The sequence below is a fragment of the Pseudoalteromonas sp. SR43-5 genome (genome assembly GCF_014163835.1).
GTDB lineage: Bacteria > Pseudomonadota > Gammaproteobacteria > Enterobacterales > Alteromonadaceae > Pseudoalteromonas > Pseudoalteromonas distincta.
The window spans coordinates 1-57671 of the sequence record NZ_JACJEA010000014.1 but is presented as its reverse complement, the minus strand read 5'-3'; the positions used below and the strand labels follow the sequence as shown (position 1 = coordinate 57671).

Sequence of the window (57671 nt, the reverse complement as noted above, 5' to 3'; positions counted from 1 at the left end):
AAATAATCACGCCACCAATGGCCTTAGAAAAAGCAGCGCCAGGGCCGGTTGCGAGTGTTTGAGGTAAAAATGCCGCAATAGTCGTTAGTACACCAAAGGTTGCTGGCATCGCAACGCGTTTTACACCGCGTACAACGTTATCAAGTGTGTGACCGTATTTTTCTATTTCGGCACTGGCTGACTCGCCCACAACTATGGCGTCATCAACAACAATCCCGAGCACAAGTATAAAGGCAAAAAGAGAGGCTAGGTTAATTGTTACATCTAAAAAGCCAATAGGCATAAACAAAAAGGCGCCCAGAAAAGACACCGGTAAACCCATCATTACCCAAAATGCTAAGCGTAGCGGTAAAAATAGTGCCAGCACTAACATTACTAACAAGCCACCCCAAATCATGTTATCGACCATCATATCGAGTCGACCTTCAAGGTAGTAAGTTAAATCAACAATAGGAGAGAGCTTAACACCTGCTGGTAAAAGCGGCTCTTTAGTTGCCATGTAGCTTTTAAGTACTTTTGCTACATCGGTAATGTCTTGATCTTTTGATGCGTTTACTTCAAACGAGAGTGAATTCTTACCATTGTATTTTGAATATTGTAGACCTTCTTCAAAGCCATCATTAATAGTTGCAACATCGCCTAAATAAATTTGTGCGCCATCAGCAAGGGTAATAAGTGGCAGTTTTTCAAACTCAAAACCACGGTAGGCTTGTTTTTCAACACGCATCGAAATATAACCATTTTCAGAGCGTATTTGTCCCGCCGACATATTTGCCGAAAAGTTTTGCACCGCGCCTGCAATATCTCTAAATGTTAAGCCATATTCGCGCAGTTTATCGGGGCTGACTTCTATACCAATTTCATATTCTAAGCCGCCGTTAAAATTAACAAGGTTAACGTGAGGCAGTGCTTGTAGTTCGTCTTTTATATCGTTGCCAAGCTCTTTTAACTGGTAGTTACTCATGTCGCCGTAAAGCGCGAGTATCATTACCTCTTGCTCAAACTTATCGCGGCGCACAACAGGGCGCTCCATCCCCGCAGGAAAGGTGTTTATTGAATCAACTTGTACTTTAATTTCATCAAGTACTTCTTGTGGATTGTATTGCTCTTCTATTTCAATCCACGCTTGTGAAAAACCACGGTTAGAGTACGTAATTAGGCGTTTAATGCCTTCAATACCTTCGAGGTTTTCCTCAACTTTTATGGTTATGCCTTCTTCAACCTCTTGCGGGGCTGCACCTGGGTAAACTGCTTGTACGCTTATCCAGTTGCTTTCAAACTGTGGGAACATTTGTTTGCGAATGGTCATCGCCATTAAAATACCGCCTACTAATATAAATATCATTAGTAGGTTGGCAGCAACGGGATTTCGGGCAAACCATGCTATTAACCCTGTTTCACGAGTGTTCATGATTATTCCTCTTTCAGCGCAAGTTGAGTTACATCAGTTTTATCAGGCGCAATATCTTCAATTTTTACTGCCATACCTTCAGTTGGGTATTCAAGCGCTGAGGTAACAATTTGCTCGCCATTGTTTAACCCTTGGCTGGCTATAATCATGCCGTTTTGTTCGCGTATAATATTGAGGGTTTTAAACGACAATGTTAAATCGTCATTTAAAATTACAATTTTATTATCTTTAACTAAGTGGTGGGCAACAATAATTGCGTTATCAAGCGGGCGACCTTCAATGGTAGCGTTAATGTACGAACCAAAACGAAGAGGGCGTGTTTTGTCGCCATAAGGTGTTGCAAGTTGTGCAACCAAGTAGCTCATACGGCTTGTTTGATCAACCACACCTTCGGTGCGAATTACTTTGGCTTGCCACATTGTTTGCCTACCCGCGTATTCTGCGTTAAATGTAACATTTGAGCCTACGCCGCCATTTTTTAAATATTGCAGTTCTTGATCGGCAACCGGTAAACGTACCTCTGCAACTGAGGTTGCACTTAGTGCGCCAAAACTATTACCTGGGTTTACTACTGAACCCAAGCTAATTGTGCGCTCATTAATAATGGCATCATAAGGGGCTTTAATATAAGTACGCTCAAGATTGCGGCTAGCACGTTTAACACTTGCTTGAGCAGAGCGATAACGCGCTAATTTTTCGGCCAGCTGTGGTTTTCGTAAATAAAGTTCTGATGCGATAGCGTCGCTTGAGTCTGACTTAATGCGCTCCCACTCAGCTTGAGCGACATGTGCTTGCGCGCGTTCTATTTCAAGTGCTGAGCTTGCTTGTGCTAAACCCGCTTGCGCTTCAATAAAGTCTGCTTCGTAATCATTTGCATCAATTCGTGCTAAAATATCGCCTTGCTTTACAAACGCGCCTTCTACAAATTGATCTGATACCGAAATAACTTGCCCGCTAACTTGTGCTATTAGCTCTGTACGATATTTTGGTTTAACAATGCCGTACGATTTAACATCGAGCGTTATAGAATCTAAAAGTACGCGTTGTGTTGCTACTAAAGGACGTAAATCTTGCTCTGGCTTTTCTTCGGGTGGTTTTTTCATTGCCATAAAGGCGAAAGCTAAAGCAATACCGCCTGCTAAAACAGCGATTGGGAGTATTATTTGTTTTGTAGTAGCCACAAGGCATTCCTTCATAATTGGTGGTGACAGAGCAATAATACGCAATAAAGTGTTTACAAGCTGTTTTAAGATGTAACAAAGCATTACATGTGTGTGTTACAACTCACTATGTGACTAATTAAGTTCCTAAAAAGAAATTAAAGTAAGTGTTTTTTATACAGAGGAAATTATGAAAACCGAATCGATGAATTGCAGGCTAGGCTGCGGCGCATGTTGTATTGCGCCAAGTATTAGTTCGCCTATTCCAGGTATGCCAAATGGTAAAAAAGCCGGAGAGCGTTGTATTCAGCTGGACGAACGTAATTTATGTAAGTTATTTGGTGATGAAAGTCGACCAAAAGTATGTAGCGATTTTAGTGCCACGTTTGATGTGTGCGGGTCTACAAATGCACAAGCTCTAGCGCTTATTACAGAGCTCGAAGAGCTCACTTAATCCTCATTTTTAATACACATCTATTTACAATATATTATTAATAAAAATCTCCACAAGGTTATTAAAAGCAGTCGTTAATATATTTTATGGCGAAATATTAGACATATTTAACTTTGTCGCTAATATAGGTAACTGTAAGATACTTTTTATAAATTTCATTTATAGGTGATTTCATTCAATCTTAATTTTTAAAAGGAAAGAAAAATGAAAAATTTACTTACAGCATTTACATTAGGTGTGACTTTATTAGGTTGTTCAAACTTACCCATTAAAACCGATATTAAAGAAGACCACTTTAGACTCGAAAACTTTAAAAGAGAGCAGGGAGTAGATCTAGAATATGTCCACTTGATGTGCTTTAAAAAAAGACCTACACAATGGGCTGAACCAAAGCAGTATATCAGTGGTGAGCATGATTTATGGGTAAAGGCGAGTGTTTCAAACCCTGATGTTTTAAATAGTCAAAAAGAAGCTTTTGTTAATTTTAACGTTAATTTAGATTCTAATAAAAGCTACATGCTAAATAGAAAAAGGGAAGGGGATAAAATATCAATCTGGATACAAGAAGTTGAAACCGGTACGGTTGTTTCGCAGGTTCTTACAGATGAGCTTAGTCGCCCTTTACAAATTGATAATGAGCTAAGAAAGAGACAATGTCGTTCTGGTTCAATATAAGCTGAGTAATCAAAGTTCTTAATATTTAGCATGTCGTTTATTCTTTGCTAAATATTTATTCAAAGACCTGTTTTAAATAAACAGGCCTTTGAATGTGATAGCTCATTTCTACCAGTTATACGTTGCGCTTAACGTATATTGCTCACCGCGCCCTGGTGTACCTGGTATTTCTTCAAACGACTCATCCCATAAGTTATCTGCCGCTAAGGTGATAAATAAATTACTCAACTGTGGCGGAGTTATTTTAAGCGTTAGCTGGGTAAATAACGCGTTGTCATTGCCGTTTCTAAGTGCATTTTTGTGTTGTGTACGCCATTCGTTATCTATTCTAAATTCTAAAATATCAGTTGGGTTGTACACAGCGCCAAGTGTTAAACGGTGATCAGGAAAGTTTAATGCGTAAAAGCTGGCATCAATATCGGCTGCGCCGTAGTTTTCTGATTTATGTAAATATGTGTAGCTTGCTATAAGTTTTGCTGTATCAAAGTGCTTAGTCGCTAAAAATTCAACCCCTGCAGTATCAATATCTACTGGGTTTGCAAAGCGCGCTGAGGTTGAATCAAAATTAAAGGTCCAATCGGTTAAGTTATTATCTTTTCGATAAAAAATAGCCGAGTTTAACTGCCAGCTTTGTTCTTCAAGTAATAAACCTAGCTCCAAGTTTGATGTGGTTTCGCGCTCAAGGTTGTAGTTACTTCTAAATAACCCGCCTGAATCACTGCCGCCAATGGCTGTGTAGCCTGCAACTTGACTCGCTTGCGCGTATGATAAGTAAAGGGTTTGTGCTGTGCCGTCACTATTTTGGGTGTTTAAGGTTATGTCACCAATAGCTGATACTTCAGCATCATCACGATTTGTATCGTCATAGGCTGCGCCTAAACGAAAGGTAAGCTGTTGGTTTTTTAGCGCTATTGTGTATTGGGGCAATATACTCAGCTTGTAATACTTTCGTGAGGTAAAGTTGTTTTCAAGTGTGGTTGATTCAATCGAGTCATCAATAAACTGTGTAGAGTAATTTATTGCCAGTGCATCGCTTTGTGCATGGCGACCCGAAAGTCCAAGCGATTTAACTTCACTTTTATGAAAAGCTTCAAATGCACTAGGATTTTCGCGCGAGTAAATATAGTGATCGTCATGGGTACGATAATAAGCCGATACTTCAAAATTGCTGTTATCAGCGTAGCTTTGCTTATGATTAAGCATCCAAAGGCGGGTTTCTAAATCTTCAGTTTCGTTAACGCCAAAAGGGGTGTACAAGTTAGGCCAGCCAAAAAACTTATCTTGCGAGCCATAAAATAAATCGGTTTGGCTGTGCTCGCTTGCTAATTGCACGCGAGCTGAGGCGCGCGAGAAGTCATGATCGCCATTATCAATGGTGCCATCACTTTGCGAATGAGAATACTCACCTTCAAAGCCCAGAGTATAGTTAGCTAAGCTATCAAGTTGTGTGTTTTTAGCAGCGTGAATACTTTGCAGATTAAAGTCGTTTGTACCAGTACCAAGGGATACACTACCGCCGGTAATAATCGGTTTCCAACCAAACGAAACTGTACCTACAGAGCTATTCATACCGTAAAGTGCGTTATCGGCACCAGTTAAAACATCTGGGCCGGTTAGCATTTGCGGTGCAATGGGTATTTCAGCAAAATAATGGCCAGATTGCGGGTCAAGCAGGGTAGCGCTTCCTACCCTAAAACCGGTGTTTTCGAAAATACCGCCGCGTATAGTTACATCAGCCTGCGCCTCAGCCATATTACGCGATTGTAAATCAACACGGGGGTCATATTCTAAATTAGAAATAGGCGAGTCGAATGTGCCTACTGGCAACTTATTTGCAGTGGGTGAGGCCTCAACCGTTATTTTCTCGATTGCCGACTCATCAGATAGCGTATTAGCATTGGCAAATGCAGTAACGCTGCATAATATTGCAGGTATTATAATGTGTGGTGTGCGATTCATGTGTTTCTCGTCATTTTTTATTTGTAGCTGCGGTTACAATTAATTTCAAAGCTTATATTTGAGCATGATAAAATAACTAGATGTAACAGCAGTCATTTTGTGCGCGATTGTACATTAATTTGTTAATAACTGCATTTGATAACCATTTACGTAATACCGACTTTATTAAAAACATGATCATCCTATCGCATTAAATAGCGCACTCACTGCGTTAAAAGTTATTTATATAGAACAACTATATGTCATAATTTTCGCCTTGTTATTGCGCTATTTTCTTGGCGCTATAATAGAACATTATTTTAATGCAATCGGTATAATTACTTATTAGGTAACATTTATAATGGATACGACACAACAAAATACTATTTACTTTGCTGGTGGCTGCCTGTGGGGCGTACAAGAGTTTTTAAAGCACTTACCAGGCGTAATAAGTACTGAAGCAGGTCGCGCTAATGGTACAAGCAAAACCACTGACGGCGAATACGATGGTTATGCCGAATGCGTAAAGGTCATTTTTGATTTAAAAGTCGTTAGCCTAAATAAGCTGTATGATTACTTTTTTGAAATTATTGACCCATACAGTATTAATAAACAAGGGGATGACGTAGGCCCTAAATACCGCACTGCCATTTATAGCAAAAACCAAAGCCATTTAGATGCAGCAAGCAATTATATAAACAAGCGCAGTGATGCCGATAAAATTGTGGTAGGGGTAGAGCTGCTAACTAACTACGTGCCAAGCGATCATGAGCATCAAGACCGACTAACTAATCACCCTGATGATTACTGCCATATACCGCTTGAGTTACTGCATAAGTATAAATCGTAAATTTAACACGGTGTTTTTTTGTAGACGTGCAGCTTGCTGACGTGACGAGCGCAGCTCGTAATTTAAGATGGAATATAGCGCTATAAAGTAATTAGAAGCTATCGCTTCTCGCGCAAGCAAGCATAGCGCCTACAGGTAAAGTTTAATCCGGTATTTTGTTAGACGTGCAGCTTGCTGACGTGATGAGCGCAGCTCATAATTATTTAAACCTGAAGTCCCAAAAATACATACCCACAAAAAAGCTCACGTACTGTGAGCTTTTTTAAAACTTACTTATAGCTAATTTTAACTTACTGCTGCTTTTGCGGCGGGAAGTTACTTAATATTTCGCTCACTGTTTTATTAATTGATGCTTCACGTTGTTCTGGCGATTGGTTTTTCTTTAATCGGCCTTCTTTTGCGCCGCGCCATACTAGCTGGTTAGATTCACGGTCTACAATATCAATAATCAGTGTGCCCACTTCGTATTCACGCGCGGTTGTGTCACGTTGAAAACCAGTACCCCAATAACCCCAATGCGGGCGGTAGTTTACATTAAATGTATCTACTTCAAGCTCTTTATCTACCGATGCATGATAGTTAACAAGTACATCAGCATTAGCTGCATCAACTAAGCTCATACCTAGTGTTTGGCTCAGTTCTGCGTTAACGGCAGTGCGAACACGTTTTTCCATTAGGCCATTAATTTGGTAATTATTTGTGTCTTTAGTTAGGCTGGCGTTTTCTACCCAAGCAAATGTTTTAAAATTACTAAAGTTGGCTGATTTATCGTAATCCCAATCAGGGGTTTGTGTACAGGCTGTAAGTAGTGCTAGCGCTGCAACAATAAGTATATTTTTCATTACGTTTGCTCCAATAAAATGCATTAATTTAAAATAACACACATAGTTTAAATGTGTATTATTTAAACGTCCTATATTTTAGTTTAGTTGGTTTGCCTTAACGGCCAATTAATTGTGTTCAACTTCAATCCAATCTTTTTCATCTACCCAGTTTTGTGCACCGTCTTTTACCGAGCGAATCGGCACAATGTAGTCACAACTTATTTGCGGCTTAACTGAGGCAAATATAGGAACAAAACCAAAGCTTAGTGCGGTTTCTATAATTGCTTTTTGATTTTGTGGGTCAATGTCGGCCGCTTCATCTATGTAAATAGGTATACGGTATAGGTTTTGTTCTTGATCGCTTAATAAGTAACGTATAAACAACATGCCACACAATAACTTAATCGTAATACGTGTGCCGTTTGAACCCGCCGAATCTATTTTTTCAAAGTGTTCGGTTTCACCTGCGCGGTTAACTACTTCAAATCGAATATCAAATAAATCGGTAAGTGTTAAGCCCGCTTTATCTGAGGCGAGTTTAATTAAGTGATCTTTTGCTTCGTTTACCGCACTTTCGCTGTAAGGTTCTTGGCTAAGTAAATCAAGCGTGTCGCCTTGCTCAAACTGATGCGACGTGCTGATGATAGTATCAATACTATCAACCAGCATTTTGCGCGGTATGACGTTAATTTTAAACGCTTGCAGGTTTGAAATACGGTGCTGGCTTATGCCTTTATTAAAGCTATTCATTTCGCGGCGAAGTCGGTCTAAATCTTCTCGCAAGCCTTTTATAGTTGCGGCCACTTCGGTAAGCGCAACGCGTGCTTGGCGCTTAACAGCATCGCGTTCGTTATCAATATTATGAAAGGCGCTTATTAGCTTTTGGTATTTAGTGTATTCGTCATTTTCGTTGTCGAATTTAGTAATACCCGCGTTATATACATGCAAATAGGTATTACGTACGTTTATGTCAAAATTACGCAGCTCTTGGCAGTCTTTATTAAAGTGATGAACAAGGTCGCTTAAGTTATCAAAGTCGACCGTAATATCAATCATATACGGGGTTACTTTACCGCTGTATAAATCAAGCGTGTGGTCAATTCGCTCGCTCTTAACTTGGCGTAAGCGCTCAGTTTGGCGATTAATTTGCTCTTGTTTCGATTTAATTAACGAGCGGCGATCGGCAATTGAGCCACTATTTTTTTGAATATCTTGCAGGTAGTCGTCAACTTGTTCGCGCTCAGCTAATAACTGCTCTTTTAGCATGGCTTGCGCTTCAACCGATTGCTGCATTACATCAAACTGCTCTAAGCGTTTTAGGGCGCTCTCTGCACTCATAAGCTCATCGTATAACGCGTCTTTTTCTTTTTGCTTGTCGGCAACGTTTGCTGCAACATCGCGCTGTTGCTTAAACTCTTTAAGTGAATGCTCAAGTGCACTGAGCTGAGCGGTTAATTGCTCTTTGTTTTCGCCGCTTTGCATTTGCACAGGCGAGAGCTTTTTAAGCTTAATGCTCGCACCTGGCAGAGTTAGTACACCGCCTTTAACGTTTTCGCTAAGTAGCGATAAAAATTCACCAAACGCATCTTCGTCATCAATGGTTATATCGCCATTAGTGGTGGTTGCAAACGAGAGAATATCTGGGTTTAAAATCCGCGATATTTCTTCTACTTCTTTTAACGAGAGGTCTTCGCGCATGCGGGTAAACAAATTAAATTCAAGATTTTTAAGTTGCAGCTTTAAGCTCTTAATTTGTTTTTGTGTTTCGCTAATGCGGTAGTCAAGTGTGTGTAGGCTTTGCCCTTGTGCGCTGGTTATAGAGTGCGAAAGCGACTCGTAATCTTGCTTTAACTGAGTCAGGCTGGTTTTAAGCGTGGCTTTATTTACCAGTTCAAACTCGCTTTTAAGCGCATCGTAATCTAAAAACCACTGCTCAATTTGTGTTTGTCTGCGCTCTATGTCGCGCGATTGCTGTACGTATAGGCTTTGCTTTTGCTCAAACTCATGTTTTTCGTGCTCTATATCTTCAAGCGCTATACCCAGCTCATTAAGTTGCGATTCTTGATAGGTATCAAAATCAATTAATGCTTGGTCAATTTTAGGTGCGTACGCCGCTAATTTACCTTTAAGCACGGTTTGGTTTTCAAGCATTGATTCAAGCGCTGCTATTGGCTCTTGCATTGACTCAAGGGCTTTTAATTCGCGTTTTGAGCGATTTACTTTATCAAACGAGCGACGCCATACTTCATAAAAGTCGACCTTAGAATTCGACATATGGCGTTCAAACACGCGTAGCATAAAGCGTTTTACGTCGCTTGCGCCCAATTTATGTAAGTTAAGAATACGTCTAAATATTTCTTTATAAATAGAAGAGTCTTGAACATTATTTAGCGGGATCATTTTTAGGTTAATGTCGCCGTCAAAAGGCGTTGCGCCGCCAGTCAACAGCGCGTTTAACTCTTGTGCTTTAAGCTCAATAGGGTTGTAGTTAAGCGATTTTAAATGGTTGAACAGCTTGGTAAATTTAATAATAGTTTTACCTTGCGTATACTGCTCTAAATCAAGCTTACCTTGATAACAAAAGTACTGATGCGCGTAACCGGCAATTTTACCAAGTCCTGCAACTCCAATTACTACCGAGCCATGAGGCAAGTTAGCTTCTAGTAAAATGTAGGACTGATCGGATGAAAAATAAAACTTACGGGTTTCATCTAAATCGTGTCCGTCCCATTCTGTTAAGCGCAAATCGTTAATAAGCGGAAACTGCAGGGCGTTAATAACCGAGCTTTTACCGGTGTTATTGGGCGCGCAAATAGAGCTGCTTTTATCAAGCGGGATCACACATTTTGCATAGCCTGCGGTGTTAAGTAGGGCGAGTTTGCTTAGTCCGTATAGATTTTTCATTCCTCGCCCTCTGTAATGTAGGTTTCTTCGTTTACTTCCATGAGTGCATCTATGTAGCGGTGAATTGGCGCTTGTAGCATAAAGCCGCCTTCTACTTCACGGGCTAAACCTAAGCGCACCATGCGCAGGTAAACGTCTTTACGCAAATCCGATCCCGAAAATATCTCAAGCTGATCAAACAAATGTTTGTTAATTTGCACCAGCGTTTGCATAAGCTCTAAATCGTTTACGTCGTCAAACAATGCGCGCATTGGGTCTTTACCCGTATTGGCGTAGTGCTCAATTAAAATGTAAATGGTGAGCGCGATAGCGCGAGATATTTTGCCCATATTTGGCGTACTTTCGTCGCTACCAAAATAATAAAAGCCACGGCTATCGTGTTTTAAATCGTTACCTAAAGCGGTAAATAGGGCGGTGTAGTCTTCTATGTGTTGGTCAAGCTCTTGCCACATTACGTTGTCTTGCTCGCAAATGTGATAACCCGCTACTAATTTTTTATTAATGGCTTGTAGATGAGTTAGCTCGTCTAAGTTTATGTGTGTCATGGTTTATTTACCTGCCTTTGAATCTGGCTGAGGCTCTGAATTAAATGGATATAAAGAAAAGTGCTGACCGGCAATTTTTACGCGGGCTTTTTCATCGCTTTGAATTATTTTAATATCGCTGTCGCTGACTAATTTTTGATACAAAAATAGCATTTCGTCGGCATCGAGATCTGGATAGCTTTCATCTAAAAATTGCAGCAAGGGCTGCGGCTTTTTGCGTTTTTTATTAAAGCGCTTAGCAAAGCTGGTTTTAACATCGTTGTAGTCAGGAATATTAGGCGTAACAAATGCAGGCACGTCTTGCTGGTCAGGCAATTGGTATTCTTCGTGTTCAAATTCAACCAAGCTTGCCATGTAAGCCACAATATGGCGTTGCTGACCAAGTGAATATCGCTGCGCGTCGCTTACAAAATGTGGCTGCACAGCACTTAGCATATTGTCTACGCCATTTTTACGTACAAGCCCAAGTACTTTGGCTGCTTGGCGAGTAATTAAGTTATTACGACGTAACTCTTCGCGTAGCGGCATAAGCATATCGGCACTTTTACGTAAGCTTTCTCGGCCCATTAAATGCATTTCGAGTATACGGGTACGTAATTGCTCCAGCATACGTTTGTCGTTATACGCTTTACCTGAGCGCTCAATGTGCAGTATTTGCTTACTTATTTGCTCTTCAATGAGGATAAAACACGCATGAAATTCACCACGAATATCAACCATTTCAAGCATTGGCTCTATGTATTCGTCAAAGGCTTCTATTACCGCTTTATAACGCTTTTGCAGCGATTGCACTGCATTATTTGATTTGGCTTGTTCAACAATGTTTAAAATAGCGTTTTCGTTGTGCGTATAAAGCTTCATTATTTTACGCACCCGATCATCCATAATGCGGCTGTAGCGGCGTAAGTCGTCAAAGTCTTCTATTTCGCCAGCGTTATCTAGGCGGTTACCTAAACGAGCCAGGTCCTCTACTAATACGCTAATTTCTTGTGCTAAACCTAAATGCTCTTCTTGCAGTAAAAAAGTAGCAAAATCGGCAATGGCACGATTTATTTCAAGTTGAGAGGATTTAGCCAGTGGAATTAAAATATCTTGGTTTAACAAACGATTTGTTTCTTTATAAATGCGTTCGTTTGACCACGTAGGCTGCTTTTGCTTAATCGCGTTTTGTACGTCTTTTAGGCTAAAGTCAGCCATTTTAAAACGTTTAAATAATAGCTCTAATACACCCCAATGTTCGGTTATGGTGTTTAGCAGCTTTTTAGCTGGGATCATAAGGGGTTACAACATCCTAGTATTTTATTATTGAGTTCTTTTAGAAGACTCATTATTACGTATTTTTAATTAACCTTGTCTGTATATAGTATTCGTTTTTAAGACCATTTAATAATAGTTTTTGCATAGAGGCAGTGCTAAAATTCGCGCCGAAAATAGGCACATGAAATGGAATGTTATTTGTGTGTTCTTTAAAACTATATCAAAGGTTGTTTAACTACCATGGTTTCCTCGATTATTCTAACCCTGATAGCGATTGCATTTTTACTGATCGTTATAGAAGATATAATCCATGTAAATAAAGCTAAAACCACGCTGTTTTTTGGTACGCTTTGCTGGATTCTTCTTTTTATATACCCTCTACACGGGCAAAGCCCCGATACGATTCAACATCTTTTAAATGAAAATATTTTAGAAATTGCCTCGCTATGGCTATTTTTAATGGCTGCAATGACCTTTGTAGCGTATTTAAATTCAAAGGGGTTTATAGAAAATATTGTGCACCGTGTTATGCCAAAAAGTATTAGCGAAAAAAAGCTCATGTTTTTGGTGGGTGGTTTTGCATTTTTGTTTTCGTCGATTTCAGATAACGTAACAGCGACGCTTATATCGCTTGCGGTTGTTATGTCGTTAAAACTTGGACCTAAAAAACTCATTAAATACGCCACGCTTATTGTGTTTGGAGTTAACTCAGGTGGGGTATCGCTAATAACAGGTGACGTAACCACACTAATGATATTTTTAGATGGCAAAGTAACCATTGCTCATTTATTACTACTTATAGCGCCAGCACTTGCAAGCGTTATGCTGCTTGCCGCGTTACTGTCTATAGGTATGAAAGGGCGTGTTGAGTTTGCTAGTGCAGGTAAAACCCGCATTGAAAAAACCGACATAACCATTGCTGTTATATTTTTATCTACCGTAGTGAGCACACTTACGCTGAGTGTAATTTACAGCGTACCGCCTCTATTAACCTTTTTGTTTGGCTTATCAGTGATGTTTTTAGTGGCGCAATTTTTAATGCGTAAAAAAGACATAAACAAAGACATAATCGATTTTGTTCGCGATATAGAATACGACACATTATTGTTTTTTGTAGGCGTACTTTTACTTGTAGGTGCACTTAAAGAAATTGGTATGTTGAGTAAATTTACCGATCTATACACGGTAATGGCACCAGAATACGCAAACTACTTAATGGGCATATTATCAGCTGGGGTCGATAACGTACCGCTTACCGCTGCATTATTAAAAGCCAATATAGTAATGAGCCAACAACATTGGTTGTCGTTTACGTATGCAACGGGTGTGGGCGGTTCAATGCTTATTATTGGTTCGGCTGCGGGCATTATTGCCATGAGTAAAGTTAAAGCGCTTACCTTTATGAGCTACTTGCGTTTATCGCTGCATTTATTAATTTGTTACACGGTTGGATATGCGGGCTCGTATTACATGGGCAGTTTTATTTAACTCATAAATTATTAAATGCTTGACAGCTAGACGTCTAAACGATAACTTTCAAAGCCCCGCTACTTAGTGGGGTTTTGTTTTATTAGCCACTGGTTAATAAAGCATTCAGAAGAGGTGCGATACTTAGGTACTTAATGTTAGGCGACGAAAGCCGATGATCATTAAGGAGGGAAGTACTCGCCGAGGAAAATAATGGTACGTCGTCATTGTTTTTCGGTTTATGGGGCTGAATCCTCAAAACTGTCACCAATATAGGTGGAGAGCTTCTGGCAGTGGACTTATCTTCAAGCATTCCTTTGCCAAGTTCTTCTTGTTTTATTGCGGTTTGGATACCGCGAAAGGAGACTAAATGACTACCCAATCAGTGCCACAAACAGTATCAGGCGCAAAATCAGATTACATCGTTGCCAAATTTGGCGGAACCAGTGTTGCAAATTTTGAAGCGATGAGTCGCTGTAGCGAAATTATTGTTGCAGATAAAAGCGTACGTATTGTTGCCGTGAGCGCCAGTGCCGGCGTAACTAATCACTTAGTTGCACTGTGTAAATCAAGCATTACTCCTAGTGAGCGCCAAGAACACATAAACGGCGTGCTTGCTATTCAACAAACTATTTTAGATGAATTATCGCTAGATGCCGATTTAGCGGTTGGCTTTAACGAAACCCTAAAAGCATTTCAAACATTGGCTCAAGAGCCACTAACAACCGATCAGCAACACGACGAGCTACTTAGCTTTGGTGAGCGTTTATCGTCGTATTTGTTTGCACAGGTACTTCGTTTACAGGGTTTAAATGCCGATCGCTTTGATGTGCGCAAGGTACTTAAAACCGACAGCCAATTTGGTAAAGCAACGCCCAATGTTGCAGCCACAGCGCAAGCTGCTAAAGAGCATTTAATTCCGTTATTAGACGCTCAAGTAATTGTAACTCAGGGATTTATTGGTAGTGACGAATACGGTCACACCACAACGCTAGGACGTGGTGGTTCTGACTATAGCGCTGCATTACTAGCTGAAGCGATTAACGCTAAAAGTGTGCATATTTGGACCGACGTAGTGGGCATTTTTAGCACCGACCCGCGTTTGTGCGCAAAAGCGACGCCTATTGCACGCTTAAGTTTTGACGAAGCCGCTGAAATGGCAACCTTTGGTGCAAAAGTATTGCACCCAGCGACTATTTTACCAGCAAGCCGTAGCCACATTAACGTGTTTGTAGGTTCTAGCCGAGAGCCTGAGCGTGGCGGTACGTGGATTGAGCGCGAAAAATCGCAGCAACCAGGTATACGCGCAGTAACGCAACGTAAAAACCAAATATTGCTTACGCTTAAAAGCCCAGAAATGCTACTAGCAAGCGGCTTTTTAGCACGCGTATTTACACTATTAAGTGAATACAATATATCGGTAGATTTGGTAACTACATCAGAAATCAGCGTGGCTATAACGCTTGATAACGCGCAAAACGCCTCGCGCCCAGAGCTTGATCAAGAATGCCTAGATAAGCTTGCAGAGTTTTGCCATGTTTCGGTAGAAAACAACCTAACATTGGTGGCACTTATTGGCTCTGAGATTCAATTACGCCAACACGAAATGAACTTAATGAGTGTACTAAAAGACTTTAACATTCGATTAATTTGTCACGGTGCTAGTAAGCACAACCTGTGCTTTTTAGTAGAGCAAACTGAGTCAGATAACGTAGTACAGTCTATTCATAGCCGTTTATTAGAAAACGATTTTGCTGCGTAAATAACGGTTATTCAGGAAAATTAACTAGTAAGGTTGCTTAACAAAATTAATTAATAAAGTCATTTAATAAAAAGCATCGCCAGTCGGTGCTTTTTTTATGCACCACACTCACATCAAAACAAACATTACTGTCACTGCTATCAGCTACAGTAACGCGATTACTGCAAGCACTCAGCTTTGCACTATGTAATTCGTCAAACACATTGGGGCTAAGTAACTTTGCAATAGGGCGGCTGGTGGCTTTAGCAAGAGACTCTTTTAGTGTCCAAATTCTAAAAAACGTATCTGCTTGGGCTTGGGTATTAGTAGGCTTGGTGATAAGTGTAATTTCATCATTATGATAAAAATGCTTAGCTAGCTTTTCAAATGGGCGCTTTAGGCTTACTTTTTCAATATCAAAACCAAACTCACTTTTATCAAAATTTAGCGCGACCCCAACTAAACCATGTGAGTGCGAAATACAGGTATTAATAACATCACCACTTACATGTACTTGCAGCTTTGAGCTTGCCTCGTCAAATTCTGTACTCATTTTATTAAGGGCTACGTGCGCATGTTGCGGCTGCGCTACTTTAATAAGGTGTTTTAACAATAACCGCGTCGCTAAATACTCTTGCTTAGCTTGTGGGCTTTTACGGCGGTTTATAATGTTTAACTCAAACGGGCTTAAGCAATCGGGAAAATTAAAGTCTCTAAGCTCAAGTGTTTTAGCATTAAATAATAAAATACTGTTACTCGCTAAAGACAAATTTGCCAATTGAGTTGAAGTAATACTCAAGGCGTTTTTAAAATAGTGTTCAGTCATAAAAGCCCTAAAGCAAAAGAAGTCGCTGATATTGTGAGCGGTTAACGCCACTAATAAAGGCTGGGTACAATTTTATTACTCAGCTGGCATGAAATATGGTTTAATTCACAATAATCAAAATAATAACAGATTTGTAGATGTATGGCACAAGTGCGTGATGGGTTTCAAAGCCGACTTGGTTTTGTTTTAGCCGCTGCTGGCGCAGCAGTGGGTTTGGGTAATATTTGGGGTTTTCCTACGCAAGCGGCCAACCATGGCGGCGGTGCTTTTTTACTGGTTTATTTTATTGTTATATTTTTACTTGCGCTACCTGCGCTGTATACCGAACTTTATTTAGGTCACAAAGCACAAGCTAACCCGGTAAAAGCATTGGGCGATGCATGGCAAAACACTAGCCGTAAAGTAGGTGCAGCAGCCGGTTACATAGGCCTTGCGGGCGCAGTTGTTATGCTAAGTTTTTATTCAATAGTGGCAGGGTGGATGCTCTCGTACGCTATTGAACCCATAACAACCTTTTTAGGTTTCACAGGCGCAAGCGAATTTTTACATAGCGACTCAGTGCTGCGTAATTTTGTATTTACGCCGCTTATGCTTATTTTAACTGCCAGTATTATTTTAAAAGGGGTTAAATCGGGAATCGAAACTTGGTCGCGCCGTTTGATGCCACTTCTGCTTGTGCTGCTTGTTGGTTTAATTGCCTACATTGCAACACTCGATGGCGCAAGCGAAGGCTTTGCCGCGTATTTAATCCCTGATTTTAGCCAAATACTCGACCCTAATTTAATTATTGCCGCAATGGGGCAAGCGTTCTTTTCGCTCTCGTTAGGTGTAGGCTGTATGATGATTTACGGATCGTATTTACAGCCAGATGCTAATTTACCAAAGCTCACAGCCGGTGTTGCCTTACTCGATACCAGCGTTGCTTTTTTAGCAGGGTTACTTATTATTCCTGCTATTTATGTGGCGCAGCATAACGGTGTAGAGGTATTTAGTGGTGGTAAACTGATTGGCGAAGGGCAACTTATTTTTGCTATTTTACCTGAGCTATTTAGCACCATGGGCGAAATTGGCTTATTAGTTGGTTTATTGTTTTTTGTACTAATGTCTATCGCATCGGTTACGTCAACTATATCGACGACTGAAATTCCGGTAGCGTTTTTAGTCGAAAACCACAACGTTAGCCGCACCAAAGCAACCTGGGCCGTTAGCGCCGTTGTACTTGTGTGTGCAAGCGCAATTATACTAAATTTTGATTGGTTATTTGGCTTAGTTATTATGCTATTTACTCAATACCAATTACCGCTTATGGGTTTATTTTACTTTATTACAGTAGGGTGGATGTGGCAGCGTGGTAATAAATTACATCAAGCAACAACTGGCGTACATTACTGGTTTGCTCAGTATATTCGATTTGTTTGCCCAATATTAATGACCTTAGTATTTGCAAACGTTGCCTTTGGTTAATTTTATCTAAGCCCTAAAATAAATTAATAAAGCGAAGTGAGTTTAAAACGCACTTCGCTTTTTTTGTGCCTGTTATTTAGGTATAGCCAAGAACTTTATAAAACCTCATTAGTCAGAGGCCTACCTTCACTTACTTCAAACGCGTTAAGCAGGGTTGTGTTTGCTATTTCGGTGAGTGCTTCTTGTGTAAAAAAGCCCTGATGCCCCGTTACTAATACATTTTTAAAGCTCACTAAGCGCGAAAATATATCGTCTTGGTTTATTTCGTCACTGTGGTTTTTAAAAAACAGCTCCGATTCTTGCTCGTAAACGTCGAGCCCTAAATACCCTAATTTTTTAGTTTTAAGTGCATTAATGCACGCTTTGCTGTTAAGCAGTGCCCCGCGAGAGGTGTTAATAAGCATAACGCCGGTTTTCATTTTACTAAATGCCTCATCATCTATTAGATGATGAGTTTGTTCCGTTAATGGGCAATGCAAAGAAATCACATCGCTTTGGCTAAGCAAGGTGTCTATATCGGTAATTGTATAATTGCCAGGTTGCGCGTATGGGTCGCACACTAATACTTTAGCGCCAAAGCCATTTAAAATGTTACACAGCGCAAGGCCAATTTTACCGCAACCTACAATACCCACAGTTTTATTGTGCAAGTTAAAACCAAGCAATCCGTTTAAATCAAAATTGTCTTCGCGTACGCGGTTATACGCTTTATGGGTTTTACGGCTAAGTGTTAGCATAAGTGCAATACAATGCTCGGCTACTGCTTCTGGGCTGTAAGCCGGTACGCGTAATACTTTAATTTTATGTGCTTTTGCTGCAGGTAAATCAACATTATTAAATCCTGCACAACGCAGTAAAATAGTATTTATGTCTTGGCTTGCCAATTGTTCAATAACCGTGTCGTTTACGGTGTCGTTTACAAATACACATATGGCATCAAACCCGCTTGCTAAAATAGCCGTTTGTTCGCTCAGGGATTGCTCAAAATACGTTATTTTTATATCACGATGATCGCGTGTACTTTGTTCAAAAAAAGGCAGTTCGTACTTTTGAGTACTAAAAAAAGCAATGTTCATGGTAATAGCCTCGACGCTTAATAAGTATCAATACAATAAACTACTTTATAAACCTGTGCTTTAGTAACACGCATTTTATTGATTTAAATTAAGCCTTAGCTGGCGTAAATAAAGGTATTTTTGATGCTACCTTTTTACCACCTCTTGCAGCGCTTAACTTTGCAGCTTGCAGTAAGTTGCTTTCTATTACTTGTTTAAGTGTTTCGGGCTTAGTACGCGGTGCATAGCGTGCAACAAGTTGCCCTTGTGAGTTAATTAAAAACTTAGTGAAATTCCACTTAATTGCACGATTTTGCGAAATACCCCGCGTATGCGACTTTAAATAATTAAACAACGGATGTGTTTCTGGCCCGTTTACCATTACCTTACCAAATACCTCAAACGAGATATTAAATTGATCTTGGTAAAAGTCTTTTATGGCTAAATTATCAAGCGGCTCATTTTGGCCAAACTGGTTACACGGAAACGCTAGTACAGTAAAACCATTGCTTTTGTATTGCTGGTAGAGCTTTTCGAGTGCGTTTAATTGCACCGAAAAATTACACTTACTCGCTGTATTAACAATAAGGACGGTTTTGCCCTGTAACTGGCTAAGAGGAAAATTTTCGCTGTTATAAAGTGGTGCATTAAATTGATAAATACTGTCCATAGGTTACCTACTTACCTTTCCCGTTAAGGAAATTTTATAAAGACTTTCATTCGCTTTTTTATCGACCGGTTGACATAATCGAGGTCTAGTTTCTAAGTTATCAGTTAAATAGGTCATTTTTATGTCAATGAAAGTCGCATTTATAGGTTTAGGCGTAATGGGTTACCCAATGGCGGGGCATTTAGCCAATAAAGGGCATAGTGTATGTGTATTTAATCGTACGCAATCAAAGGCGCAAAGTTGGGCTGAACAATACAAAGGAAGCGTTGCACACACCCCACGCGAAGCTGCTCAAGGCGCTGATATTGTATTTATGTGTGTTGGGAATGATGACGATTTACGCTCAGTAGTGTATGGCGACGACGGCGTGTTAGCGGGCATGTTACCGCACACTGTTTTGGTTGATCACACCACAACTTCTGCCGAAGTAGCACGTGAAGTGGCTGCAAAAGCGGCTCTGCAAAATATCGACTTTATAGATGCGCCTGTATCGGGCGGACAAGCTGGCGCCGAAAACGGCGTATTAACGGTTATGGCGGGTGGTAGTGAAGCCGTATTTGCTAAAGTGCAGCCAGTTATGGCGGCGTTTAGTCGTTTTAGCCAATTACTAGGCGGCGTTGGCTCGGGACAACTTTGTAAAATGGTTAATCAAATTTGTATTGCTGGTGTAGTGCAAGGTTTAGCCGAAGGCTTACATTTTGCCAAGCAAGCTGGGCTTGATGGTGAAAAAGTTATAGAAACCATTTCTAAAGGTGCAGCCGGTTCATGGCAAATGGAAAACCGCTACAAAACAATGTGGGCGGGTGAATATGAGTTTGGTTTTGCCGTAGATTGGATGCGTAAAGATTTAGGCATTGCACTCGATGAAGCTAAAAACAACGGCGCTACTTTACCAATGACCGCAACGGTCGATCAATACTACGCCGATGTACAAGCGCTCGGCGGTGGCAGATACGACACCTCAAGTTTACTAGCACGCATTGAAGCACTGCATAAAAAGTAACGCTGTAGACGCGAAGCTTGCTTGCGTGGCGGGCAAAGCCCGTAAGATTTATTCACAATGAGGTTATGAGGCGCTGCGCTTTTAGAGGCAGTGATAGATAAAAAAGATTGTTGGTCTTTATGTTTTCTCATTTACTCCTCATTCGCTTCTCTTTGTGAAATAGTATTTTATTTAAGTAATTAAAAGCTGTGCTTTTCACGTGAGCAAGCTCTACGTTTACCCCAAAGTGTAGATATGAGTTTTACTTGTAGACGCGAAGCTTGCTTGCGTGACGGGCAAAGCCCGTAAAGTAATTTATTCACAAAGAGGTTATGAGGCGCTGCGCTTTTAGAGGAAGTAATAGATCTAAAAAGTTATTGTTTTTATGTCTTCTCATTTACTCCTCATTCGCTTCTCTTTGTGAAATAGATTTTGCTTTGTTTTAAGTGGTACAGATATTTATAAACAAAAACGCGACGCTTTATTGTTAAAGCGTCGCGTTTTTAATGCGTTATACAAACAAAATTACATGCTTTGTGCGTAGTTATACAACGCCTTTAAAATTGTAAGGTTTTTTTCGCTGTCGTCATGTTCATGCGCTAGGTTTTCAAGGGTGATCATAAAATCTTGCGCGTTAATCGATGGTTGATCCTCCCCGTGCATTAACTTGTTTTGGCAATACTGGCGCCATTGATCAAGTTCTTGCTGGTTTAGCGTTTCAGGCCAGTTACGAGCGCGGTATCTAAACAACAATGTATTAAACTTTTTATCTTCAAAGTCTAACTTCAACCCAGCTAACTCATCTGGTTTAGCATCGCGAATAATCGCAAACTTAGCTTTATCGGCATGGCTTGTAAAACCATCGTAAAGTAGGTAGTCAACGTTAGTAGTTGCGCTGTAATCGCCTTGCTCGTTAAACACTTCGGTTACTTTATCGCGAAGGTCGGTATTGGCTTTTAAAATAGCTAAGTTAGCTAAGCACTGCTCGCGGTCAATCCCAAGGCGGGCGGCGTTTTCAGGCAATAATGTTTTAGCTGGGGCTAAAATAGGGCACTTGTTTAAATGCACCAGTTTTAAGCCAACAGGTAATTCACCCTCGGCTAAATCAACACGTTTGGTGTATAAGCGTTTGCGTAACTCTTCTACGTTTAAATCAATGAGTACTTGCGGGTTTTGAGTTAAATCAAAACAAATAACCGCGTTTTTATTTACCGGATGAAAGCTCATTGGTGCAACCCAGCTTGTACAGCCTTGTGTTGCAGGTATGCGCGACGAGGTATGCACCAGCGGCGTCATGTTAAATACATCAACTAATTCAGCAAGGGCTTTTTTATTACGCAAACCAAAAAAGAAGTTATACAGCTTTGGCTGTTTTTCTTTTATTAGCTTAGCCAATGCAATAGTGGCGGTTACGTCGCTTAGCGCATCGTGCGCTGCGGCGTGTTCAATACCATTAGCTACCGTTAAATGTTCTAGCTTAAAGCTTGGGCTGCCGTCTTCTTTTAACGGCCATTCAATGCCTTCAGGGCGCAGTGCGTAACAAGCGCGTACTAAATCAATAATATCCCAGCGGCTATTGTTATTTTTGTATTCACGCTCGTATGGGTCGTAAAAGTTACGGTAAAAGCTATAACGGCTTACTTCGTCATCAAACCGAATACTGTTATAACCAGCAACACAAGTGTTTGGCACGCTAAATTCGGCATGAATTTTTGCTATAAACTCAGCTTCAACTAAGCCTTTTTTCATCGCTACTTGTGGCGTAATACCTGTAATTAAACACGCCTCAGGGTGAGGCAAGTAATCCGCTTGCGGCTTACAATATTCAATAAGTGGCTCGCCAATAATATTTAAATCAAGATCGGTACGAACACCCGCAAACTGGCTCGGCTTATCCTTTTGAGGGCTCGCCCCCCAAGTCTCGTAGTCGTGCCAATAGATTGTTGCTTGATTTTGCTCTTGATATGCCATGCTGAAAACCCTGAGTAGTTAACTTAAAAACGCCTAAATACGCGCCAAGTTACTAAAATAATGAATTATTTAGATTATGGCATATGGGCGAGGGAGTTTATAGGTTTGGGTGAGAAATGATATTCACGGAACTTTGGAATAATACGTCAAGCTTGAGTTTTGTTCCCATATTGCATTTAGTTACCAAAATGACACTATTTAAGCAGGAGTATTAAAATCATTTTAAAGGAATAAATTTAGCATGCCTTCTAATACAAAAGAGTACGTAACCGTTCAATAGTTAGAGCAAGACCTTCTCACCGTGACTGGTAATCCCTCAATTGCTAAAAACCAAGCTACTCAATATGCTATTTACTATCGAGGCGAAATTATTGATTCAGCACGTTATAAAAAAGGGCTTATAAGTAAAGATGACTTAATACTTAGTAGGCATGTACGGTGGGAGCATAATAAGCGGCACAGTATTAAACTAAGTAGAAATATGATTGCAGCAGGTAGGGAAAGAGGTGAAAATATGGCGGCTCACCATATAGTCGCTTGGGGCGATCCCCGAGCTTCAAAGGCTAGGCTTAGACTCGCAGGCTTTGGAATCGATATTGACCATGAAGCAAATGGAGTATTTCTTCCTAGATTTGCTAAACATACTCCAATGGATGCAATGCCTAAGGCTGAAGCACATACAAAAACCCACACAAGCGAATATTTCTTAAACGTAGAAGCTTTACTTACCGATACTATAGCTGAAGGTTTAGGGCGCACAGGTGTAATAGAGTTACTTAGAGATATTGGCGACGAATTACAAAGCGGTGATTTCCCACTACATGAAGAATTATCAAATATGATACCAAGGTAATTAAATGAAAGAATTTAATAAAGTTTATGCTGTTAGCGTTGATGCTGGTGAATATTTGCTGTTACAAGAAACAATGTTCGAGCAGTCAATACAGTTAACAAGCAACGATATTTATACTTTTAACGGCAACTCAAAAGGTGATGACTGGCGTGTTGTAGATGTTGATTGGTTAATAGTCGAAGGTGAAACTCCTACTAATAAACCCGATGTAGCAGGCTGGGGAGCAATGGCTTTCGTAATTCCAGCACCTTTAAAAGGTATGTTTGAGCCAACACTTAGAGAGTGCTGTGAATTTTTACCACTAAATCTTAATGGTGAAGAATGGTTCGCGTTAAATATTCTAGAGCAACAAGACGCAATTAACCAAGAGCACACAGAGTTGAACATGAAGAATGGTCGTGTAAATAGAATCAGGCGCTTTAAAAAACTCGCTTTAAGCAAGAATGCTATAAAACACGGTGGGTTGTTTAAAGTGAAAGGAGCTGGAATATTTACCTTTTGTACGGATGAAGAAGGGGGCTTATATGACTTGGTTAAAAGCCATAATTTAAAAGGCCTAAAATTTACAGAAGTTAATGTAATATAAATACGTTATCCCAAAACTAGCGGGCTGTTATGATTGCTGATTAGTTTACTTCTTAAGTAAACTAATCCATTAACCTATTTGGTCCATGTCATTAAAGGTACTTGTATGGTTTTCAGCATCACTGATAACCCAACTAAAAATAAGGTTCTTAAACTTTTGTAAATTAGTAATTTGGCATTAGACTAAAGTTTATAAGTTAATTTTCTTCACTTATTAGGTTTGTTTTAATCGTTTGTCGATTTTGTGTTAATTCTCTAAAGTTCAGTTGTCGGCAACAAGCACGGCTTAACCAACAGGACTACGACCATGAAACTTACTCTTATCAAAACTATCGCTCTTAGCTCACTACTTACATGTTCAGCTGCTGCAATGGCTGAGCAAAGTGATTACAAATTAATGGTTATTGAAACTGCAACAGCGCCACAGCCACTTGAGCAATCATTTAATAGCTGTGCACTGAATGTTAAGTCAAAAAATTACGCTGAGGCTGAAGCAATTTGCACTAAAGCAATTGCGCTTTTAAAAGACGCAGATGGCCCTAAATTTAAAGTGCGCCAACTTACGTCATTCGCATTAAGCAACCGTGGTGTTGCACGTTTAAAAGCGAACAACGACACTGCTGGCCTTGCTGATTTATACGAAGCAAACCAAATGTCTACAAGTACAATGGTATCGCACAACTTAACTCGCGCTAAAGAAGAGCTTTCTTTATAAGCACTTTATAAACGCTTTTATAAAGTGCTTACCAAAAGCATGTTATAAAATAGCGAGAGTAAAAAAACCCATGTTAGGTTAATTCCTAACATGGGTTTTTTTGTTTTATTTAACGCGTGAGTTAATACTTTAAATACGTTAACAGAGTAGGGTGTGTATTTATAATTAATATTTTGGGTATGCTTGTTTAGGCTACACGAATATAATGCGAGATAACCGTATAAAAATAATAACCCTTCTGCTTTGCTTATTTTGAGCAAGGCATCATTAAATAAATATTGAGATTTAAACCATGGCACCAGGAACCAGCCTAAGCGTACTTGAAATAAGTGCGATATTTTTATCAATTACCGCGTTACTCACCTATGTAAACCATCGCTTTATTGGCCTGCCAACAACCATTGGCGTTATGGTTATTTCGATGCTTTTATCTATCGGCGCTATATTTTTGGGCTTTTTAGGGTTTGATGATCTTATAGATTACGAAGTGAGCTTGCTCGATCAGTTAGATTTTACTGAAGTTTTGCTCGATGGCATGCTCTCAATGCTGCTTTTTGCTGGGGCGCTGCACGTAAATGTTAGCGACTTAAGGCGCTATAAATTGCCAATAGGTATTTTGGCCTGTGTTGGTACGTTGCTATCTACGGTTATTATTGCTGGGGCGCTTTATTTAGTACTACCTTTGCTTGGTTTTGATTTAGCGTTTATTTGGTGTTTACTATTTGGTGCATTAATTTCGCCAACCGATCCGATTGCGGTAATGGGAATTTTACAATCTGCGGGGGCGCCTAAAAGTATTGAAACCGTGATTGCGGGTGAATCGTTGTTTAACGATGGTATTGGCGTGGTTATTTTTGTGCTTTTATTGGGTGTTTTATCAAGTGGTGATATTCCTACAACTTATTATGTAGCGCACACGCTGGCGGTAGAAGCCGGTGGGGGTATTGTTTTTGGTTTGGTATTAGGTGGTATTTTATATTACTTACTTAAAAGTATTGATAGTTACCAAGAAGAAGTACTCCTTACTTTAGCGGGCGTTATTGGTGGTTATGCACTTGCAAGCCATTGGCATTTGTCGGGCCCACTTGCAATGGTAATGATGGGGTTAATGGTGGGTAATCATGGTCGTAGTATGGCTATGAGCGATAAAACACGCCACTACGTTGATTTATTTTGGGAACTGATTGACGAAATTTTAAATGCCATTTTATTTGTACTCATAGGGCTTGAGGTCGTCATGATTGCATTTTCGAGTAATTTGTTTATTGCTGGTGGCTTAACAATTTTAATAGCGTTAATGGCACGTTTAATTGTTGTGGGTATAACAACCACTACATTTAATAAGCAATTAGAGTTGCCATCTGGCGCGTGGAAAGTTTTAACCTGGGGTGGCTTGCGCGGTGGTATTTCGGTGGCACTGGTATTGCAATTACCTGATGGGAACGAGCGCGATATTTTGTTGGCTCTCACTTATGCGGTTGTGGTGTTTTCTATTTTAATTCAGGGTTTGAGTATTGGTAAAGTAGCCAAAACTATCCGTTAAATATAATTTTTTAAAAAGCGTGTGAAATAGCTGTATTTCATACGCTTTTTATTTTTCTTATAAAAAAAAGGGCAATTAAAACGTAAAGCTGAGCTGCACACCGCTGTAAATATGTTCTTGTGCTTCCCAGTAGTCGCCATCTATTTGGCGTGCTCGGGTAAATACTTCTATTTTAAATGGCTTAAAGTGATAACCCGCTCCTATACCTGCGTAACCGTCTATGTCGTTGTTCGATTTTTCTATTTGGTAGGTGTTATCGCCTCTATCGTTTTTAAAGGCGAGTTCGAACAGATCTAAGCCAAGCTCGGCGTATATAAAAAAGTCATTAAAATAACCAAGCTTCATGCCATTGTCCCACGTTATAAATTCTTCTTGCTCGCCTTGTTTATTATCGATTACTGCCGCGCCAATTGCGCTTGTAAAAACAACACCAAAGTTACTGTAATTTTGTTTGACCATCATTTCTACACCTGCAGATGTAATGCTGCTATCGCCATTAAATTCTGATTTTATAAACATACCGGTGTTAGGCATGTCATTACCGAGCAAAAGCCTTGCGTTAGCATTTTGGCTAAATGATAAAAGCGTGCTTAATAAAACAAAAAGAGGAAGTATGTGTTTCAAAAAAGTTAACCCATTAATGATGAAAAGTTACCAGAGCTGTAATTATAAATACATAACTTAGTATTGCATGTAATTAAATGTATAAATTTGTTTAATAGTTACTCAGCTATGCCAAAGTAAGGTGTTTAAAATAAAACCAACTAAAAAAAGGCATAAATAATTATATACATTTTAAAACGTAAAGTAGCGATTTTAGGAACGATTATTGGTTCGTAACTTATTTAAATATATAGAAAAAATTCAAGCGTATTAGACTAAGGTCTATAGGTTAATTTTCTTCACTTATTAGGTTTGTTTTAATCGTTTGTCGGGGTTGTGTTAATTCTCTAAAGTTCAGTTGTCGGCAACAAGTACGACTTAACTTACAGGAAATTAATCATGAAATTTACACTTATCAAAACTATCGCTCTTAGCTCACTATTAACATGTTCAGCTGCTGCAATGGCTGATCAAAGTGATTACAAATTAATGGTTATTGAAACTGCAACAGCGCCACAGCCACTTGAGCAATCATTTAATAGCTGCGCACTAAATGTTAAGTCAAAAAATTACGCTGAGGCTGAAGCAATTTGTACTAAAGCAATCGCACTTTTAAAAGACGCAGATGGCCCTAAATTTAAAGTACGCCAACTTACGTCATTCGCATTAAGCAACCGTGGTGTTGCACGCTTAAAAGCGCATAACGATACAGCTGCACTTGCTGATTTATACGAAGCATCAAAATTGTCTAACAGCTCAATGGTATCGCACAACTTAACTCGCGCTAAAGAAGAATTATCGTTATAAGGTTTTTTATAAAGTGCTTACTAAAGCATAATATAAAATAGCGAGAGTAAAAAAGCCGATATTGGGTTATACCCCAACATCGGCTTTTTTGTGTTTATTAACTTTGTATTGTGTTATACCAATTCGCAATAATACATAATCATTTTGCGGGGCTAAACGTGTCGCTACCTGCGTTAAAAAATTCTCATTTAGAACAACCAAATAGCGAATTTTTTGCCTAGCTATCAACACGTTTTTCCATCCTCAAAATAGATCACTTAATTAAGCGAATTGGTATTATTAAAAAATAAAAAAATGTATTTTGCTATTTATTGTTTAGTGATTTTCATGGTTTTTAACTAATTGTAATTACTAAATATTTTTACAAGTGTTAGACTAAAGTCTATAGGTTAGATTTATTCACTTATTAGGTTTGTTTTTATCGTTTGTGGTAATTGAGCTAACACTCTAAAGTTTAGTTGTCGGCAACAAGTACGACTTAATTAATTAGGAATATAATCATGAAATTTACACTTTTAAAAACCATCGCTCTTGGCTCATTATTAACTTGCTCAGCTGCTGCAATGGCTAATCAAGGTGATTATAAATTAATGGTTATTGAAGACTCTGTAACTGCAGCACCCGCATTTGAAAAGTCATTTAATAGCTGTGCTTTAAATGTTGAAGCAAGAAACTACGAAGAAGCAGAAGCTATTTGTACACAAGCAATTGCATTGCTTAAGCAAAGCCATGGTCCGCGTTTAAAAGTGCGTGAACTTACATCGTTTGCATTAAGTAACCGTGGTGTAGCACGTATTAAGGCTCAAAAAGACACTGCTGGTATTTCTGATTTATATGAAGCGGTTCAAATTTCTAAAAACTCACTTGTAACACATAACTTAACTCGCGCTAAAAAAGAGTTATCTTTATAAGAATGCTTGTATCAAGCGCTTATAATTTAGCGAGAGTATAAAAGCCCATATTAGGTAGCACCTAATATGGGCTTTTTTGTATGTTTGAATAACCGTAGTTACCTATAAACACACTTCTTTTAATAAAACAGTTTTACTGAATAATAGTGTTTTTAAAGGTGATTTTTAGAGTCTTACGTTACTAATTTATATTGGTAAGTACTTGTTACCTAAAACATAGATCTATGAATATAGAAACATAGGTAAAAATATAGTTTTTTAGCATGATTCAACTGTGCAGTAAAACGGGATTGTTTTATTTAAGCTGTTGTTTTTAATTGATAATAAAACCTAATGTCTTTGACTTTAGTCTGTTTTTATTTAAAAATCGAAGTAATATATATTTTATAGCATTGACGCCACGTGGATGCTAATCACTGTTTTGTGATGAATAGCTAGATATGACTTTTGTTTTATTTTTAGTCCCACCTCAATCTTACTAAAAATTAAACAGGGAATAGAGTAGTTATTAACTTGCGCAATAAAAATAAAAAGCGCAAATAAAGGGATTTAAAAATGCAATTTAAACTAAAAAAAATAGCTGCCTTGTTATTCGGGGTGGGTATTAGCCTTTCTGTATTTGCCGAAGATATAGAGCTATACGTAAACCATAATGTTGAAACCGACGAAAAACCACGTGTAATCATTGTTTTTGATACATCTGGAAGTATGAAAAACTTTTTACCCAACGGTATTAGAAAAGTAGATGCCGGCATCAGTGCAATGAGTCAGTTGGTTACTGATAATAGCTCTATCGATTTTGGTTTGATGCGTTTTAAAAATGATAATGGCGGCTATATTATGGCAGGTCTTGGATCTCCCCATTCTACAATTTTAAGCCAAATTCACAGTTTACCAGCGGCTGGTAGTACCCCAGTTACAGAAACCCTATGGGAAGCCTACTTGTATCTAACAGGTCAGAAAGTGTACTACGGACAAAACTCAAATGAGCGGGATTTTTCTGCTGAAACTGGTTCGCTATATTACGACAATAACTCTCGATACATATCACCATTTACCCAAGCAGTTGGTGCCGATGTACGTTGTGATAATTCAATCAATTTAATTTTGATGACTGACGGTGATCCTCAAAGTGATACTAACCGAAACGATGATATCAAATCATTATACAAATCTACTTTTGGCTCAAATCCTTCTAAAACAAGTAATAGTTACCTAGCCGCTTTAGCTCAGATAATACATGGTACAAGAGATGTTGAAGTTGACTTGTACGATACTACGCCAGAGGTTGCTGATACCGGACGCGTTTTTACTATCGGTTTTGGTAGTGGCATGAGTACAAATGGTAAAAAGTTATTAGAAAAAACCGCTTTATTGGGCGGCGGCGAGTACTTACATGCAGATACATCAACTGAACTTTCTGAAGCGCTTAATAATACAATATCGAAAATACGCGAAGTTAACGATAGTTTTTCATCACCTACGGTAGCAAGTAATAATGTTGACCAAACACGTAGCCGAGAGTCAATTTACTTTGCGATGTTTTACCCAGAAACAGGCGCACGTTGGAGCGGGAATTTAAAAAAGCTAAAAGTGTCAGGCGCAAATATAGTCGATTCAACTGATCAAATAGCCCTTGATGAAAATGGGTTAATTGATGAGAAGGCGCGAACATTTTGGCTGCCAACTAATAAGCCTGCAGATGGGAATTTAGTAGCCCAGGGTGGCGTAAATTTACTTTTATCAACTTTAGACCCTGATAGCCGTAAAATCTACATAGATAAAACGGGCAGTATTATTGATTTTACTTTTGATAAAGTACAAACCATTTTAAATTTAGCGACAGGTACAGTTACCGATCTTGCCCCTGATTTGATTCCTAATATCGGGCTAACTTTACAGGAGAGTGATATTAGCTGGGCACGAGGGGTTGATGTTGACAATGAAGATGGTGATAACTCATCAGTAGATCAGCGAATCAATATTTTTGGCGACCCTTTGCATTCAAAGCCGGTATCTATAGATTACGGCGATGGAAGTATTCACATACTTGTTGGTACTAATGCCGGCTTTTTACATATGTTTGAAGACAAAGGCGATACTGTTGAAGAAAAGTGGGCTTTTACACCTGCAGCCTTATTAAAAAACATTCCTGCTTTGCGTAGTAATCTTGCAAATACAAAAGTGTATGGCATGGATGGGCCTATAAGTGTGTTCTTTAATAATAAAGGCTCAAATAGCGAAGGGTTAAACGATGGTGTTATTAGAGCAAGTGATGGTGATGAAGTGTGGGCATTTGCAGGTATGCGCAGAGGCGGTCAAAATTACTACGCGCTTGATATAAGTGATCCTAACGAACCTAAAAAATTATGGAATAAGCCTATTGTTGGTGGCTCAGAAGAATTTAAATATTTAGCGCAAACATGGTCTAAGCCTCAAATTGCATACATTAAAGCCTTTGGTGAGGATCCATTGCTAATATTTGGCGCAGGCTACGATACAAACAAAGATAATGCGATTAGAACAACAGATGAAACCGGACTAGGTATCTACATTGTTAATGCTAAAACTGGCGAAAAGGTATGGGCGCTGACTCCAGATGAACATGGTTTTACCGGAGAGCACAGTATTGCAGCGGATGTAACTACGCTTGACTCAGATTACGACGGGTATATCGACCGAATTTATGCAACAGATACTGGCGGTAATATTTGGCGAGTAGATATTCCTAGTGAAGATGAAGGTGATATTACTCATTTTAAACTTGCAGAGCTTGGCAGTACATTAGCGTCGCAAGACAGACGTTTTTTTTACAAACCATTAGTTGCTAGAACGCTGTTTAGTAAAGTTACTAAAACCAATTATGGTGGTGAAATGATCACCACCCGTTTAGATACCCCGTACGACGCAATAGTTATAGGTAGCGGAAATCGTTCAAACCCACTTGCTACTAATGAGCAAGATCAGTTGTATATGATCCGTGATGAAAACACCCTAACAAAAATATTTACTGAATTTCCAGCCCCAATAGTGCCAGATGATTTAATGAAAATGAATGAAGACCCATTTGGTAACGCACTTGATGACGTTGATAAATTTGTTAATCTTGAAGTTAAGTTAGCCGAATTTAAAGGGTGGCGATACGAATTAGGGACGGGTGAAAAGTCTCTTGCTGCAGCAACAGTCGTTGGTGGGGTTGCGTACTTTACTTCCTTTACGCCTGCATCTTCATCATCAACGCAAAACCAATGTTCGTTAACGGGTGGCGGTGGTTCGCTTTATGCCTTTCATTTGCATTATGGAACGAAGGTTTATGACGATGTGAAATTTGCAACAAGTAATGATGTACCAGATACACCGAAACTATTTTTTGGGGAAGGCCCGTCGTGTGCAGATAATGATGCGGATGGTAAGTGCGATTGGGATGATGCAACGGATGTAACGCAAGTTAGTCAGTTTTATTTAATAGGCCCTGGGGTTAAAGGTTCTGATAAGCCGATAAAAGCTATTGAAATACTTGGGCCAAATTTAAATGTTGAAGGTGGAAAAGTTAAGCTAGTAAATGGCGCTGAACCAATTGGTTTTGGCTTTAAAACCCAACAAACATATATTTATAAACGCGAAGAAAACGATACTCAGGCACTTTAAAAAACACAATGCAATAAACATAAGCCACCTTAGTTAGATGGCTTTTCAATTTTAAGAGCAAATCAAAAATGCTAATGGTTTGCTTATATAATTGGTTTAGAGTTTTCGAAGGGCTCTAAACCAACCCATGTATAATACACATTCATTTACAAAATACTGCCTATCACTCAAGCCCTTTAGATTGGGTGCCTGTAGTCCATATTGGTTAATAATAGCTGGCATTTGTTATATTTAATTAACAAATGTAAGAGCTAAATATAACATGCTGTGTCACTATATAGGTACAGGGCATGTTAACTTGTTGCCATCCCCCCATAAAAATTCAATAAATTTCTGTTGTTTAAATTTATACCAACCTGCATAAATCTTTGAGTAATTTAACAAATTAAATTGCACTATAACGTCGTTAAAATTTTATTTAGAACAACTAGATACAAAAATTTTTGCCTCGTTCTAGCATAATTTTCTTAACGTTAACTAGATCCCATATATAAGCAGATTGGCATTACTTATTTTGTATTAAAGTAATTTATAACAATATGATTTTTAATAATAATTAAAGTGCAAAAAAGGAAGTCTTTGTATGTTTTTTAAAAAAAGTCAGTTAGCTATTTCATTAGCGTTTACGCTAGGCCTTGTTGGATGTGGTGGCGGTGATAAAGCGGCCGTTGTAGAGCCAGTTGTAGCTAAGCCAGATCCTATAAAAGTAGATCCCGTAGAAGTTAACACTATCTCTCTTACAGGAAAGGTTATTGATGGTTATGTATCTGGTGCAATAGTATGGCTGGATATTGATGGCGATGGTACTTTTGACGAGCAATCAGAACCTTCTGTAGTCTCTGAAGAATCGGGTAATTATAGTTTTAATTTTACAGAAGAGCAGGCGCTGTGTGTGCCGTATTCAACTATGTACGTTGATGTACCGGTTGGCGCAATTGACGAGGACTTAGGCGAGGTAACACAAGCGTATCAAATGTCATTTCCACCCTCAATTGAGGCTTTGACTGATGAAGATATTCGAAATATATCACCTTTAACAACCGTTATTTGGGAGCAGTTGAGCCTTCAATTACAAAAAAGTGGTAACAATAATTTAAGTTGTGATGCACTTAAAGAAAATACTGAGCTACTTGCAAACCTTCAAAGCGAAATAACAAATGTTATGCAAAACTTGGTTGCGCATTATAATTTGTCGACAGAGCAAATTTACTCAGATTTTATCGCTACTAACGACAGCGACGCTTACGACAGAGCACAAGCAATTGTTAAGGGACTAAAAGCGGCCTATAAATTCAAGCAAGAGCTAGATGCTCAGTATCCTGATGCAGAAGAAGTAAGAGCAGTGATTTATCAAGACACAGCAAAAGATGCAGAGTATGGGTTTGAAAATGCATGGTACCGCGACAAAGTTATTTTTGCAGGCGCTGAACTTATTTATGAGCAAGTAAAGCTTCAAAATACAGACGAACTCGACAAAATTGACGTTATTTTGTCTCGATTGGATTCAATAGATACGCCTTGGGGCGAAGAATCGTTAAATGGAAAATTAACAGTTAGAGACGATGTTTACATTAACGCCGATCGTACTTACCGATGCTCTAGCATTGAGAACGTTAGTTTTGAGCAAAGCAATGTGCTTTATGGCGTTACTAATACTAGCCCATCGGTTAACTTTCCAACAGCGGATGAATGCGTTAGTTCTAATTTAGATACACCGTTCGAGCGAGGTTTTAGCATTAGCTATACTGAGTCAGGATCGTTTTACCAAACTGACTTTGCCTTTAGAGAGGAAAATGCCGACTTTCAAACATTATCTGATTGGGTAAATGTTAAAGACAAAGCTGCTGATTTAGACACTCAAGATTTAGTTACCGTACTCGCTGCTATGCCTTATAAGTTTGATGACGAAACATCTATTGATGCTAGCTTTTGGCGTAAATACAAAACCACAGACAACGTACGTATTATAAAAACAATTGAAGGGCAATGGTTTAGAGAGACTCGCCGAGAAGATGGAACAACGCTGTATGAATGCGGTGAAAACGGTGTTGATTGGGTGCAATGCGAATAATGTAAAAACACCTTAATTAATATTGACTTAGTGCCAGTCAGTTAATAACTGACTGGCATTTTTTTGTTTGAAAAAGCTTACTTTTATGTGCGGTTATAACTGTATACCTGATGAACTTTATTTTTAATCTGTTTTTTACTCGGGTTTACTGTAAAATTACCGGGTTAACATTTGTTAAGTGATGCTTACAATTGTTATTGCTCGTTAAGTATTTAAACTAATTTAAGTAGAGCTTATGATTTTTTATATTATAGGGTTAAGTTTACTTGTTATTATTTTATGCGTTGCACTTTATGTAATTTACAGCAACGTACATAAAAGTCGGGTAAGAAAATCCAAGGAATACAACGTACTGTTTGATAAAGACACGATAGTTGATGAACTAATCACTCAACTAACAGAAAAAAATCAAACACAAGAAAACCAAGATAAAACAGCTAAAGGTAAAGAAGAAATCCTTGCAACATTTGTTGAGTTACATCGCTCTGGTAGCTTTTGCGCACATTTGAGTGAACAGGAAATTATTTACTTTGTTAAAAAGAAATTAAACATGGAGAGTAATAAAAATGGATAGCGAAAAAGCAGTCCCAGCAGTAAAAAGTGACTCATTTATGAGTCGATTTGGTCGTCGCAATGTAATTATAGTGTCATCAATTGTTGTTGTATTGGTAGTGATAGCAACCCTTACATCGCAAGTTGTTTCGTGGAATGAAGCAGATGAGCGTTTAGTACATCAATCGGCTTTTACAGGTAACTTAACCGTAATAAATCAAGCCGGCCCTTACTTAAAAGCGTTTGGTAGTACATCTGCTTATAAAAAAGTAATTTCGATTAACTTTACGGGCGATGCCGGTGCAACAGCAAGCGCAATTGTACCGCTAATACCAATTCGATTTTTAGATACCACAACAGGTGGCGCACGAGGTGTCTCTCGTTTTAGATTACCAGGCAATGTACCAGCAGCAGAGTCGGGTGCTCTACGTGGTTTACTTAAAATACACGAAGAGTTTGGTTCACAAGAAACATTAATATCTAATTTATTAATGCGTGCAACCACCGAAAATGTAAAAGCGTCGGCGCGAATGATGTCGGTAGAGCAACATTACTCTGGTGGTAATGGTCAATTAAGCCAAGATTTTGCAGATCAATTAACCAACGGTATTTTTGTTACTGAGCAAATTATTAGTACAGGTGAGCGCGATAAATCTGACGACTTAGGTAATTTAAGTAAACAGCAACGTGTCACTATTAATATTAAAATGGATGATGAGGGTAATACACTGCGTAACGCACCCATTTTAGGCGCTTATGGTATTACAGTAGTTGATGCCAGCATTATTGATATTGACTACGAAAGCAAAGTAAATGCTCGCCTTGAAGCCCAAAAGCAGGCTGCTGCTGATGAAGCGCTAGCGCGTCAAAACCTTAAAAAAGCAGAGCAACAAGCGCGTACTGAAGTGGCTTTAGGTGAACAAGCAATTGCTAAGCAACGTGCTGAATCTGAAAAGCTAAAAATAAAAGAGCAAATTGATGCTGAACGGATTAAGGCAAATGCCATTATTTCTGCACAGCAACGAGTGGCTGTAAAAGCGGAGCTTGCGAAAGAGCAAGAAGAGATTCTAAAGCAACAACGTTTAGAAGCATTAGGTATGGACGTTTTAGCTGAGGCTCGTTTAAGAGCTAAGTCTGCTGCACTTGATCCAAAGTATGTATTTGATGAAACACTAAAAGCAGAAGTTAAAATTCAAACCGCTTTATTTACAAGCTTAGGTAATAGCCGTTTAGTGCCTGAAATTGTAATAGGCGCAGGCCAAGGTGAGCAAAGTAATGGCTCTGAATTTATGCGTTTATTAGCCGCCGATGCAGCATTGAGTCTTAAAAAGCGTTTAGAAAAAGAGAAAAAATAAACAATAGTTAAGTATTGCACAAACAGTAAAAACGTTGGCTGATTCGCATTGGCCAGCGTTTTTTATTGCGTAAATTTTGTTATTGTATGGTGCGGCTTAGCTTGTGAAAACTAGCTTTTTAAATTATGAAATAAAAGAGTGAGCAGTACTTATGGATTCCAGTAATCAATTTATTTTAGATTTAGGGCAAGAGCATATTACCATTCAGCGACGATATGAAGCGCTGGGAGCGTTTAACGATTTTTTGATAGCTGTTTGGTTTTTAATTGGCAGTTTTTTCTTTTTAAATGACTCACTAATAGAAAGTGGCACATGGCTGTTTATAGCGGGCAGTGCTCAATTGCTTATAAAACCTATTTTGAAATTGATCAGCTTAGTACATGTTAGTCGGGTATTTCATTCAAATAAAACTTCATAAATAAAACACCATAAATACGACTCATGATGAGTTCAGTTATTATGGCTAATAATTTACCAGTATAAGTTATTTAAATATCAAGGATAGAAAAGTGAAAGTACTTAAGTGGATTTCAATTGGAATAGCTACTTTACTAATAGTAGGCTTACTAATTCCCGAAAAAATAATGATTCCGGTACAAGGTGCCACAAGTAAAGATTGGAACCATAACACGTTTTGGTACGAGCCTTGGGGTAGGTCGGGTGTGCACAAAGGAATTGATATTTTTGGCACAAAAAATACTCCCGTAGTTGCCTCAACAAGCGGTATTGTTATATTTGCAGGTGAGTTAACTCGTGGTGGTAAGGTGGTTGCGGTGCTTGGGCCTAAATGGCGCGTGCATTATTTTGCACATTTAAATAACTACTCGGTAAGTACAGGTGATGTAGTAAGCATAAACAGTCAAATTGGCTTACTGGGCGATACCGGAAATGCCGCAGGAAAACAGCCTCATGTGCATTATTCTATTTTATCGTTAGTGCCCATGCCGTGGCTTTTTACAACGCAAAACCAAGGGTGGAAAAAGATGTTTTTTTTGAGCCCACATAAAAAACTCACTGCTAAATAATAGTTTTAGCTGTTAAATCAAGATGTTTAACAGCTAGAATTAGTTAATAAGCAAGCGTGTATTTAAGCTAAAAATTAGCCTGCAACTGGGGTTTTACCCGCGCGAATATTTTTAATGCTTTTAATAAACATATAAATACAGGTCGTGATTAAACAGCCTGCTAAATAAAACACAATACCATTGGGTGCATCAGATAAATTTGCAGCAAGCATAGGACCAAATACCGAACCAATACTGTAACTCAAAAGCATTACCTCAGTTGCCGATACTATTTTTGCCATTGGCAATGAGTCGCACGCAAGTGTTATAGCAATCGGGTAAAGTGCAAAGCTGCATGCGCCTAGTATTAAGTAGCTTACTATTAATCCTGCTAAAGTGTTTGCTTGTAGTATACCCACAGCACCGGCTGCGCCTGCTAAACAAAACATACCCATCAATAAGCTTTTTTCAAGCCGAGTAGATAAGTAACTTACGAGCGGCTGCACGACCATGCCGCCTAAAATAATAACCGCCATAAGTGTTCCAGTGTACTGAGCTTGATCAGCTTGTGCTGCAATATAAACCGGCATTAAGCCGTAAATAGGGCCCAGTAATAAGCCCGATGCTAAGCATCCGAGCATAGCTGGGTGGCTTAATGTTTTTATTTCTTTTAGTGGTAGTTTTTCAAGGTGCTGTTTTTCGGGCTGACCTTTAGTTATTAATAAAGGCGCCAAAATAGCTAAAAATAATAATGAGGCTACAAATAAATAAGGCGTTGAACCTTCGGTGCCAAGCGGCCCTATAGCAAGTTGACCTACGGCGCTGCCCCCATAAAGTGAGGTCATATATAAACCCAAACGTTTAGCCCGCGACTTTGCTGTGTTGGTCATTAACAACCAAGACTCAACAACGACAAACACACCGGCAACAGCAACACCTGCTACAAATCGTGCAATTAACCAGTTAACGGTATTTGGTAGCGCAAGTTGTGCAAGCACACTTACTATTAATAAGCTTAAAAATAATATAAAGGCGAAGCGATGACCCATTTTTACCACAATGCGCTCTATTGTGGTGGCGCCAATAAGTAAGCCAAAGTAAAAAATGCTCGCAAGCCAAGGCGCTAGATTTTCATCAAGTTTAAATGCAGGTAACGACAGCGGAATAAGGCTCATTAAAAAGCCTGATGCAATAGCAAAAAATGACAGCCCGATAACGGGTGCTAAAGGGTTGTTAGAGGTGCTTGTGGCGGCTGATTCGGCCATGTGTGTTTATCGACTCATCAAGGTAAATAACCACTGTTTTAAAGTTTGAGAGGTTACTTTAATAATAAAATTTGCGCGAATTTAGAGCCAAATTAAAAATAAGTAAAGTGATATTTTATTAAATAATATAAATAAACTTTAAAACGATCTTTTTGGTAAATTATCGGATCTATTATGCTTTTTATTGTAGTTTTTTCATGTGGATATTGTTTTATATTTGTGAGCATTTATGTCTGAATAGGTTTTTTGTAATGCAAGCAGACAGGCACATATCGCATGCTGCACGTCACTTTTTAAAGTTTGCGCAGCAGCACGTAGAGCAATATTTAGATACGCAGTGGGTGCGTAATGAGTTACATAATTTAGATTTAAACTAGATTTAAATTAGGCTTAAAGTTAATTAATATCCGGTGTTGAGTCTCTTAAAATAAGCTTTGGCTGAAACACGTGCTTTACTGTTATGCCGCTTTTTTTATAAATGTCTTTAAGTACTAAGTTAGCCGCAGCTCGGCCCATTTCGGGAACTGGGTTATCTATTGTAGTAAGCGTTGGGTAGAGGTAATTGGTAAAAATTACGTTATCGAACCCAATAATGGCTAAATCTTTTGGTAGGTTAAAACCGTGTTCGCGGGCGTATTTCATAGCACCCGATGCCATTTCGTCATTGGCACATACAAGAGCGGTTATTTGCGCTTTATTTTGAATAAAATGCCTTAAGCCGTCGCTGCCACCGGTTTCTTTAAAGTCACCTACATAATATAAGTTTTCGTCAAAGGTGATGTTGTATTCTGCTAGTGCTTGTTTGTGACCTTTTAAACGATTTGACGCATCTTCTTTAAATTGCGGGCCTGCTATGTACGCAATGTTTTTATGACCTTTGTTGATCATGGCTTTAGTGGCTAAGTAGCCGCCCATTACGTTGTCAAGGCTAATGCAGTTTTCTTCAATTTCTTTAACGTAGCGGCTCATTAAGTAAATAGGGGTTTTGCCCTTACTTAACTCAATTAGATACTCGTTTGATACCGCTTCTACGTGGGCAATAATAGCGTCGCAATTACGGCCTATTAAAAATTCAAAGCCGCTTTTTTCTTTTTTCTCGTCACTGTGCCCAGGCGTAATAATAACGTGTTTACCCGCAATACGAAGATGTTCTTCAATGGCTGACATCATCTGACCAAAAAACGGACCATCCAACTCCGAAACTAAAATACCGACGCTGTTTGTAGTGCTAGAGGCTAAAGAGCGTGCAATAGAACTTGGCTGATAGCCTAGCTCTTTCATTGCTTCTAATACCTTTTTTTTAGTTTTTTTGCTTACGTAGTCGTTGTCGTTAAGTACCCTTGAAACAGTTGATAAAGACACACCTGCCATTTCTGATACTTGATAAATTGTCGCCATTGATGTCCTAGCTTATATGTGTTTTTACTCGCGCTTTATAAAAATATAAAGCGCGAAGAGTCATTAAAAGTTAATTTACACATTACTGCGTCTAATTGCTAAGTCTTCTGTTATTTTTTGCGTCATCGCTGAGGTAAGCGGATAAATAAGCATCAATGCGGCGCCTAAAAAAGCAAATGCGGCAGGTATCCAACTCATAAGTAACTGCATACCAGGTAGAGCTTGGGTAATTGTTAGCTCATCCATGCCGTTATAGCCGTAGCCTGCAAGTACCACTAATACTAATGCACCTGCAAAACCACCACCGGTTTTTTGCACAAATGTACCCGCAGAATAAATAAGCCCTGTTGCGCGACGTCTATTTTTCCACTCTGAATAATCGGCTGAATCGCCAAGCATACTAAAGAACAATGTTGGCATCATGGCGGCAAAAAATTCAGCAGCACAACCAAAGGTAAATACTGCTACCAGGTTATCGCTAGGTACCCAGTAAAATGCAGTAGTGAGTATGCCGCTTAGCATTAATGATGCAATAAAGAGGTTTCGTTTACCCATTATTTCAGCCAGTTTACCTGTGGCAAGTGCGCCTAATATAGATACAATCAATAAGGCAATAAAGTATTGCCCAGCCATGAGCTCATTGGCTACGTGGTACTTAAAGTAGTACGCAATTACGCCGTATTTAATGCCATTAAACATCATGGTTAAAAAACCAATGCCAAGTAATACCAGCCAAGGTTTGTTGGTCAGAAGATCAACCATGTCGCGCTGTGATCCCGTTAAGCTTTGCTTATCTTTATTGAGTAATTTTTTAATAACGAATGTCATTGCAGCCATAACAAGGGCAAAAAATACGCCGCTGTATAAATCGCGGTAATAAAAAAACAAGGTAGTAGCAAGCAAAGGTAGGATTATAAATGGCAGGCTTTTGGTTAAATCAAATAATTCTGATTTTAAATTCCCTTCATTTGAGGCGTGCGGTGTTACACGCTCTTTAGTGGTCGCAAACGTTATAATCATTAAAATAATAAGTAAGCTGGCAAATAAGTACATAGTAAGCTGATAGCCTTTAGCGTTGTCGCCGCCACCAAAAAATGCCACTAGCTCAGGTAAAAAACCCATAACCAATAAACCACCAGTAAACGCACCTGCAAACCTAAAACCAGAGAGCTTTGTGCGCTCTGTGTCGTCGGGTGTCATAACACCCATAAGTGCCGAATAAGGCACGTTACTTACGGTGTAGGCAAGCGTTAAACCTATGTAAGTTACGTAGGCATAAATAAGTTTGTTGGTGGTGCTAAAGTCGGGGGTAGTAAAACACAACACCATAAACAAGCCCAAAAATGGTGCCGAGTAGAGTATCCACGGGCGAAACTTACCAAAGCGCGACTGCGTTCTGTCGGCAATCATACCCATAATAATATCGGTTACGCCATCAGATAACCTTACCACTAAAAACAACATGGCAGCGGCAGCCGCCGATATGCCAAATGTATCGGTGTAAAACACCGCTAAATAAGCAAGCGCGCCGCGCCACACTAAGTTAGCGCCGGCATCGCCCATGGCGTAACCGACTTTTTCGTATAAAGGGAGTTTGTTCACAGTGTGTGTTCTTATTGTTATAAGCCGATAATTTATCGGCTTGTTATGAGTTTAGTGTACGCCTTACCGCTGGCTTTAACAGTTCGTTTTTGTGTGTTGTAGTCTACGTGTACTATTCCAAAACGTTTTAAATATCCTTCAGCCCATTCAAAGTTATCCATTAAGCTCCAAGCAAAGTAGCCATCTACTTTTACGCCTTGCTCAGCTGCGTTATGTAGGGCATTTAAATGCTCGTGGTAATATTCAATACGGTCGTTATCGTTCACTTCACCGTCTTTAAATTCGTCAGCCATGGCTGCGCCATTTTCGGTAATATAAATAGGCGGTAGGGTGTATTTTTCGTTTAACGATACAAGTAACTCTGTAAGTGCTTTAGGATAAATTTCCCAGCCTATATCGGTCATTGGCGCTTTATGTGGCAGCTCATGGTAAAAGTCGGTTTCGCTTGCTTGATAATGCATGCGGGTATAAAAGTTAACCCCTAAATAATCTAGTGGTTGAGCAATTATTTCCATGTCGCCATCCAAAATATCAGGGCGGTGGGCTTTAGGTAATTGCGAAATGATATCTGGGTACTTACCTTGCATTACAGGCTGCATGTACCATTGGTTTATGTAGTCATCAGCAAATGCAGTCGCTTTTAAATCTTCTTCGCATTGGGTAACTGAGTAACAAGGCGTAAAGTTAAGTACAATACCGTTTAGTGTATTTGGGCTATTTTTAGCAAGTACTTGCATAGCCAAACCGTGACCCAGTAATAGGTGGTGCGCGGCTTTACGACCAAATTCGCGACCTACTATGCCAGGTGCATGTACGCCAATTTCGTAGCCTAAGTAAGAGCTGCAAAAAGGCTCGTTTAAGGTGGCGTAAGAGTGCACACGTTCCCCAAAAGCTTTGGTAATTAAATCTGTGTAATGTGCAAATTCGTAAGCGGTGTTACGGTTAAGCCAGCCACCTTCGTCTTCAATATGTTGTGGTAAATCCCAGTGGTACAGCGTTACAAAAGCTTTAATGTTACGACGTTTTAATTCATCTAAAATGTCGGTATAAAACTTAACGCCTGCCGGATTTAAGTGACCGCTTTTAGTCATTACACGCGGCCACGAAATAGAAAGTCTGTAAGCGTCTACACCTAATGATTCAATTAAGTTTATATCGTCTTTCCAGCGAAAGTAGTGCTCGCAGGCTACATCGCCATTTGAATTATCGACTATTTTGCCTTCTTTACTGCAAAAGGTATCCCAAATACATGGCAAGCGATCAGCTGCGCCGCCTTCAATTTGAAATGAGGCCGTAGCTACACCATAAGTAAAATTTTTGGCTAAAAGTGGTGAGCCACTAGGTAAAGATAATTGTTTCATTAAGAGAAAACCTCTGCTTCTTTTTTGGTAAAGTTTGCTTTGTATAGAGCGTATATTAAATTCATTATTGGAAGCGCTTCCATATTTAATTTGATTAATCACTGAGTATGGTATTTAATAACTTTAAGGAAGCGCTTCCATATTTAGGTTAGTGGCTATTGTTAAACAGGTCAATAGTTAAATTTAAATAACAAATGGGCGCTCACAAAATCACACTGACACAACACAGGGCTATAAATATGAAAAAAAGCTTAAACACTAACAGGTTACACATGCTCCCCATTTTAATTGGAGGACTGTGCGTTTTAAGTGGGTGTAATAAACAAGAGATTAACGCAAATAATAGCCAAGGCGCCGTAGCCAAAAAGGCTGAGCATGAGCAAGGTGATTTATCACTTTGGCCAACGCTTAAAAGCAAGGTAGTTAAAACCCCTGAAATTGAAAATACAATTGCACAGTACTTAAAAACAATGACGCTTGAGCAAAAAGTAGCGCAAATGATCCAACCTGAAATTCGCGATATTAGTGTTGAAGATATGCGCAAATACGGTTTTGGTTCGTATTTAAATGGCGGTGGCTCGTTCCCAAATGCTAATAAGCATGCAACGCCTGCTGATTGGATAACACTTGCTGAGAGCATGTACCAAGCCTCGGTTGATGACTCAATTGATGGCAGTAAAATTCCGACCATTTGGGGCACTGATGCAGTACATGGCCATAATAATGTGATTGGGGCGACGTTATTTCCGCACAATATTGGTTTAGGTGCTGCTAATAACCCCGCATTAATTGAGCGCATTGCAGCAGCTACTGCAATAGAGGTAATGGCAACAGGCATAGATTGGGTGTTTGCACCGACTGTTGCGGTTGTGCGCGACGACCGATGGGGCAGAACGTACGAAGGCTACTCAGAAGACCCTACAATTGTACGTGAGTATTCAGCCGCAATTGTAAACGGATTGCAAGGCAGAGCCGATGAAGACTTTTTAAGTGACAAACGCGTAATTAGTACTGTTAAGCACTTTTTAGGCGATGGCGGCACAGTAGATGGTGACGATCAAGGCGATAACATTGATAGCGAAGAGGTGTTATATAACATTCATGCGCAAGGTTATATAGGTGGCTTAACCGCAGGTAGTCAGTCGGTTATGGCATCGTTTAATAGCTGGAATGGTAAAAAAAATCACGGCAATAAATACTTACTTACCGATGTATTAAAAACAAAAATGGGTTTTGATGGCTTTGTTGTAGGAGATTGGAACGGACACGGACAAGTTGCAGGCTGTACAAATGAAAGTTGCCCGCAGGCTGTTAATGCGGGGCTTGATATTTTTATGGTGCCAACGGGTGCTTGGAAACCACTTTATGAAAATACAATTAAACAAGTAAAAGCGGGTACAATAACAATGGCGCGAATAAATGACGCCGTAGCACGTATTTTACGCGTTAAATTACGTGCGGGTTTATTTGATAAACCAAGCCCCGCAAATCGAAAATATTCAGGTAAATTAAAACTAATAGGTGCGCCAGCACATCGCGATATTGCCCGCCAAGCGGTACAAGAGTCGCTAGTACTGCTTAAAAACAACAACCATTTATTACCGCTTAACCCATCAAGCAACATACTTATAGCAGGCGATGCGGCCGATAACATAGGCAAGCAATCGGGCGGTTGGAGTATTACGTGGCAGGGAACTAATAATCAAAATGCAGATTTTCCTGGGGCAACGTCTATTTATGCGGGGCTAAAAACGCAAATAGAGGCCGCTGGCGGTAACGCTATTTTAAGCCCAACGGGTGAGTTTAATACCAAACCCGATGTAGCCATTGTTGTATTTGGTGAAGAACCATACGCAGAGGGACATGGCGATAAAGACAACCTTGAGTTTGAACGTAACAATAAACGCTCTCTTAAAATATTAAAAACATTAAAGCAGCAAGGTATTGCGGTGGTGTCGGTGTTTATATCGGGCAGACCAATGTGGGTTAACAGCGAGCTAAACGCGTCAGATGCATTTGTAGCAGCATGGCTTCCTGGCACTGAAGGACAAGGCATTGCAGATGTTTTATTAGCGGATGCAAGTGGGCAGGTACAGTACGACTTTAAAGGTAAATTGTCTTTCTCATGGCCTAAATCGCCACTGCAAACCGCAGTAAATAAGGGCGATGCTGATTACTCACCATTATTACCCTATGGCTTTGGTTTAACATATAAAGATGAAAGTACGCTTGCCAATAATCTAAATGAAGACTCAGGTGTTGATATTAGTAACCTTGCGCCGTTATCTATATTTAATGGCAGTTTTAAAACGCCGTGGCGTTTGTTTTTAAATTCAAACAGCGAGCAGCACCAAGTAGCAAGTAACAGTGTAAAGCTCGGTGGCATTACTTATCGCACTGAAGACAAAGCGATTCAAGAAGATGCGATGCAATTTAATTTTGATGGCACTGCACCCAGCTATATCGAAATTAATAGTAACTTTACCGAAGACAAAGTGGCCTACATTGAAGCAAATTCCGCCCTTAGCTTTAGCTATAAAGTAAACCAAATACCTAGCTCACAAACATACCTTGCAATGAAGTGCGAACAAGGCTGTGGCGGCGAGCTTGATATTACCCGTGATCTTGAAAATGCTGATTTAAATACATGGCAAACCATGAGCATAGATTTAACGTGTTTTGCTAAAAAGGGTGTTGATTTTGCCAGAGTAACCAGCCCTTTTATTATTAAAACGGCAGGCGAGCTTAACGTTTCAGTTGCAGATATTAGCTTTGAACCACAAGGCGCTGAAACAGGAAAAATAAAGTGTGAGTAGTAGAGTGCTTATAAGTTAAGTTTATTGTGTGTTGTGTGTTGTGTGTTGTCTCAAAGCCCTTAGTAATAAGGGCTTTTTTTAAAGAGGATATTTATGCTGGGCAATACTGCTTTAAAAACTCATGATGAGGCGGTAATTGGCTAACGCGCTGTTCTATTTGCTGTTTAATACCGTGTAAAAAACGGGTGAGTTCTTCGTCGCTCATCATGCTGGCTATTAAGTGATGTTGATTAGGCTCAATGCCTTGACCAAGCATAACTTGCACCCATGAATCGACTCTAAAAATGTCGCCATCATCTAAAAATACACGGCCGGTTTGTTTAAACAAATCAATTTTATGCTGAAGTGTTTTTGGCACTTCCATGGCATTACAATGCTGCCAAAACTCACTGTCATCGCGATTAGTTACTTTGTAGTGCAGCACAATAAAGTCGCGAATATTTTCAATTTCGCTTTTAAGCTGTTTGTTGTATTCGTCAATGGCGTGATTGGTAATGCCATTAAACGGAAATAAACGCATAAAGCGAATAATACCCGACATAATTAAGTGAATGCTGGTGGACTCAAGTGGCTCTACAAAACCGCTGGCAAGGCCAAGCGCTAGGCAGTTTTTATTCCAGCCTTTTAAGCGGCGCCCTGTTTTAAATTTAATAATACGTGGCTCTGTAAGCGCCTCGCCCTCAATGTTACTTAATAAGAGCGCTTTGGCTTGCTCGTCATCCATATATTGGCTGCAATAAACTAATCCGTTGCCGACACGGTTTTGCAGCGGTATACGCCATTGCCAGCCGCTTTTGTGGGCAATAGATCGGGTAAGCGGTAATACGGTCTCGCTGGTTGATTTTGTTTGCACCGCAATGGCGCTGTTACACGGTAGTAAATGCGACCAGTCTTCGTAGCCAGTATGTAATGCTTGCTCTATTAATAAGCCTCTAAAGCCAGTGCAATCAATAAAAAAGTCGCCGTTAATGTGCTCGCCATTATTTAAAATCAATGATTCTATATGGCCCGTTTTAGGGTTTTTTACTACTTTTTGTATTTTACCTTCAATGCGTTTTACACCCAGTGGCTCTGAAAATTCACGTAAAAACTGCGCGTAACGCGTGGCATCCATATGGTAGGCATAGTTAATAGGGTTTTGCTGATTAAACGCAAACTTACCGGCTTTAGCCGCTTGCAGCTCGTAGCAGTAATCGCCAAATGGGTTGTTTATTCCAAGTGCTTTACCTTGCAGCCAAAAGTGATGAAATTCACCCGCCCAACATTCTTTGCCCGTTGCGCCAAATGAGTGAATATAATGCGTGTTTTCATCGCCCCAGTTTTCAAAGCTAATACCTAATTTAAAGCTTGCTTGAGTGGCTTTCATAAATGCTTGCTCGTTTATACCCAGCAATTTATGAAATGTACGAATAGGCGGAATTGTTGCTTCGCCAACACCTACAGTGCCAATATCGTCAGATTCAACAAGGGTTATGTTTATATTGTTACCAACTAGTTTAGCAAGTGCCGCTGCGGCCATCCAACCTGCAGTGCCGCCTCCAGCAATTACTACGTTTTTAACAGCGTTTGTTTTAGTCATTATGTGGCTGCCCATTATTTGATAAAAGATGATTTAAAAGCGCGCGATTACTTGGCAGTCCATTTAAGCACTGCGCTATTTTTTCGCGATTTTGCTGATAATAGTAATCCCCAGCGCGTGGGTCGTTAAATGTATTTTGTGCAGATACTGTTTGTGTATCAAAGCCCATGCCATATAAAACGTATTGGTAACTGCTTGATGAAAACACTTCTTCGTTTTCAATAAAATCAAAGCGGCTAGGGGGCTGAAATTGCCAAAGTTTAAGTAAGTTTTGCAGGCGCTCGGGCGCGGTATTTAAATTACTAATATCTTGCCAATAAGGAGTGTCGTCGCGCTCGCTTAGCACATAATGAAGTTTTAAAAACTCAATAACGCGCTGCCAACGAGTGCTAAAACGCTCATTAAAACGCGTTTCAAGCTGGCTCATATGGGCGCGGTTTTGCGGTAGTTGCTCGCTTATCATGCTAATTGAAAGCTCAACCATTGCAAGAGCTGACGCTTCAAGAGGCTCTAAAAAGCCAGCAGACATACCAACGGCAACACAGTTTTTAATCCAAAATTTTTGCCTGTAACCAGGGCTGAATTTTAATACACGGTAGGTAAGTTGCTCAGCTTGTTGCTCACTGGTGCTTTTGGCTATGTAGTTTTTTAGAGTATTTGTTGCGCTTTCATCACTTTGATATTTACTACTAAATACATAACCTGTACCACGGCGTGTTGGCAGGGCTATATCCCAAATCCAGCCGTTACTTTGCGCTGTAGATAGCGTAGCAGAGGCGATTGGCTGATCGGTGTGTGCATTAGGTATTTGCGCCGCAACAGCGCTGTTATTAAATAAAATATGATCTTGCGCTATAAACTCACTATTAAAATGCTCACCAATTAAACGAGCGCAAGAGCCTGAGCAATCTATAAATAAATCACCTGTTATATCGCCATTATTATTTGTTTTTAATGAAGTAATATAGCCATGTTCGTCGTTAATAACCTCGGTTATATCATCAATAATATGTGTAACGTTTAGGTTTTTAACGCAGTGATTTTTTAAAAACTCAGCAAATTTACCCGCATCTAAATGATAGCCATAGTTGGTGACCGCTGCATATTCGGGTGTTTGTAATTGCTTTGGTGCAAGTGCTGCTTGGCATACAAAGCTTTGCATATTAACAACGTCGGCAAATTTTTGATCAGGTGCAATGCGTTGCCAGCTGGCGTGTAAATTAGTGTGCTCGTAGCCTTGTGGATTCATAAAAGGGTGGTAGTAGTTTTCTCCCTCGCTGAGGTTGCGCCAATTTATAAATTTAGAACCTTGCTTAAATGACGCGTCGCACTGGGTTATAAAATCACTTTCTTTAATGCCAATGCGTTGTAAGGTATTACGCATTGAAGGCCATGTGCCTTCGCCGACGCCCAATATAGGCACATTTTCCGACTCCACTAACGTTACATTAAGGTGCGGGTGTTCGGCAGCTAATAAGCCTGCGCTTAGCCAACCGGCAGTGCCACCGCCTAAAACGACTATTTTTATTATTGGTTTGGTCATGAGTTAACCCCCTAAAGTTGATAACAATTAAACTAGCATTAATACTGTTTTAAATACAAAAAAGCCGCTAGTAAAAACTAACGGCTTTACTTTGTATCACCTTTAGAAGTTGTAACGCATACCAATATTGTAACGTGCACCTAGCTGTTGTAGGTTCCACAATTGAACTGACGTACGGCCATGTTCGCGGCTGTTTTGTTCAGTAATGTTAAGGCCTTCAACAAAAAACGATAGTTGTTCGCTGTAGTTGTACGCAACATTAAAGTCGATTTGATAATATTCTTCAGTAAAGCCTGGCTCGTTTACGTATCGAGCTGCGCTATTTAAAAACTTATCACGCCAGTTGTAAGCAATACGTGCTTGAAAATCATCGTTTTCGTACATTGCAATAAAGTTAGCTGTATCGCTTAAACCCACTAGTGCAAATTGTGTTGTAGTAGGGTCTGCGTTTACATCAAAGTCTATGTCGCCGTTAACTGTGGTGTAGTTTGCTTGCACACCAAAACCGCTTTCACCAAAAAAGTGCTGAAAGGCAATTTCAAAACCATCAATGGTGGCATTTTTATTGTTGGTAGGTACTTGTGCTGTAAATTCTAGTAATGGGTCATCGCTGTTAGCAATTACATCGTAAGCGGCTTCAAACTCTTCGTAGGTCATAGAGTCAAAATCAACGCCATTTTCTGTTGCGGCAACCATTTGAAATAAGTTTGAATCGGTTAGAGCAAGTCCGCGAGATTCTAGCTCAGCAATGGCAGCTTGTGCGCGAGGACCCGCTGTTGCATCGCGTAATCCGTAGTAGTTTTGCGTCATTGGTGTTAAACCAATAAAGTTTTCAATGTCTTTAGTGTAATAACCTACCGACACATAACTAGTTTCTGCAAAGTACCACTCAGCCGATACATCAATATTATCTGATTCTAGCGGCACTAAACCAGGATTACCCGTTGACGCTGTAGCCGGTGAAGAACCCGCTAAAAGAGTAGGGGCACCTGGTACACCAACAGTCGCTGCTGAACTTAAGTTATCGTAAGTTGGGCGAGCAATTGTCGTGCTATAAGAAAAACGCGCTTTTACGTTTTCAATTACTTCTATGTCAAAGTCAAAGCTTGGTAAAAAGTGATCGTAGCTAGATTTAAGCGTGAAATCTTCTTTAGCCGAGCCAAAACGAACATTAAAGTCGTTATTACCTTCCCACGCTACTGCGTTAGGTAAATCGATATTAGCCGTTGAGGTAATGTCGGTAGACTCTTGGCGCGCGCCAATAACAATGTTGTATGGCATATCGCCAATGTAACCATTGTAAGTAAATTGCACAAACGCAGCGGTTATGTCTTCTTCAATGGTGCGGTTAGTTGCAAATGCGCCATCGGCCGCAAAGTTAAAGCCGTATTCTTCACCTGCCCAGTAACCAATTTGCGATGCGCTGCCAGTGTAACCTTGGTTGAACGAGCCTGATGTATCGTAGTCGTCAAACTCAGCTAAAAAGTTTGTTGGGTTTAGGTAGCCATCAGGTAATTCGCCTGGGTTTTCTATACCCCAGTTACCCATTGTATTACGTGTAAGTGATTGCAGTGAATGGCTTTCCATAGAGCGAGACTCTATACCAAAGTCAATTGCGCCGTTTTCAATTTCGTATTTACCATGAATTCTAAATTCTGTGATTTCAGATTCTTGGCGAGCAAAGTTAGAATCTAAAATAGACGTACCCACATCAGAGGCATCTAATGTGTTATTACAATTTAGGTTATCTCGGCGGCAATCATCAAAATCGATACTCATTGATGGAAGTTCGCGGCTAAAATCAACTTCTTGTGCGTTAACTACGTTTGCTCCCAAGCCTGCGTTTACCCAGCTACCGTAAGGTGCATCTGGTTTGCTAGTGGCTTTTGAATTGTGCGCATCAAACATAAAGCTCAATTCTGAATTGAAATAGTATTCAACGTTTAAACCAATAGAGTCGTTTTGGTTAACTTGGTTTAGCTCTTGAAATGCTAAGCCTAAATCGCGTGTTTGCTGATCGCGACGTTCTTCTCGGTAATAAATCGGGGTTTTTACCGTGTTATCGTCAAACGTTAGCGCGCTTTTGTAGTTATCCATCCAAATTGATTGCTCAGCACGGGCTTCGAATAAATCTTGCTTAGAATATGTGTAATCAAGCGTGGCTGTTAAATCGTCAATAGGGCTGTATTGCAGCGTTAATTGCGCGTTTGTACGAGTACGTTCTCTGTCGGCAATGGTGTAGCGCAAATCTGATGGCATTGAATAAAGCTGGCCAACGGCGGGTGCATTAGTTAAAACAATATCGTCTGCAGCTTGTGGGATTGTGCCGTCAAAAGCTGATGTATTCCATTGATTTACAAACGCACCTGTTGATGAGCTATCGCGCTGTTGCATGCTTGCAGTTAACGAGGCACCAAATTTAGCTTCACTGTCGGTCCAGCTAATTAAGCCCGAAAGCTCAGGTGTTATGTCATCACCAACGCGGTTTGTTGAGTCGTGTAATGCTTTTACGCCAATGCTTGAAACAAAGCCTGGATTGTCGAGCGGGCGAGCGGTATTAATATTAATTGTTGCGCCAATACCACCTGATGCAATGCTAGCTTTACCCGTTTTATATACTTCAACCGATTTAACGCTATCAGACGCTAAGTTTGCAAAGTCAAATGCACGAGAGCTGGGTGTACCACCGCCTGCAGGCAAAGATGCCGCCGGCATTGTACGCCCGTTTAGGGTTACCATATTGTAGTCGGGGCCAAAACCACGAACCGTTACTTTAGAGCCTTCACCATTTGAGCGATCAATCGACACACCCGTAATACGCTGTAGCGACTCGGCTAAGTTGGTATCTGGGAATTTACCAATATCTTCAGCTGATATTGCATCTACAACACCGGCGGCGTCGCGTTTTAAACGAGTCGACTCTTTAATACTGCTTTTAAAACCAGTAACTTGGATTACTTCAACATCTGTATTTGCTTCTTGTGCATATACAGGCAAAGAGATTGATGCACCTAAAATCAGAGATAGGCTGGTCGCTATCTTTGTTTTTCTTACAATATGGTTGGACATTCGGTTTCCCTCGCGCTTTTATCATTATTATTAACAGCTTGTATGGGGCTGTTATTGTGTAGTTATAAACATTGTCAAATGTGTGGAAGCGCTTCCAGAAAGATCTGATTAACTAGAGTTTGTGGAAGCGCTTCCAGAAATGCTAGTTTATATTTTGAATAGGGTCAACTGTTGTTTTAATAAAATGAGACTAAATTGTTTTAAAAATGTATTTTTTTTGGATTTAATTTTATTTAAATTATAAATTACAATTGGTTATAAAAAACCGTTTGAAATAGTGCGGTAACAACATTTTATTATAAGAAAACCAATTATTGATTAATTTAGTTATTTACATATTTTTATAAGGTGTTTAAATCAGCTTTTAATACTAGCTAAAATTAATAAATCGGCCGTTGGTCACTCAACAAAAAATAGGTACATTTGCAAACTTAGCGAAAATGCCGATGTAGTGATTATGTACAACGCAATTGAAGCAATCGCATCAAGCGGCGGTTCTAACTCAGTTTATGAATCGGTCATTAAAAACCAGTGGTTGTTTAAAAAATCGTTAATTAAATCACTAAAAAGTAACGTAGTTTTTGCAGAAGATGGTTTAAAAATAAACTTATAAAGTATTGCGCATAAGGTGTTGCGAGTCGCTAGTTTTATCGCTATTTTAAAGGCTCTCTCATAGATGGATTTTATTATGCGCATTAAATTTTTAGCGAGCTTTTATTCTTTCTTCTTGTTTGCTCTGTTTGGTTGTGACGACCAAAGTATGGCAATTCAAGGTAGTCCTCAGCTAAATAATAATGTAAGTAACTCACCCTCTAATCTCAAAGTAAACACGCCTTCAGCAGCTCAAACACACGAACCCGCTTTAGTGGTCGGTATGCTAGCAACACATTGTAAAAGTAATGAAGCAGCCTACATTAACGCAAAAATGCATAAAGTTGTGCGTAACCCAGATGAAAATACAGCCTACAAGTTAGAGCCTACCGATAAAGTACTTTCTATTTGTGTTGCAAAAGATGACTCATCGCTTAGTTATCGATTTGGTAGAGTTAATGACATAGGGCTTGAAAAAGAAGCAACACCAGATGCTCCATTTGGCAGTTACTACAGGCAAGTAGGGCGTATTGGCGAGAGTATCTTATTTTTTAGTAACGGCGAATATCACTACTATATTATTAACTCAGGCGGTATGGGCAGCGGTGTAACCGTTAATGTTTATAAAAACGATACATTAATAACTGAGCTGTTTTCGGGTAATGATCCTTACGATGATTTTGTTATAGCAACCGATTTAAATTTCCCTAAAAAATTGGTTATCGAAAAACAGCCATTTAATAAGCAAATGCAGTAAATAATGACTCCACAGCAGCAAAACGTTATAGAGCAAGGGCATTGGTTTAAAAACCGTAGCGCTTATTTAAAAAGCTTTTTATTAACGCAGGGCAAAACGCTCTCACTAAAGGCTCAGCAATCATTATTTTTGCGAGGTGATAAGCACGATGGAATTTATGCCGTACTTAGCGGCGTGGTGCGTATTAGTGGCGTAAGTAACGAAGGCAAAGAAGCTGTATTGAGCTTTATTGATTCATCACTGTGGTTTGGCGAAGTTACCTTGTTTGATGGTGGCCTGCGCACTCATGATGTATATGCACAAACTGATGTTGTGCTTTTTTACGTGCCCCAACGCGAGCTTGAACAGCTATTAAACGAACAGCCACAATATTGGCAAGAGTTTGGTTTATTGCTGGCACAAAAGTTACGCCTAATGTTTACCTCAATGGAAGATCACGCATTACTAAGCGCTGAGCAAAAAGTATGCAATCGACTTTTAATGCTTAGCGAACATACTGAGCACTTAACACCGCTTGTTTTATCTCAGCAGCAACTTGCTGATATGACCTACCTAACGCGCCAAACTATTAATCAAATACTGCAACAGCTTGTTAGCCTACAAGCCATTAGTTTGGGGTATCAACGCATAACTGTTTTAGATAAACAAAAGTTGCAGGCGCGTGCTACACAAGCTTAAATAGAGACTTTTTTATTTAGTTGGAACCAAAATTGCTACAGATAATGTAACGCAACAATGGATTTGAGCTAATGACTACAATAACCTTTAAAAATCAATATAGTAACTATAACTCTCCTGCATTAAATAAAGCGGCAGGACTAAGCGAAGTTGCGGCAACTAATACCCTCCCTAACGAAAAAACAAATGATGTTAAAGGCATAAGCTCAACGCCTAAAGATCAAACGTTTTTAGAAAGTGCTCAAGAAGCGCTGGTTTATCAGCGCTTAGGTGTAAACAAAAACAAAATAGACGAGCTAAAAGCAACAATAGAAGAGCTCATTAAAGAACAGCAAAGTGAGGGCGCAGACCCTAGCGCAATTGCTGATAAAATAGAGGAACTCCAAAAAATGCTTGAGCAAGAGTATCAAAAAGGGCGCGAGCGAACGGATATGCAAGGTGAGCATGAGCCGGGTAAAATAATTTCTGCATTTGTTTAATTTATAAAATGTCGGATACCTGACATTGTTGTTGTGTCTACTTTTGCTAAAGTAAGTTTTATAGATAAAAATAAAGGCAAAACAATGAAAACACTTCAACAGCAACTTGGTAAATATGGTTTATATCATCGTTCTAAGCGTAATGTGCTAACGCACTTTATTGGTATTCCGCTCATTGTATTTGCGGCGTTGTGTTTACTAGCGCGCATTCAAATACCCCTTGGTAGTGTAGTAATTGATGGTGCACAACTTTTTGTATTAGCGTCGGTTGTTTATTATTTTATGCTGAGCTTTTCGCTTGGCTTTATTATGGCCGTGATATTCACTTTACTCCTTGTTGGTGCTCAGCCTATTGCGGCAATGGCGCTTTGGCCGTGGTTGAGTATTGGCGTAGGTGTGTTTGTATTTGGCTGGGTATTACAGTTTATTGGGCACTATTACGAAGGTAAAAAACCGGCGTTTGTAGATGATTTAATTGGTTTAATTATTGGCCCTTTGTACGTAACTGTTGAACTACTATTTTTAATGGGTTTTTACAAAACATTAGAAGATGAAGTAAACGCGATAGCTGGTCCTACAAAGGCGTAAAATACTTTACTAAGTACCTTAATAAAACTTAATAAATAATAATAAAAGGCAGATAACGCATGCAATATAATAATAAAACCGTGTGGATCACCGGCGCATCATCAGGTATTGGTAAAGAGCTTGCTATACAATTTGCCGAGCTTGGCGCGCGCGTTATTTTATCGGCGCGCAATGTAGATAAACTAAACGATTTAAAAGCAACGCTTAAAGGCGAAGGGCACTTAGTTGTGCCGCTGGACTTAGCCCAGCCAGAGCATGTACTGAGTACAATAACAGCAAACATGAGCGAGCTTCCTGTAATAGATATTTTAATTAATAACGGCGGGGTATCGCAGCGTAGCTTATTTTTAGAAAACGACTTTAACGTGTATCGCCAATTAATGGAGGTTAATTACTTTGGCTTAATTGCACTGACTAAAGCGGTATTGCCTTCTATGGTCGTAAGGCGCAGTGGCTCAATTGTGTCTATTAGTAGTGTGGCGGGTAAGGTAGGTTCAAAATTTAGAACGGGTTATTCGGGTTCTAAATATGCGGTTGTTGGTTTTATGGATTGCCTACGTGCAGAAGTAGCACAACATAACATTCATTGTTTAACAATTTGCCCAGGCTCTATTAAAACAGCAATTGCGCATAACTCATTAAACGAGCAAGGCATAGCGCAAAATAAACCAGAAGAATCGATAGAAAATGGGATGGATGTAAGCGTAGCTGCTACAAAAATGATTCGTGCCATAAGTAATAAAAAAGACGAAGTGATTATTGGCAAAGGTTTGAGTGGTTGGGCGCCTACAATTAAGCGCTTTTTTCCTACTTTGTTTAATCGCATTACTGCAAAAACAAACTATAGGTAGCGTCGTTTATTTCAAAGGCGTAAAATGCCGTAAATTTGATCAATTTAGAAAAGGATTCTAAATGAAGTATTTATGGTTGAGCCTGTTTTTTATTGTATTAATTTGGTCTGGTATTAACCCAAAAGATCAATTTACATGGCTGCTTGAAGTTATCCCCGCAATTATTGGTTTAGTGCTGCTGGCAAGTACCTATAGCCACTTTAAACTTACCCCTATTTTATATACATTTATTTTAGCGCATTGCATAGTGCTGATGATTGGCGGGCATTACACCTACGCCGAAGTCCCTTTTTTCGATAATTTATTTGATAGCGAGCGTAATAACTACGACAAAGTAGGGCACTTTTTTCAAGGCTTTGTACCTGCACTACTAGCACGCGAAATTTTACTGCGCAAAAAAGTAGTAAATGGTCGAGGCTGGTTAATCACCTTTGTTATTTCGGTATGTTTAGCATTTAGCGCCTTTTACGAATTAATAGAGTGGTGGGTTGCAGTGTTAAGCGGCGAAAACGCAGAAGCGTTTTTAGGCACGCAAGGTTACGTGTGGGATACCCAATCAGATATGGGACTGGCGTTATTTGGGGCTATTTGCTCGCTATTAGTACTTTCAAAAGTACACGACAAACAGCTAAAAAACGTTAAAGATTATTTATAGGCTATAGGAACGTTCTATAGAAATGTTTATAAAAACATTGATAAAAAAGACTACTAACGTATGACAGCAAAAATTAGTAACTACTCAATCAGCACAGATAAAAGCAAACTTAACTTTAATGTTATTTATAACTTTATTGCTAACAGCTATTGGGCCAAAGGCATACCTAAAAGCGTGATGCAATCGGCTATTGATAACTCAATGTGCTTTGGTGTTTACAGCGCTCATAACGAACAAGTTGGCTTTGCCCGAGTAGTGACCGATAAAGCAACCTTTGCCTATTTAGCCGATGTATTTATTGCCCCGCACTTGCAAGGTAATGGGCTGAGTAAGTTACTTATTAAAACAATAGTAGAGCACCCTGAGCTACAAGGGCTCAGGCGCTTTTTATTAGCAACTTCTGATGCACATGGTCTTTATGCACAATACGGGTTTAAACCGATAGACAACCCCGCACTACTAATGCAAATAAATCCTGAGAATGTGTATGGTGATAGTAAGTAGAGAGTACTTTCTAAAGTGGGGTTATTATTTTTATGATTCACTATATAGCTAATTAGTAAGCTGTTTTTTGATGTTATAAACTTTTTGGCGGTAGATATTAATACTCTTTTAAATACGATATTTTTTCTTCATTGATAGAGCATAAGAAAGTACAAATAGAGCCACCCACCAAGCAGCAAATACCCACAATCCAGGCTTAAGTTCACACCATTCTTTAATGTTAATAACACCATATATAAACAAACCTAGAGAGATGAGTGGTAAAATAAATAAGGAGTAAAAAAGATATTTAATAAAGTTTGATAGAAGTTTTTGATACAGTTTATGCTCATTATCAGAGCGAAACTCGATCATTAAAAAAATACATTGTGAAGATATAAGCAAAAGTATTACTTGTAATAAACACCAGCCTAAAGCCGCCAAAATTGCGATCCATTGCATTGTCATTTTCGTTTTCCTTACCTTTTTACTTTAACAGATTGCTATAAAGCTATTGGTATATTTTACCTTTGTGTTTTAACCAACCACCAACATGATATCCGTTGGGATCTTTATGAGTCCAGTGTACTACGGCCACTTTTTTATTCCACTCATACTCTCTATAAAATTGAACATTATCACTTTTCGAAATCAATTTAATTTTTGGGGCTAGGTCAATGTTATGTGCGATTAAAATAGTAATGCTGAACTTAATTTAAGAATAAACTTTTGATGACGCCAGCCTTTATTATCGACGTTTAATATAGGAATCTTTTCGTCAACGACTGAGCATTAACGGATGAATATCAAGCGTCTTAGCAACCTCCTTTATCAAGACATCGTCTCGTAAGCTTAGTTCGACTGCTTTGATTTTGAAATTAACTGGGTAAAACCGTGTCTTTCTAGCTTGAGTATATCTAGGCATTTTAGTCTCCTCATAGTGATGAGGAGGTGTCCACTAAAACGGGTGAGGAGCACAGTCCTTTTGAGTGACTTATAGTTCGACCAAGCCACTTAATTTAAAAGTAACTGACTATTATATTAAGTGGAATATGCTTCTGTTGGTTACGAATATTGAATGACAAACATCCAATGTTTTTAACAAGACGTTCGAG

Annotated in this window: 49 protein-coding genes, 2 pseudogenes and 1 riboswitch (1 of these 52 running past the window's edge); of the genes and pseudogenes, 29 read left to right on the top strand and 22 right to left on the bottom strand. The window is 39.4% G+C overall.

The features are described from left to right. Both H5090_RS10120 and H5090_RS10115 read right to left on the bottom strand, forming a co-directional pair. Positions 1-1411 carry the start of an efflux RND transporter permease subunit gene (locus H5090_RS10120; RefSeq protein WP_182695621.1) on the bottom strand. 1739 nt of this gene lie to the left of the window's left edge, so 1411 of the gene's 3150 nt are visible here — the first part of the coding sequence; the start codon lies at positions 1409-1411; its stop codon lies off the left edge, out of view. 2 nt (positions 1412-1413) lie between these two features. Then, positions 1414-2592, bottom strand: a complete 1179-nt coding sequence (locus tag H5090_RS10115; protein ID WP_182695620.1) for an efflux RND transporter periplasmic adaptor subunit — start codon at positions 2590-2592, stop codon at positions 1414-1416. A gap of 169 nt (positions 2593-2761) precedes the next feature. On the opposite strand from H5090_RS10115, the gene H5090_RS10110 reads away from it, so the two are divergent. After that, positions 2762-3025 carry a YkgJ family cysteine cluster protein gene (locus H5090_RS10110; RefSeq protein WP_008134548.1) on the top strand — a complete coding sequence of 88 codons (264 nt, stop codon included), beginning with the start codon at positions 2762-2764 and terminating at the stop codon, positions 3023-3025. A 204-nt stretch (positions 3026-3229) separates the two neighbouring features. Beyond that, the gene (locus H5090_RS10105; protein WP_182695619.1) at positions 3230-3700 is read left to right on the top strand and encodes a hypothetical protein; all 471 of its coding nucleotides are present in this window, start codon (positions 3230-3232) and stop codon (positions 3698-3700) included. 108 nt (positions 3701-3808) lie between these two features. Here H5090_RS10105 and H5090_RS10100 read toward each other — a convergent pair whose 3' ends face one another. Continuing rightward, positions 3809-5659 carry a TonB-dependent siderophore receptor gene (locus H5090_RS10100; RefSeq protein ID WP_182695618.1) on the bottom strand — a complete coding sequence of 617 codons (1851 nt, stop codon included), beginning with the start codon at positions 5657-5659 and terminating at the stop codon, positions 3809-3811. Between the two features lie 340 nt (positions 5660-5999). Between H5090_RS10100 and H5090_RS10095 the strand changes: the two genes are divergently transcribed. After that, positions 6000-6488, top strand: a complete 489-nt coding sequence (locus H5090_RS10095) for a peptide-methionine (S)-S-oxide reductase (protein ID WP_182695617.1) — start codon at positions 6000-6002, stop codon at positions 6486-6488. Between the two features lie 290 nt (positions 6489-6778). Here H5090_RS10095 and H5090_RS10090 read toward each other — a convergent pair whose 3' ends face one another. From H5090_RS10090 to H5090_RS10075, 4 genes are all read right to left on the bottom strand, one after another. Further along, a complete protein-coding gene (locus H5090_RS10090) occupies positions 6779-7330 on the bottom strand; it encodes a DUF4136 domain-containing protein (RefSeq protein ID WP_024595193.1) in 552 nt (183 codons plus the stop codon). 108 nt (positions 7331-7438) lie between these two features. After that, a complete protein-coding gene (locus H5090_RS10085) occupies positions 7439-10216 on the bottom strand; it encodes an ATPase (protein WP_182695616.1) in 2778 nt (925 codons plus the stop codon). Continuing rightward, positions 10213-10761: a condensin complex protein MksE gene (locus H5090_RS10080; RefSeq protein ID WP_182695615.1), complete on the bottom strand. Its 549-nt coding sequence runs from the start codon at positions 10759-10761 to the stop codon at positions 10213-10215. The genes H5090_RS10085 and H5090_RS10080 overlap by 4 nt, the downstream gene beginning before the upstream one ends. Before the next feature lie 3 nt (positions 10762-10764). Then, positions 10765-12036 (bottom strand): hypothetical protein, encoded by a 1272-nt coding sequence (locus H5090_RS10075; RefSeq protein ID WP_182695614.1) that lies wholly within the window; start codon positions 12034-12036, stop codon positions 10765-10767. A gap of 222 nt (positions 12037-12258) precedes the next feature. Between H5090_RS10075 and nhaD the strand changes: the two genes are divergently transcribed. After that, positions 12259-13506: a sodium:proton antiporter NhaD gene (gene nhaD / locus H5090_RS10070; protein ID WP_182695613.1), complete on the top strand. Its 1248-nt coding sequence runs from the start codon at positions 12259-12261 to the stop codon at positions 13504-13506. 101 nt (positions 13507-13607) lie between these two features. Further along, positions 13608-13780, top strand: a riboswitch (Lysine riboswitch). Between the two features lie 75 nt (positions 13781-13855). After that, a complete protein-coding gene (gene lysC / locus H5090_RS10065) occupies positions 13856-15247 on the top strand; it encodes a lysine-sensitive aspartokinase 3 (RefSeq protein ID WP_182693750.1) in 1392 nt (463 codons plus the stop codon). 46 nt (positions 15248-15293) lie between these two features. Here lysC and H5090_RS10060 read toward each other — a convergent pair whose 3' ends face one another. Beyond that, complete coding sequence (locus H5090_RS10060; protein WP_182695612.1) at positions 15294-16052, bottom strand: 4'-phosphopantetheinyl transferase superfamily protein; 759 nt, start codon at positions 16050-16052, stop codon at positions 15294-15296. Between the two features lie 141 nt (positions 16053-16193). Here H5090_RS10060 and H5090_RS10055 point away from each other — a divergent pair, with 141 nt between their 5' ends. Next, positions 16194-17516, top strand: a complete 1323-nt coding sequence (locus tag H5090_RS10055; protein ID WP_182695611.1) for a sodium-dependent transporter — start codon at positions 16194-16196, stop codon at positions 17514-17516. 95 nt (positions 17517-17611) lie between these two features. Here H5090_RS10055 and H5090_RS10050 read toward each other — a convergent pair whose 3' ends face one another. Continuing rightward, the gene (locus H5090_RS10050; protein ID WP_182695610.1) at positions 17612-18592 is read right to left on the bottom strand and encodes a 2-hydroxyacid dehydrogenase; all 981 of its coding nucleotides are present in this window, start codon (positions 18590-18592) and stop codon (positions 17612-17614) included. An 88-nt stretch (positions 18593-18680) separates the two neighbouring features. Further along, entirely contained in the window at positions 18681-19241 is a 561-nt protein-coding gene (locus H5090_RS10045) for a glutathione peroxidase (protein ID WP_024595202.1), read from the bottom strand. A 121-nt stretch (positions 19242-19362) separates the two neighbouring features. Here H5090_RS10045 and H5090_RS10040 point away from each other — a divergent pair, with 121 nt between their 5' ends. After that, complete coding sequence (locus tag H5090_RS10040; protein ID WP_182695609.1) at positions 19363-20244, top strand: NAD(P)-dependent oxidoreductase; 882 nt, start codon at positions 19363-19365, stop codon at positions 20242-20244. Between the two features lie 504 nt (positions 20245-20748). Here the strand turns inward: H5090_RS10040 and sbcB are convergent. Then, positions 20749-22194, bottom strand: coding sequence for an exodeoxyribonuclease I (gene sbcB, locus H5090_RS10035; protein WP_182695608.1), 1446 nt, complete (start codon positions 22192-22194; stop codon positions 20749-20751). A gap of 301 nt (positions 22195-22495) precedes the next feature. Between sbcB and H5090_RS20840 the strand changes: the two genes are divergently transcribed. The 4 genes from H5090_RS20840 to H5090_RS10015 all read left to right on the top strand — a co-directional run bounded on the left by H5090_RS20840 (position 22496) and on the right by H5090_RS10015 (position 25890). Further along, a complete protein-coding gene (locus H5090_RS20840; RefSeq protein WP_310736315.1) occupies positions 22496-23047 on the top strand; it encodes an AHH domain-containing protein in 552 nt (183 codons plus the stop codon). A gap of 4 nt (positions 23048-23051) precedes the next feature. Further along, positions 23052-23633: a hypothetical protein gene (locus H5090_RS10025; RefSeq protein ID WP_182695607.1), complete on the top strand. Its 582-nt coding sequence runs from the start codon at positions 23052-23054 to the stop codon at positions 23631-23633. Positions 23634-23939: 306 nt separating this feature from the next. Then, positions 23940-24347 carry a hypothetical protein gene (locus H5090_RS10020; RefSeq protein ID WP_101162764.1) on the top strand — a complete coding sequence of 136 codons (408 nt, stop codon included), beginning with the start codon at positions 23940-23942 and terminating at the stop codon, positions 24345-24347. Between the two features lie 292 nt (positions 24348-24639). Then, on the top strand, positions 24640-25890 hold the full coding sequence (locus tag H5090_RS10015; RefSeq protein ID WP_002963249.1) for a sodium:proton antiporter: 1251 nt from the start codon (positions 24640-24642) through the stop codon (positions 25888-25890). A gap of 75 nt (positions 25891-25965) precedes the next feature. On the opposite strand, the gene H5090_RS10010 is transcribed toward H5090_RS10015, so the two are convergent. Then, positions 25966-26514: a hypothetical protein gene (locus H5090_RS10010; RefSeq protein ID WP_039488156.1), complete on the bottom strand. Its 549-nt coding sequence runs from the start codon at positions 26512-26514 to the stop codon at positions 25966-25968. Between the two features lie 378 nt (positions 26515-26892). On the opposite strand from H5090_RS10010, the gene H5090_RS10005 reads away from it, so the two are divergent. From H5090_RS10005 to H5090_RS09970, 8 genes are all read left to right on the top strand, one after another. Next, positions 26893-27300 carry a hypothetical protein gene (locus H5090_RS10005; protein WP_002963253.1) on the top strand — a complete coding sequence of 136 codons (408 nt, stop codon included), beginning with the start codon at positions 26893-26895 and terminating at the stop codon, positions 27298-27300. 500 nt (positions 27301-27800) lie between these two features. Beyond that, positions 27801-28211: a hypothetical protein gene (locus H5090_RS10000; RefSeq protein WP_004336087.1), complete on the top strand. Its 411-nt coding sequence runs from the start codon at positions 27801-27803 to the stop codon at positions 28209-28211. A 555-nt stretch (positions 28212-28766) separates the two neighbouring features. Continuing rightward, on the top strand, positions 28767-31859 hold the full coding sequence (locus tag H5090_RS09995; RefSeq protein WP_182695606.1) for a pilus assembly protein: 3093 nt from the start codon (positions 28767-28769) through the stop codon (positions 31857-31859). 583 nt (positions 31860-32442) lie between these two features. Next, positions 32443-33930: a hypothetical protein gene (locus H5090_RS09990; protein WP_182695605.1), complete on the top strand. Its 1488-nt coding sequence runs from the start codon at positions 32443-32445 to the stop codon at positions 33928-33930. A gap of 235 nt (positions 33931-34165) precedes the next feature. Next, positions 34166-34504 (top strand): hypothetical protein, encoded by a 339-nt coding sequence (locus H5090_RS09985; protein ID WP_024595217.1) that lies wholly within the window; start codon positions 34166-34168, stop codon positions 34502-34504. Continuing rightward, positions 34497-35837 (top strand): SPFH domain-containing protein, encoded by a 1341-nt coding sequence (locus H5090_RS09980; RefSeq protein ID WP_002961828.1) that lies wholly within the window; start codon positions 34497-34499, stop codon positions 35835-35837. Before H5090_RS09985 ends, H5090_RS09980 begins: the two co-directional genes overlap by 8 nt. 151 nt (positions 35838-35988) lie before the next feature. Next, complete coding sequence (locus H5090_RS09975) at positions 35989-36255, top strand: YrhK family protein (protein WP_182695604.1); 267 nt, start codon at positions 35989-35991, stop codon at positions 36253-36255. 91 nt (positions 36256-36346) lie between these two features. Next, positions 36347-36862 carry a M23 family metallopeptidase gene (locus H5090_RS09970; protein ID WP_182695603.1) on the top strand — a complete coding sequence of 172 codons (516 nt, stop codon included), beginning with the start codon at positions 36347-36349 and terminating at the stop codon, positions 36860-36862. Positions 36863-36936: 74 nt separating this feature from the next. On the opposite strand, the gene H5090_RS09965 is transcribed toward H5090_RS09970, so the two are convergent. Further along, positions 36937-38106, bottom strand: coding sequence for an MFS transporter (locus H5090_RS09965; RefSeq protein ID WP_182695602.1), 1170 nt, complete (start codon positions 38104-38106; stop codon positions 36937-36939). Between the two features lie 242 nt (positions 38107-38348). On the opposite strand from H5090_RS09965, the pseudogene H5090_RS09960 reads away from it, so the two are divergent. Beyond that, positions 38349-38483 (top strand): annotated as a pseudogene (locus tag H5090_RS09960) (LysR family transcriptional regulator); the annotation flags it as partial. A 19-nt stretch (positions 38484-38502) separates the two neighbouring features. On the opposite strand, the gene H5090_RS09955 reads toward H5090_RS09960, so the two are convergent. The 3 genes from H5090_RS09955 to H5090_RS09945 form a co-directional block, all read right to left on the bottom strand. Continuing rightward, on the bottom strand, positions 38503-39504 hold the full coding sequence (locus H5090_RS09955) for a LacI family DNA-binding transcriptional regulator (protein WP_024594396.1): 1002 nt from the start codon (positions 39502-39504) through the stop codon (positions 38503-38505). A gap of 75 nt (positions 39505-39579) precedes the next feature. Continuing rightward, positions 39580-41106, bottom strand: a complete 1527-nt coding sequence (locus H5090_RS09950) for an MFS transporter (protein WP_182695601.1) — start codon at positions 41104-41106, stop codon at positions 39580-39582. Between the two features lie 32 nt (positions 41107-41138). Further along, the gene (locus tag H5090_RS09945) at positions 41139-42467 is read right to left on the bottom strand and encodes a GH1 family beta-glucosidase (protein ID WP_182695600.1); all 1329 of its coding nucleotides are present in this window, start codon (positions 42465-42467) and stop codon (positions 41139-41141) included. 239 nt (positions 42468-42706) lie between these two features. On the opposite strand from H5090_RS09945, the gene H5090_RS09940 reads away from it, so the two are divergent. After that, positions 42707-45283 carry an exo 1,3/1,4-beta-D-glucan glucohydrolase gene (locus H5090_RS09940; protein WP_182695599.1) on the top strand — a complete coding sequence of 859 codons (2577 nt, stop codon included), beginning with the start codon at positions 42707-42709 and terminating at the stop codon, positions 45281-45283. 91 nt (positions 45284-45374) lie between these two features. Here the strand turns inward: H5090_RS09940 and H5090_RS09935 are convergent, their stop codons facing one another. The 3 genes from H5090_RS09935 to H5090_RS09925 all read right to left on the bottom strand — a co-directional run bounded on the left by H5090_RS09935 (position 45375) and on the right by H5090_RS09925 (position 51474). Continuing rightward, positions 45375-46862 carry a tryptophan halogenase family protein gene (locus H5090_RS09935; RefSeq protein WP_182695598.1) on the bottom strand — a complete coding sequence of 496 codons (1488 nt, stop codon included), beginning with the start codon at positions 46860-46862 and terminating at the stop codon, positions 45375-45377. Further along, positions 46855-48405: a tryptophan halogenase family protein gene (locus H5090_RS09930; RefSeq protein WP_182695597.1), complete on the bottom strand. Its 1551-nt coding sequence runs from the start codon at positions 48403-48405 to the stop codon at positions 46855-46857. Before H5090_RS09930 ends, H5090_RS09935 begins: the two co-directional genes overlap by 8 nt. A gap of 102 nt (positions 48406-48507) precedes the next feature. Further along, complete coding sequence (locus tag H5090_RS09925; RefSeq protein WP_149602463.1) at positions 48508-51474, bottom strand: TonB-dependent receptor; 2967 nt, start codon at positions 51472-51474, stop codon at positions 48508-48510. 457 nt (positions 51475-51931) lie between these two features. Here H5090_RS09925 and H5090_RS09920 point away from each other — a divergent pair, with 457 nt between their 5' ends. The 8 genes from H5090_RS09920 (at position 51932) to H5090_RS09885 (ending at position 56577) form a co-directional block, all read left to right on the top strand. Next, complete coding sequence (locus H5090_RS09920) at positions 51932-52087, top strand: hypothetical protein (RefSeq protein WP_161792775.1); 156 nt, start codon at positions 51932-51934, stop codon at positions 52085-52087. A gap of 63 nt (positions 52088-52150) precedes the next feature. Then, complete coding sequence (locus tag H5090_RS09915) at positions 52151-52822, top strand: hypothetical protein (protein WP_182695596.1); 672 nt, start codon at positions 52151-52153, stop codon at positions 52820-52822. Positions 52823-52825: 3 nt separating this feature from the next. After that, on the top strand, positions 52826-53500 hold the full coding sequence (locus H5090_RS09910) for a Crp/Fnr family transcriptional regulator (protein WP_010553509.1): 675 nt from the start codon (positions 52826-52828) through the stop codon (positions 53498-53500). 71 nt (positions 53501-53571) lie between these two features. After that, a complete protein-coding gene (locus tag H5090_RS09905) occupies positions 53572-53979 on the top strand; it encodes a hypothetical protein (protein WP_182695595.1) in 408 nt (135 codons plus the stop codon). An 84-nt stretch (positions 53980-54063) separates the two neighbouring features. Beyond that, positions 54064-54567 (top strand): DUF962 domain-containing protein, encoded by a 504-nt coding sequence (locus tag H5090_RS09900; RefSeq protein ID WP_182695594.1) that lies wholly within the window; start codon positions 54064-54066, stop codon positions 54565-54567. 59 nt (positions 54568-54626) lie between these two features. Beyond that, positions 54627-55418, top strand: a complete 792-nt coding sequence (locus H5090_RS09895) for an SDR family oxidoreductase (protein ID WP_182695593.1) — start codon at positions 54627-54629, stop codon at positions 55416-55418. 61 nt (positions 55419-55479) lie between these two features. Beyond that, positions 55480-56073 (top strand): DUF2238 domain-containing protein, encoded by a 594-nt coding sequence (locus tag H5090_RS09890; RefSeq protein WP_182695592.1) that lies wholly within the window; start codon positions 55480-55482, stop codon positions 56071-56073. 60 nt (positions 56074-56133) lie between these two features. Further along, on the top strand, positions 56134-56577 hold the full coding sequence (locus tag H5090_RS09885) for a GNAT family N-acetyltransferase (RefSeq protein ID WP_182695591.1): 444 nt from the start codon (positions 56134-56136) through the stop codon (positions 56575-56577). A gap of 108 nt (positions 56578-56685) precedes the next feature. On the opposite strand, the gene H5090_RS09880 is transcribed toward H5090_RS09885, so the two are convergent. From H5090_RS09880 to H5090_RS09870, 3 genes and pseudogenes are all read right to left on the bottom strand, one after another. Next, positions 56686-57024, bottom strand: a complete 339-nt coding sequence (locus tag H5090_RS09880; RefSeq protein ID WP_024597909.1) for a hypothetical protein — start codon at positions 57022-57024, stop codon at positions 56686-56688. Between the two features lie 43 nt (positions 57025-57067). Further along, on the bottom strand, positions 57068-57211 hold the full coding sequence (locus tag H5090_RS21080) for a DUF3465 domain-containing protein (protein ID WP_232007048.1): 144 nt from the start codon (positions 57209-57211) through the stop codon (positions 57068-57070). Positions 57212-57337: 126 nt separating this feature from the next. After that, positions 57338-57481, bottom strand: a pseudogene (locus H5090_RS09870) (transposase); the annotation flags it as partial. Positions 57482-57671 lie beyond the last annotated feature (190 nt).

Bases quoted from the DNA above. Each gene is read 5' to 3' on its own strand.
- H5090_RS10055 (WP_182695611.1), top strand. From the start codon at position 16,194: ATGGCACAAGTGCGTGATGGGTTTCAAAGCCGACTTGGTTTTGTTTTA.
- H5090_RS09915 (WP_182695596.1), top strand. From the start codon at position 52,151: ATGGATTTTATTATGCGCATTAAATTTTTAGCGAGCTTTTATTCTTTC.
- H5090_RS10080 (WP_182695615.1), bottom strand. From the start codon at position 10,761: ATGACACACATAAACTTAGACGAGCTAACTCATCTACAAGCCATTAAT.
- nhaD (WP_182695613.1), top strand. From the start codon at position 12,259: ATGGTTTCCTCGATTATTCTAACCCTGATAGCGATTGCATTTTTACTG.
- H5090_RS09890 (WP_182695592.1), top strand. From the start codon at position 55,480: ATGAAGTATTTATGGTTGAGCCTGTTTTTTATTGTATTAATTTGGTCT.
- H5090_RS09930 (WP_182695597.1), bottom strand. From the start codon at position 48,405: ATGACCAAACCAATAATAAAAATAGTCGTTTTAGGCGGTGGCACTGCC.
- H5090_RS09900 (WP_182695594.1), top strand. From the start codon at position 54,064: ATGAAAACACTTCAACAGCAACTTGGTAAATATGGTTTATATCATCGT.
- H5090_RS10000 (WP_004336087.1), top strand. From the start codon at position 27,801: ATGAAATTTACACTTTTAAAAACCATCGCTCTTGGCTCATTATTAACT.
- H5090_RS09935 (WP_182695598.1), bottom strand. From the start codon at position 46,862: ATGACTAAAACAAACGCTGTTAAAAACGTAGTAATTGCTGGAGGCGGC.
- H5090_RS10085 (WP_182695616.1), bottom strand. From the start codon at position 10,216: ATGAAAAATCTATACGGACTAAGCAAACTCGCCCTACTTAACACCGCA.
- H5090_RS09940 (WP_182695599.1), top strand. From the start codon at position 42,707: ATGAAAAAAAGCTTAAACACTAACAGGTTACACATGCTCCCCATTTTA.
- H5090_RS09920 (WP_161792775.1), top strand. From the start codon at position 51,932: ATGTACAACGCAATTGAAGCAATCGCATCAAGCGGCGGTTCTAACTCA.
- H5090_RS10045 (WP_024595202.1), bottom strand. From the start codon at position 19,241: ATGGACAGTATTTATCAATTTAATGCACCACTTTATAACAGCGAAAAT.
- H5090_RS09880 (WP_024597909.1), bottom strand. From the start codon at position 57,024: ATGACAATGCAATGGATCGCAATTTTGGCGGCTTTAGGCTGGTGTTTA.
- H5090_RS09905 (WP_182695595.1), top strand. From the start codon at position 53,572: ATGACTACAATAACCTTTAAAAATCAATATAGTAACTATAACTCTCCT.
- H5090_RS10105 (WP_182695619.1), top strand. From the start codon at position 3,230: ATGAAAAATTTACTTACAGCATTTACATTAGGTGTGACTTTATTAGGT.
- H5090_RS10015 (WP_002963249.1), top strand. From the start codon at position 24,640: ATGGCACCAGGAACCAGCCTAAGCGTACTTGAAATAAGTGCGATATTT.
- H5090_RS10050 (WP_182695610.1), bottom strand. From the start codon at position 18,592: ATGAACATTGCTTTTTTTAGTACTCAAAAGTACGAACTGCCTTTTTTT.
- sbcB (WP_182695608.1), bottom strand. From the start codon at position 22,194: ATGGCATATCAAGAGCAAAATCAAGCAACAATCTATTGGCACGACTAC.
- lysC (WP_182693750.1), top strand. From the start codon at position 13,856: ATGACTACCCAATCAGTGCCACAAACAGTATCAGGCGCAAAATCAGAT.
- H5090_RS10040 (WP_182695609.1), top strand. From the start codon at position 19,363: ATGTCAATGAAAGTCGCATTTATAGGTTTAGGCGTAATGGGTTACCCA.
- H5090_RS10095 (WP_182695617.1), top strand. From the start codon at position 6,000: ATGGATACGACACAACAAAATACTATTTACTTTGCTGGTGGCTGCCTG.
- H5090_RS09965 (WP_182695602.1), bottom strand. From the start codon at position 38,106: ATGGCCGAATCAGCCGCCACAAGCACCTCTAACAACCCTTTAGCACCC.
- H5090_RS09975 (WP_182695604.1), top strand. From the start codon at position 35,989: ATGGATTCCAGTAATCAATTTATTTTAGATTTAGGGCAAGAGCATATT.
- H5090_RS09980 (WP_002961828.1), top strand. From the start codon at position 34,497: ATGGATAGCGAAAAAGCAGTCCCAGCAGTAAAAAGTGACTCATTTATG.
- H5090_RS09985 (WP_024595217.1), top strand. From the start codon at position 34,166: ATGATTTTTTATATTATAGGGTTAAGTTTACTTGTTATTATTTTATGC.
- H5090_RS09945 (WP_182695600.1), bottom strand. From the start codon at position 42,467: ATGAAACAATTATCTTTACCTAGTGGCTCACCACTTTTAGCCAAAAAT.
- H5090_RS10025 (WP_182695607.1), top strand. From the start codon at position 23,052: ATGAAAGAATTTAATAAAGTTTATGCTGTTAGCGTTGATGCTGGTGAA.
- H5090_RS09995 (WP_182695606.1), top strand. From the start codon at position 28,767: ATGCAATTTAAACTAAAAAAAATAGCTGCCTTGTTATTCGGGGTGGGT.
- H5090_RS09885 (WP_182695591.1), top strand. From the start codon at position 56,134: ATGACAGCAAAAATTAGTAACTACTCAATCAGCACAGATAAAAGCAAA.
- H5090_RS10075 (WP_182695614.1), bottom strand. From the start codon at position 12,036: ATGATCCCAGCTAAAAAGCTGCTAAACACCATAACCGAACATTGGGGT.
- H5090_RS09925 (WP_149602463.1), bottom strand. From the start codon at position 51,474: ATGTCCAACCATATTGTAAGAAAAACAAAGATAGCGACCAGCCTATCT.
- H5090_RS09895 (WP_182695593.1), top strand. From the start codon at position 54,627: ATGCAATATAATAATAAAACCGTGTGGATCACCGGCGCATCATCAGGT.
- H5090_RS09910 (WP_010553509.1), top strand. From the start codon at position 52,826: ATGACTCCACAGCAGCAAAACGTTATAGAGCAAGGGCATTGGTTTAAA.
- H5090_RS10005 (WP_002963253.1), top strand. From the start codon at position 26,893: ATGAAATTTACACTTATCAAAACTATCGCTCTTAGCTCACTATTAACA.
- H5090_RS10110 (WP_008134548.1), top strand. From the start codon at position 2,762: ATGAAAACCGAATCGATGAATTGCAGGCTAGGCTGCGGCGCATGTTGT.
- H5090_RS09955 (WP_024594396.1), bottom strand. From the start codon at position 39,504: ATGGCGACAATTTATCAAGTATCAGAAATGGCAGGTGTGTCTTTATCA.
- H5090_RS10100 (WP_182695618.1), bottom strand. From the start codon at position 5,659: ATGAATCGCACACCACACATTATAATACCTGCAATATTATGCAGCGTT.
- H5090_RS10020 (WP_101162764.1), top strand. From the start codon at position 23,940: ATGAAACTTACTCTTATCAAAACTATCGCTCTTAGCTCACTACTTACA.
- H5090_RS10060 (WP_182695612.1), bottom strand. From the start codon at position 16,052: ATGACTGAACACTATTTTAAAAACGCCTTGAGTATTACTTCAACTCAA.
- H5090_RS10090 (WP_024595193.1), bottom strand. From the start codon at position 7,330: ATGAAAAATATACTTATTGTTGCAGCGCTAGCACTACTTACAGCCTGT.
- H5090_RS09990 (WP_182695605.1), top strand. From the start codon at position 32,443: ATGTTTTTTAAAAAAAGTCAGTTAGCTATTTCATTAGCGTTTACGCTA.